Genomic DNA, 57,671 nt, shown 5'->3' with positions numbered 1-57,671 from the left:
CTGGGCCCGCATGCTTCGGTGGGGGGCCGCGCCGCGAGCTGCGACGTGCTGGTCACCGCACCGGCCGGCACGGCCCTGGCCGCGGTCGCCTCCGCGCTGGCCGCGGCGCTTCCCGGCGGTGAGGGCACGGGCTCCGGCCAGGTGGTGCTCTACGCCGGCGCGCAGCGGCTCGACGCCCAGCGCAGCACCCTGGGCGAGCCCCCGCTGACCGACGGCGCCGTGCTCTGCCTGGGCGCGCCGGGCGAGCCCGACCCGCACACCGAGCCGGCCGACGTCCCGGCCCAGCTCCACGTGGTCGCCGGCCCCGACGCCGGCGGCGTCCACCTGCTGCACGGCGGCCAGATCCAGCTCGGCCGCTCCGCCGACGCCGACGTCGCGCTGGACGACCCGGACGTCTCCCGGATGCACTGCGCCGTGACCGTCGCCTCCGACGGCCACGTATCGGTCGCCGACCTCGGCTCCACCAACGGCACCACTCTGGACGGCACCCGCGTGGGCGCCCGTCCGGTCCGCTTCGCGCCGGGGGCACTGCTGCGGATCGGCGAGTCGGCCCTGCGGCTCGTGCCGGTCCCCAAGGGTGCGCGGACGCGCGTGGCGACGACACCGGACGGCGAGGGGCACGTACGGCTGTCCGGCGCCCAGACGCTCCCGTCCGCCGCCGGGACGGACGACGGCGACGGCGGCGAGGTGGTCCACGCGCGCGTGGCCGACGGGGGGCGGGGACACGCGCCCGTGGGTGGCACGGCGGACGGTTCCGCGCGTACGGCGGGCGGGGCGGACGATTCGCCGCACACGACCGGTGCGACGGACGCCCCCGCACGCACGACCGGGCGGCCCGGCACGCCCCTACGCACGGCGGGCGGGACGGACGGCACCCCGGACGGCTACGCGAACTGGGACGGCAGGCCGGACGGCCGGGCACGCACGACCGAAAGGGCGGGCGCGCACCCGCACACGGCGGGCGGGACGGCCGGGCTCCCGCACACGGCGGGCACCCCGGACGGCTACGCCAACCGGGACGGCAGGCCAGAGGGCCCCGCACGCGGAGCCGGGAGGGCGGGCACGCCCCCACCCACGACGGGCCGCACGGACGGCACCCCGCACACGGCGGGCACCCCAGACAGCCACGCCAACCGGGACGGCAGGCCAGAGGGCCCCGCACGCGGAGCCGGGAGGGCGGGCACGCCCCCACCCACGACGGGCCGCACGGACGGCACCCCGCACACGGCGGGCACCCCAGACAGCCACGCCAACCGGGACGGCAGGCCGGACGCCCCCGCACGCGGAGCCGGGGCCGGCGGGTGGGACGTTCCCGCCGCGCGGACGCATCACGCCTACGGCACGGCGGAGCACGGCACCGGTGCGGCGCCGGCCGAGCCGCCCCAGGTGCCCGGCCAGGGCGGCGCACCCCGCATCGAGAGCCGCGGCACCGGCCCCACGGTGAGCACGCCCCGACCGGCCCCCGCCGGAGGCGACACGCACGGCGGCGCGTACGGAACGGGCGCGTACGGAATCGACGTCCCCCACGCGGGCGTCCCCGGCGCGGGCGTCCCCAGCGTGGGCGCACCCCGCGCGGGCGCACCCGGCGCGGACGCCCCCGGGACGGCCCCCTTCGACGAGGCCCCCGGCCCCGCGGGCGCCCCCGGCCCGCACGCCGGCGCCGGGCGCAAGGGGACGCCCCTGCGGGGTACCGACGTACCCCAGGGCGTGCGCAGGCGTGGTGGGCTCGGCGCGTGGGCGCGGCGGCTGGCCGGCGGGCGCGGCCCCGCCCAGGACACCACCGGGTCCGGCACGTACGCGCACGACGAGGAGCCCACCGGACCGGCACCGACGGCCCCGTCGGGCACCTCCCGCGCGCCGGAGACCTGGCCGGACCCCGCCTCGTTGCTGCTGACGGCGCTCGGACCGGGGCCGCGGCTGTGGGAGCGCGGCCCGGGCCACCCGGAGGCGCTCACCGTGCGGCTCGGCACGGCCGACCGGGTGGCGCCCGGCGGCGACGCGCCGCTGCCCGCGGTCCCGGTGACCGCCGGGCTGCGCGAGGTCGGGGCGCTCGGGCTGGCGGGCCCGCGCGCGCGGCTCGCCGGGCTGGCCCGCGCGGTGCTGGCCCAGCTCGCCGCGCTGCACTCCGCCGATGTCCTGGAGATTGTGCTGATCAGCGCGGACCGCTCCCGTCCGCTCGCCGAGCGGTCCGCCGAGTGGTCCTGGCTGGGCTGGCTGCCGCAGCTGCGCCCAGGACACGGCCAGGACTGCCGCCTGCTGCTCGCCTACGACCGCGAACAGGCCTCGGCCCGCGCCCACGAACTCCTCCGCCGCCTGGAGGACCACCTGACGGACACCCGAACCGGAGCAAGGCCCACCGCCCCCACCGCCCCCGCCGGCACGATCCCGGCCCAGCCGGCGGCTCCCTCGCAGGACGCGCACCGGGCCGGTCTCGCGGCCGACCTCGCGGCCGGGCGGGCAACAGCCGCGGGCACCGCCCCGGCGGCGACTCCCACACAGGCCGGACACCGGGCCGAATTCGCGGCCGCGTTCAAGGCCGACTCCGCTGCCGACCCCGCTGCCGACCCCGCGGTCGGCCCGGCAGCGGCCGCGGCCGCCGGCACCGCCCGGCAGCCCTCCTGGGCGCGGCCCGACGACGGGACCGACCCGGTCGGCGGCTTCGCCGGGCCGTACACCGTGGTCGTCGTGGACGGGGACCCCGGCGGCGCCGACGTGCGCGAGGCGGTGGCGCGGCTGGCCCTGGAGGGCCCGCGGGCCGGCATCCACGTCGTGTGCCTCGCCGAGACGGCCGCGGCCTCCCCGACCTCCCCGGTGACGGAGACCTACGAGGCGGCCTGCGCGGTGTCGCCGGTGTTCCGGCAGTGCGGTGCCGTGGCGCTGCTCAGCGGCGACGTGGCGACGGCACTGCGGCTGCTGCGCATCGCGCGCACGGGCACCTCCCAGGGCGCCCCCGCCGCCCCCGACGCCCCGAACGCTCCCGCCGCCCCCGCCGGCCCGGTCGGGCACGGCACCCTCGGCACGGTCGACGCCGTCTCCCTCGCCTGGGCCGAGCGGTTCGCGCGCGCCCTGGCACCGCTGCGCACCGACGGCGCGACCGGCGAACGCCACGCGCGCGTGTCCGCACCGCTGCCCCAGGCGGCCCGCCTCCTCGACGAGCTGGGCCTCGCCCGGGCCACCCCCGCCTCCCTGATGGCCCGGTGGGCGGCCGCGGCCGACGACACGGAGGCGCTCGGCGGACGAGCTCAGGCCGTGCTGGGCGCCGGGCCGCGCGGCCCGGTCACCGTCGATCTCGCGGCCGAGGGACCGCACCTGCTGATCGAAGGCCCACCCGGCAGCGGCCGCACCGAGCTGCTGCGGGCACTGGTCGCCTCGCTCGCCTCCGCCGAACGCCCCGACCGCCTCGGCATCGTCCTGATCGACGGCCGGGACAGCGTGAGCTCGGGCGGCGGGCACGGCGAAGGACTCCGTGTCTGTACGGACGTACCGCACGTCACCACCCACCTCACCGCCAACGACCCCGTCCGCATGCGGGAGTTCGCCCAGTCCCTGAGCGCCGAGCTGAAGCGGCGCGCCGAGCTGCTCGGACGGTCGGACTTCGCCGAGTGGCACACCGGGCGCGAGGTGTCGGGCCGGATGGTCACGCAGCGCACGGCGCCGGGCGCGGCCGGCCCCGGGGCCATATCGGACGCCGGCGACGTCGACTCCCCGCCCAGTTCCACCCTGCGGCTGCGTCCCGGTGCCGCCCGGCGCCGGGCGGGGGCCGTGCCGCCACTGCCCCGGCTGGTCGTGGTCGTGGACGACCTCGACGCGCTCGTCACTCCCCCGCTCGGCTCGCCCGGGCGGCCCGCGGCGGGGTCGGTGATGCGGGCCCTGGAGGCCGTCGCGCGGGAGGGCGAGCGGCTCGGGGTGCACCTGGTGGCCGCCACCGGCCCCGGGGGCCGCACGGAACAGACGGAGCCGGCCCGCCGGGCGGCGCTGCGAGTCACCCTGGACACGCCGGTGCCGGGGCCGGACGAACCGGCGCCGGGGCGTGGACGGTTGGCCTCCGCGGAGGGGCGGTCCCTGGTGTTCCAGGGCGGCCGGGTCACCGGGCGCATCCCGCGGACGGCGACCCTGCGGCCCACCGTGGTCCCCCTGGAGTGGCACCGCATGGGCGACCCGCCCACCCGCCGCCCGGTACGCGAGCTGGGCAACGGTCCGACGGATCTGGCGTTGCTGGCCAGCGCGTTGGAGCGGACCGCGCGCGAGGTGTCGGCGGCGGAGGTGCCGTCGCTGCTGTGACGCCCGGCGCGACACCGCCCCTTCGACGCGCCCCGCCCAACGTGCCCTCCCGACGCGCCCCGCACAACGTGCCCCGCCCAACGTGCCCTCCCGACGTGCCCCGCCCGACGTGCCCCGCCCGACGTGTCCGCCCGACGTGTCCGCCCGGCGTGCCCCTCCCCGCACGCCCTTCCCCGCGCGCCCTTCCCCGCGCGCCCTTCCCGACGTGCCCACCTGGTCACGACGCGGTCACGATCCCCCGCTTGACAGCGGACGCGCTCTTGCCGCCCTCACCCCCCTGGCGTACACCAGAGCGCACGGGACAGCGCCGAACGTTCGACGAGGAACGAAGAACGGGGCAGTGATGCGCACGAGCAGCACCATCCGATCACGCAGGACCGTCAAGAAGACCACTCGGACCACTCGGACCGCCGCCGCCCTCGCCGCGGGAGCGCTCGCGCTCGCGCTCTCGCTCACCGCGTGCGGTGGCGACGACGACAACGGCAGCGGCGACAACGGCGGTCAGGGGGGCGGCGACAAGGAGCCGGCCGCCACCGTCACCCTCCCCAAGCTGGACGGCGAGAGCCTGGAGGTCGCCGCCGTCTGGACCGGCGCCGAGCAGGAGAACTTCAAGAAGGTCCTGGCCGAGTTCGAGAAGCGCACCGGCGCCAAGGTGACCTTCGTGCCCGCCCAGGACCCGATCATCAACTTCCTCGGATCGAAGATCGCGGGCGGCGCCCCGCCGGACGTGGCGATGCTCCCGCAGCCCGGCGCCATCAAGCAGGCCGTCGACAAGGGCTGGGCCAAGCCGCTGGGCGCGGAGGCCGCCAAGGAGCTGACGGAGAACTACTCGCAGGGCTGGCAGGACATCGGCAAGGTCGCCGGCAAGCAGTACGGCGTCTACTACAAGGCCGCCAACAAGTCCCTGATCTGGTACAACGCGCAGGTCTTCGAGAACGCGGGCGCGGCCGAGCCCAAGACCTGGGACGAACTCCTCACCACCGCCCAGACGATCTACGACTCGGGCGTCACGCCATTCTCCGTCGGCGGCGCGGACGGCTGGACCCTCACCGACTGGTTCGAGAACGTCTACCTCTCGCAGGCCGGCCCGGAGAAGTACGACCAGCTGGCCAAGCACGAGATCAAGTGGACGGACCCGTCCGTCAAGGAGGCGCTGACCACCCTCGCCGAGATCTGGGGCAAGAAGGACTACGTCGCGGGCGGCGCGTCCGGCGCGCTGCAGACCGAGTTCCCGGCCTCGGTGACGCAGACCTTCACCGGCGGCGACCAGCCCAAGGCCGGCATGGTCTACGAGGGCGACTTCGTGCAGGTCAACATCGCCGAGACGGACGCGAAGGTCGGCACGGACGCGAAGGTGTTCCCGTTCCCGGCCGTCGGTGACACCGCGCCGGTGGTCTCCGGCGGCGACGCGGCCGTGATCCTGGAGGACTCGAAGGCGGCGCAGGCACTGGCCACCTGGCTGGCGTCGCCGGACGCGGCGACGATCCAGGCGAAGCTCGGCGGTTACCTCTCGCCGAACAAGAACGTCGACGCGTCGGCGTACCCGAACGACGTGCAGCGGAAGATCGCCGAGGCGCTGGTCGCGGCCGGCGACGACTTCCGCTTCGACATGTCGGACCAGGCCCCGCAGGCGTTCGGCGGCACGCCCGGCAAGGGCGAGTGGAAGGCGCTGCAGGACTTCCTGAAGAACCCGAAGGACATCGCGGGCACGCAGCAGCAGCTGGAGGCGGACGCGGCCGCCGCCTACGGAGGCTGACGCGATGACGTCGGCCACGGCGGCAGGAGCCTCACAGGGCCCTGCCGCCCCCAAGTCGCGCAAGAGCGTGACGGGCACCCGCAAAGCCGTGGCGGCCCTGTTCCTGCTGCCCGCCCTGGTGCTGCTCGGCGCGCTCGTGGTCTACCCGATCGGGTACTCGCTGATCCGCAGCTTCTACGACCAGTCCGGCGACGGCTTCGCCGGATTCGACAACTACCGGGCGCTGTTCACCGACGACGGCATCCGCACCGCTCTGAAGAACAACATCATCTGGGTGGTGTTCGCGCCCACGGTCGCCACCGCGCTCGGTCTGATCTTCGCGGTGCTGACCGAACGGGTGCGCTGGGGCACGGCGTTCAAGCTGGTCGTCTTCATGCCGATGGCGATCTCGATGCTGGCGGCCGGCATCATCTTCCGCCTGGTGTACGACCAGGACCCGGACAAGGGCGTCGCGAACGCGGTGTGGGTCGGCGTGCACGACACGTTCGCCGAGTCGTCCGCGTTCCCGAAGGCGCACCCGGGCCGCGAGTCGCCGCTGGAGCCGGCCGGCGGCGGCGCGTTCATCACGAAGCAGCCGGTGAGCGCGGGCCAGACCGTCGTCCTCCCGCTCGTCGGCGTCGCCCCCGACCTGATGCCGGACGGCGCCGAGAAGGCCGTATCCGCCCGGCCCGAGGACGGGAAGATCACCGGCACCACCTGGCAGGACTTCACCCGCGGCAAGGGCGTCGGAAAACTCAACGGCGTCGACGCCGCCGAGCTGGGCTATGCCGGGATGAAGATCGAGGCCGTCAAGGACGGCGAGGTCGTCGCGGAGACCACGGCGTCCGGCGACGGCACCTTCACGCTGCCCGCCGCGGCCGACGGGGCGCAGCTCAGACTCCCCGCCGACAACTTCGAGGAGCCGTACAACGGCCTGAACTGGCTCGGCCCCTCGCTCGTCACGCCGGCCATCATCGGGTCGTACGTGTGGATGTGGGCGGGCTTCGCGATGGTGCTGATCGCGGCGGGGCTGGCCGGGGTCCCGCGCGAGCTGCTCGAAGCGGCCCGGGTCGACGGCGCCAACGAGTGGCAGGTCTTCAGACGGGTCACGGTCCCGCTCCTGGCGCCGGTCCTGGCGGTCGTGGCCGTCACCCTGATGATCAACGTCCTGAAGGTCTTCGACCTGGTGTTCATCATCGCCCCCGGCTCCTCCCAGGACGACGCGAACGTGCTCGCGCTGGAGCTGTACCGCAAGGGCTTCGCCTCCGACCAGCCGGGCATCGCCAGCGCCATCGCGGTGTTCCTGCTGCTCCTGGTCATCCCGGTGATGTGGTTCAACGTACGGCGGCTGCGGCGGGAGGTGCGGCGATGACCACGGACGCGGGCTCCCTCACGAAGACGGCGCCGACGCGACCCGGGACGGCCCGCAAGGCGAAGCAGTCGCTGGGGTCACGGCTCGCCGAGGGCGTCAGTGGCGGGCTGGTCCGGGTGTTCCTGATCGTCGTGGGCCTGTTCTGGCTGGTCCCGACGATCGGCCTGCTGCTGTCCTCGCTGCGCACACCCCGGGACATGGCGGCGAGCGGCTGGTGGGAGGTCTTCACCAAGCCGTCCCAGCTCACCTTCCAGAGCTACGAGGAGCTGCTGAAGAACGGCGACATCACCTCCTCCCTCCTCAACACCGTGATGATCACGGTCCCGGCGACGGTCCTGGTCGTGGTCATCGGGTCGCTGGCGGGCTACGCCTTCGCGTGGATGGACTTCCCGGGCCGCGACTGGTGGTTCCTGGCCGTGGTCGGTCTGCTGGTCGTCCCGGTGCAGGTGGCGCTGATCCCGATCGCCGAACTCTTCGGGAAGATCGGCCTGTTCGGGTCGGTCGTCGGCGTGATCCTGTTCCACGTCGGCTTCGGCCTGCCCTTCGCCGTCTTCCTGCTGCGGAACTTCTTCGCGGAGATCCCGAGAGAGCTGCTGGAGGCGGCCCGCCTCGACGGCGCGGGTGAACTGCGGCTGTTCCTCCGGGTCGTGATGCCGCTGGGCGGGCCCGCGATCGCGAGCCTCGGCATCTTCCAGTTCCTGTGGGTGTGGAACGACATGCTGGTCGCGCTGATCTTCTCGGACTCCGGGAGCCAGCCGATCACGGTCGCCCTGCAGACGCAGGTACGGCAGTTCGGCAACAACATCGACGTACTGGCGCCGGGAGCGTTCATCTCCATGGTGATCCCGCTGGCCGTGTTCTTCGCGTTCCAGCGGCAGTTCGTCTCCGGCGTGATGGCGGGCGCCGTCAAGTAAGCGCCGCAGCAGCACCCTTGAGGGGGCGGGCCGAACACCGGCCCGCCCCCTCCTTCGTACGAGGGCTTTGCACGCGCACGGGGTCCCCCGAATGCCGCAGGGGCCGTAACCAAGTCACTCCATTGGCCGTTCCCGGGCCGAACGCCCGCGCCGACCCGCCGACCCATGGATGTTCCCGTGCCCAGGTTCAGTGTCATCGTCCCCGCGTACCAGGTGCAGGCGTATCTGCACGAGTGCCTGGAGTCGGTGCTGTCCCAGTCGTGTCCGGACCTCGAACTGATCGCGGTCGACGACTGCTCGCCGGACGCCTGCGGCGCGATCATCGACGAGTTCGCGGCCCGCGACCCGCGCGTACGCGCCGTGCACCTGCCCGGGAACCAGGGCCTCGGACCCGCCCGCAACGCCGGGATGGAGCGGGCCACGGGCGACTACCTGGTCTTCCTCGACGGCGACGACACCCTCGCCCCGGACGCCCTGCGGGCCATCGCCGACCGGGTGAAGGAGACCGGGGAGCCGGACGTCCTGGTCTACGACTACGCGCGCACGTACTGGTCGGGCGAGGCGGTCCGCAACCAGGCCGCCCGGCACCTCACCGAACGGGGCCCGGCGCCGTTCCGGCTCACCGACCGGCCGGGGCTGCTGAAGCTGCTGATGGTGGCCTGGAACAAGACGGTGCGGCGGGAGTTCGCCGAGCGCGAGGGCTTCATCTTCCCGCCCGGCTACTACGAGGACACGCCGTGGACCTACCCGGTCCTGCTGACGGCGGAGTCCATCGCCACCCTGGACCGGGTCTGCGTCCGCTACCGGCAGCGCCGGCGGGGCAGCATTCTGGGCACGCCGAGCGAGCGTCACCTGGACGTCTTCGAGCAGTACGACCGCGTCTTCGCGTTCCTGGAGTCGCACCCGGAGCCGGCCCGCTGGCGGCCGGTGCTCTACCGCCGCATGGCCGACCACCTGACGACGGTGTTCACCCGCCCCGACCGCCTCCCGCGCGCCCTGCGCGGCGAGTTCCTGCGCCGGGCCCGCGTCCACTGCCGCCGCTACCGGGTCCCCGGCGCCCCCGCCCCGCTGCCGGTGCGCCTGCGCCACGCCCTGCTCCGGCTGGGCCTGCGCCGCACCTACGAGGCCCTGCGGCTGGCGTCGGCCCTGCGCCGCCGGACGGTGAAGGGCGCCGCCAAGCTGCTAAGTACCGCGCGGACCGTCGCCCTCCGCCTGCACTACCGCGTCCAGCGCCGCCTCCCCCTGCGCGCCGACCGTGCCGTCTTCGCCGCCGACGGGGACCGGGGGCACGGCTGCAACCCGGGCGCGCTGGAGGAGGCGTTCCGCGACCTCGCGCCGCACATCCGCACGGCGTGGGCCGCCGACCCCGCGCACCACCACACCGTCCCGACCGGCACGCGCCGCCTGACGCCCGGCACGGCCGCCTACTGGACGGCGCTGGCCCGCTCCCGCTACCTGGTGCACAACGCCTCCTTCGACGCCGGCCTGGTCAAGCGGAAGGGCCAGGTACTGATCCAGACGCAGGCCGGGACGCCCCTGGGGCACATGGGCCTGGACCTCCAGGAACGCCCGGCCGCCGCCGGCGGCACCGACTTCGCCCGGCTGCTGCGCGACGTCGACTCCTGGGACTACGTCGTCTCCGCCAACCGCCACTCCACCCTGACCTGGGAACGCGTCCACCCCGGTGGCTACACCACGCTGGAGTACGGCCAGCCCCGCACCGACGTCCTCCAGCGGGCGACGACCGCGGACGTGGCCCGGCTGCGCGAAACCCTGGGCATCCCCGAAGGCACGGTCGCGATCCTCTACGCGCCCACCCACCGCGACTACCGGCGCACCCAGCGCGCCGCCCTGGACCTGGAGCGCGTCCTCACCCGCCTCGGCCCCCGCTTCATGGTGCTGGCCCGCGCGCACCCCCGCCACGGCGGTCCGCTCGCCGAGCCCGGGGGACGGATCCTCGACGTCAGCGACCACCCGAGCGTGGAGTCGCTGTACCTGGCCTCGGACGCCCTCGTCACCGACTACTCGGCACTGATGTTCGACTACGCGGGTCTGGACCGGCCGATCGTGATCCACGCCGACGAGCCGGAGGCCTACGAGGCGGCCCGCGGCACCTACTTCGACCTGCGCGCCCTCCCGCCGGGCGCGATCGCGCGGGACGAGGACGAGCTGATCGACATCTTCGCCGGCGGCCACTGGCGCGGCTCCCGGTCCGCCCAGCTCAGGGCCGCTTTCCGGGAGCGGTTCTGCCCGTTGGACGACGGCCGCGCCGCGGAACGCGTCGTACGCCGCGTGGTGCTGGGCGAGACGGACCTCCCGCGGGTCGTGCCGCTGGCCGAACGGCACCCCGTGCCGTCGGCCGCCGCGGCCCTGGCCCGCACCCCGCTGGCCACGGTGCCGCAACCCGCCGGCCCCCGCACCGTCACCGACAGCCTCTGATCGCCGTTTGCCCACTGGGAGTTCGCATGCCCCGCAGTTCGTCGCGGCCCACTCCGACCCGGCCGCCCACCTGGCGGCCGACGGGACGACCGGGCCGCCGGACGGCACGAGCGGCGGGGGTGGCTCCCGTCGGGCGGGGGCTCCCGTCCGGCGGACGGCTCCCGTCCGGCGGACGGCTCCCGTCCGGCGGACGGCTCCCGTCCGGCGGACGGCTCCCGTAGGACCAGTGGAACGAGAGAAAGAGCAGTATGCCCCGCTTCAGCATCATCGTCCCGTCCCATGGGGTCGCGGGGCGGCTGTCCCAGTCGCTGGACTCGGTCCTCGCCCAGTCCTTCGGTGACTTCGAGCTGATCCCGGTCCACGACGCCCCGGACCGCGCCGCGGCGGACGTCGCCGGGGAGCGCGCCGAGCGGGACTCCCGGGTGGCGCCCGTGCACTCGCCGCCGTCGGCCGGGCTGGCCGGGGCGCGCAACGCCGGGATGCGGGCGGCGACCGGCGCGTACCTGCTGTTCCTCGACGGCGACGACGTCCTCGCGCCGGGCGCGCTGGCGGCGCTGGACGCGCGGCTGGCGGACACCGGCGGCGTGGACGTGCTGCACTTCGAGCACGAGCGGGTGCCCTGGTGGGAGGGCGAGCCGACCAACCCGGCCGCCCCGCTGCTGGCCAAGGCCCCGGACGGCGCCTTCGCCCCCGGCCGCGCCCCGCACCTCACCGGCGTACGGCTGCCCGCCTGGAGCGCCGTGTACCGCCGTACCTTCCTCATCGAGCGGCGACTGGACTTCCCCGACGGGCACTTCACCGATGTCGGCTTCGGCGCCCTGGTCGCGGCGCGCGCCGAGCGCGTGGCCGTGCTGCGCTCCGTCGTCGTACGGCATCTGGTGCGGCGGCAGGGCAACCGGCTGAACCTGCCCGGTGAGCACCACGCGGACCTCCTCGACCAGGCCGAACTGGCGCTCGCGCACGCCGCCGAGCGGGGGCTGCCGGACGAGCGGCGCGGGCCGCTGTTCGAGCAGCTCTTCGCCGCGATCCTGAAGACGACCACCCATCCGCGGCGCCTGACCCGCCGGGGGCGCCGCGTCTTCTTCCGCCGGGCGAGCCGCCTCTACCGGCGCCACCGTCCCGCGGGTTTCCGGCCGCCGGGCGGCCGGCTCGGCGTGCAGCACCGGCTGCTGGCGTCCGGGTCGTACGCGGGCTTCCGCGCCCTGCGCGCCGCCAACCGGCTGGCGACCGGCGTCCTGCGGCGCCTGCCCCGCCCGCACGGACTGCGCACCCGCCTGCGCTACCGGCGCGCGCTGCGCCGCCCGCTGGACGCCGGACTCGTCGTGTACTGCGCGTACTGGGGCCGCGGCTACGCCTGCAACCCGGCCGCGATCCACGCCAAGGCCCGCGAACTCGCCCCGCACCTGCGCTCGGTGTTCCTGGTCGAGCCCGACCAGGAACACACGGTCCCGGGCGACGTCGACCACGCCGTCATCGGCAGCAAGCGCTACTGGGAGGTGCTGGCCCGCGCCAAGTACCTGGTCAACAACGCCAACTTCGCCGAGGGCGTCGTCAAGCGCCCCGGCAGCGTGCACGTGCAGACGCAGCACGGCACGCCGCTGAAGACCATGGGCGTCGACCAGTCGACGTACCCGGTGGTGGCCGCGGCGAGCGGCAGCTTCGCCAAGCTGCTGGGCCGCGTGGACCGCTGGGACCACAACATCTCGTCCAACCGGCACTCCACCCAGATGTGGGAGCGCGCCTTCCCGGGGTCCTACGAGCACCTGGAGTACGGCTATCCGCGCAACGACGTCTACTGCACGGCGACCGCCGACGACGTCGCCCGTATCCGGCGTGAACTGGGCGTCCCGGGGGGGAAGACGGCCGTCCTGTACGCGCCCACGCACCGGGATTACGAGAGCGGGTTCGGCGCGGGCGGCCCGGACCTGGAGGCGTTCTGCGAGGCGGCGGGCGAGGACGTGGTGGTGCTGCTGCGCGCCCACTACTTCTACGACCGGGGCGGCAGGCGGGGCAGCGGCCGGATCATCGACGTGACCTCGCACCGCTCCTCCGAGGACGTGTGCCTGGCCGCCGACGCGCTGGTCACCGACTACTCGTCGATCATGTTCGACTACGCCAACCTGGACCGGCCGATCGTCGTGTACGCCGACGACTGGGACGTCTACCGGGAGACCCGCGGCGTCTACTTCGACCTGATGGCAGCGCCGCCGGGACCGGTGGCGCGGACGCCGGAGGAGCTGGCCCGTGTCTTTCGCGACGGCTCGTACGCGGGGCCGGAGTCGGCGGCGCTGCGGGCGGCCTTCCGGGAGCGGTTCTGCGAGTTCGACGACGGCCGGGCCGCCGAGCGCGTCGTGCGCCGGGTGCTGCTCGGCGAACCGCCCGAGGCGCTGCCGCCCGTGATCCCGCTCGCGGAGCGCGTCCCGGCCCCCGCCGCCGCCACCCTCGTAAGGAGCTGACCCCGCCGTGCCCCGCTTCAGCGTCATCATCCCCTGCTTCAAGGTGCAGGGCTTCCTGCGCGAGTGCCTCGACTCGGTCCTGGACCAGTCCTACCGGGACATCGAGGTCATCGCCGTGAACGACTGCTCGCCGGACGGCTGCGGCGCGATCCTCGACGAGTACGCCGCCCGCGACGAGCGGGTGCGGGTGCTGCACCTGGAGGAGAACGTGGGCCTCGGCCGGGCCCGCAACGCCGGGCTGCCGCACGCCACCGGCGACTACCTCTTCTTCCTCGACAGCGACGACACCCTCACCCCGGGCGCCCTGCGCGCGATGGCCGACCGGCTCGCGGAGACGGCGGACCCGGACGGCTCGGACGGCCCGGACGTCCTGGTGTTCGACTACGCGCGCACCTACTGGTGGGGCGGCACGCGGCGCAACGTCCTGGCCGACGTGCTGGCGGAGGCGGGCGACGGCACCTTCACGGCCGCCGAGCACCCCGGCATCCTCGACCTGCTGATGGTGGTCTGGAACAAGGTCTACCGGCGCGACTTCGTGGAGCGGGAGGGCTTCACCTTCCCGCCGGGTTACTACGAGGACACGCCCTGGACCTTCCCGGTCATGTTCGGCGCCGGGCGGATCGCCACGCTGGACCGCATCTGCCTGAACTACCGGCAGCGCCGCCAGGGCAACATCCTGTCCACCACCAGCCGCAAGCACTTCGACGTCCACGCGCAGTACGAGCGGGTCTTCGCCTTCCTCGACGCCCGCCCGGAGCTGGCCCGCTGGCGGCCGTTCCTGCACGCCAAGATGGGTGAGCACTGCCTGGACATCCTGTCCAAGCCGGACCGGCTGCCGCCCGCCGACAAGGCCGAGTTCTTCCGCCGCACCGCCGAGATGTTCCGCGCGTACCGGCCGGAGGGCGCCGAGATCCCGGCCGAGCTGCGGGTACTGAACGGCGGATACGCCGCCTACCTGTTGCGCCGACAGTCCGGGCGGGCCGGCCGGGAGCTGGAGCGGCGGGCGCGGCAGGCGCGCGGGGCGGTCGCCGGACGTGCGGGGCGGCTGCGGACCGCGGTGAACACGCGCCGTCCGCTGGACGCCGGCCTCGCCGTGTACTCGGCGTTCTCCCACCGGGGCGTGCTGGGCGACCCCGCGGCGGTCTACCGCAAGGCCCGCGAGATCGCCCCGCACCTGCGCGGGGTGTGGGTGGTGCGCGACGAGGAGTGCGCGGCGGACACGGCCGCGCTGCCGCCGGACACGGAGTACGTGCTCCTGGGCAGCGCGGACTACCGCCGGGTGACCGAGCGGGCCGCGTTCTTCGTCAACAACGTCAACTGGCCCGGTGCGGTCGCCAAGCGCCCGGGCAGCGTCCACATCCACACCCACCAGGGCACCCCGCTCAAGTACATGGGCGCCGACCTGCTGGGCCGGCCCGGCGCCCGGCACGGCGTCGACGTACCGCAGATGCTGCGTCGGGCCGACCGCTGGGACTACAGCCTGGTCGCGGGCCGGTACGCGGAGCGGGTGTGGGAGCGGGCGTACCCGTGCCACTTCACGTCCGTGCACACCGGCAGCCCGCGCAACGACGTGCTGGTGGGCGCGGGCCCGGAGGACGGCCGCCGGGTCCGCGAGCGGCTCGGCGTCCCCGACGGGCACACCGTCGTGCTGTACGCACCGACCCGCCGTGAGTACCGGCGCGGCGGGCACGTGGAGCGGATCGACCTGGCCCGGCTCGCCGCCGACCTCGGCGACGGCCACACCCTGGTGGTCCGCCTGCACCCGTCCCTCGCCACCGGCCCCGCGCGCGGCATGGGGCTGTCGGAGCTGCACCGGCGGGGCGTCCTGATCGACGCGACGGACGAGCCGCACGTGGAGGACCTGATGCTCGCCTCCGACCTGCTGATCACCGACTACTCCGCCCTGATGTTCGATTACGCCCTCCTGGACCGGCCGATCGTGATCCACGCCGACGACTGGGGCGCCTACACGGCGAGCCGCGGCGCCTACTTCGACATCACCGCCGAGGCACCGGGCCACGTGTCGCGCTCCTACCGGGAGCTGGCGTGGCTGCTGGCGTCGGGGGCGTGGCGGGACGAGGAGGCGGCGCGGCTGCGGTCCGCCTTCCGGGCCCGGTTCTGCGAGTACGACGACGGGCTGGCCGCCGAGCGGGTCGTCCGGACGCTGATGCTGGGCGAGCCGATGCCGGAGCCCGTCGGCGTGCCCGGTGCCCGGGCCGTCCCGTCCGCCGGCCGCTCCCTGCTGACCTCGTCGTGAGGCCGCGCACCTGGGTGCTGCTCCTGGCCGCGGTGTTCGCCCTGCTCCAGCTCGCGAACGTCACCGGCCGGGACACCCCCGACACCAAGAACTACCTGTCGTACGCCCTGAGCCTGGGCGGCGGGAGCAAGCGCGGGGTGGCGGCGGCGACCATCGACTACGTGTGCACGAGCCAGGCGTCGACGGCCCGGCGGAACCAGAGCGTGCACGTGGTCCACTTCCACCGCCCCGATCCCACCGACCGGGTCATGGACGAGTGCCGGGAGCGGGAGTGGCGGCACGTGGAACCGCGGCTGGCGGCAGGGCAGACCGGTGGGCACACCGTGCCGTACATGGAGGAACGCTTCATGCGGATCTTCGAGGCGCGGCCCGGCTACCCGGTGTTCCTGGTGCCGTTCGTCCTGGCCTTCGGGGCGACGTGGGGGCTGTGGGCGGCGAGCGTGGTCATCGCGTGCGCGGGCGGCGTCCTCGCCTTCCTGATCCTGCGCACCCTGTCCGTGCCGGTGCCGCTCGCCCTGGCCGGGCAGGGGCTGTACTACGTGCTGCCGTGCGGGACGACCGCCATGCGCCCGATGACCGAGGGGCTGCTGATGGCGCTGACCCTCGCGGCGGTGTGGGGCTGTGCGCTGGTGCTGCGGGCGGGGCGCGAGCGGGCCGGGTACGCGCTGGTCGCCGGGTCGCTGCTCGCGCTCTTCACGGTCAAGCACTCCCAGGCGCTGTTCCTCGGGGCGTGTCTGGCGGCGGCGGGCGCGTTGATCGCTCTGCGCCGGCACCGGCGGGGCCGGCCGCCGGGCCGGGACGTGCTCGCGCTCGCGGCGGTCGGTCTCGCCGGCGCCGTCCTGACGATGGCGCTGGCCCGGCTGCTGCATTACCCGTCCGTGTCCGACAGCCTCCAGGACCTGCTGACCGGCCATTTCGCCCGGCCGGACCGGGAGGATCCGTGGCCGGAGTTCTGGCAGTTGCAGGGCAACTTCTGGGTGGAGTGGCTGCGCCGGCAGGCGTGGGAGCCGCTGTTCGTCGCGGCCCTCGGCGCCGGGGCGTGGGGCGCGCTGCGGCGCGGCGGCGCGGTCGGCGGCTTCCTGGTCGCGGCGGCGTTCACCGGGATCCTCACCCAGGCCGGGCATCCGGACATCGACATCTGGGGCGGGCGGCTGATCGTGCTGGCGTGGCTGCTGCCGGTGGTGGGGGTGCCGCTGCTGCTGGAGCCGGTGGTGCGGGGACGGGTGGCGCTGCCGGCGCAGGGGCAGGCGGACCGGGCGCGCGCGACCAGCTGACCCGCACTCGATGGGGTGACGTGCGGTCATGTCGTTGACCCCGGCGGGCTCATCGGGAACATACGTCAAATGTCTCAAATGCCCCACCCTTCGACTGTCCCGTGAGCGCCGGCGTCCTCGTCCGGCGTTCCGTGCGCGGCGCGACGGCGCTGCGCGGCGGCCGCGTCCGGCGCCCCACCCCGTACCAGGCCGCGGGGTTCCTGTTCTTCCTCCTGATGACGCTGGCGTACTGGGCGGTGCCGCTGTGCTGTGACGCCGGTCAGCACGCGGCCGTCGTCGAGCGCCTGAAGGCCGACCTCCTCCACCCCCGCCACCCGATGGCCGACCTGCCGGGTGCGGGAAGCGCGTACTACTCGCCGTACGCCCTCGCGCAGGGCCTGTTCGCCCGGCTGACCGGGCTGGGCGGCTGGGAGGTGGTGCGGCTCGCCGGGCCGGTGAACCTGCTGGTGCTGCTGACGGGCCTCGGCCGCTTCGTGCGGGTGCTGTCCCCGCGGCCGTGGGCGCCGGTGCTGGCGCTGGGCGCGATGACGCTGCTGTGGGGGACCGAGCGCGCCTGGTGGAGCGGCTATCTCGGGCTGATGTCGATGACGGGCAACCTGGGCTACCCGTCGGCTTTCGCGATCGGGCTCACCTTCTGGGCCTGGGCGCTGACCGGGGCGCGGGCGCGGGACCCGCGCCGGGTGCGGTACGTCGGCCCGAGCGGGCTGCGCGGCCTGCCCGGATACGCCGGACTCGGTCTCCTCTACGGCCTGATCCTCCTCGCCCACCCGATCACGGCGGTTGCGGCGGCACTGGGCGCGGTGGCGCTGGTCGCCGGATGGCAGCGCGGGTGGCGCGGTGCGGTCGCCGGACGGTGGGCGCTGACGGGCGGCACGGCGGTGGCGTCGGCGGCGGTGTGGCCGTACTTCGACGTGTTCGCGCTGGCCGGTGACGACAGCGTGGACGGCATGCACCGGGTCCTGTACCTGGATCTGCCCGGGGAGTTCTGGCTGGCGCTGCTCGGACTCCCGGCGCTCTGGCTGCGCGGACGCCGGTCGGCGCGGGACCCGCTGGTGCTGATGTTCGCGCTGGACTGCGCGGTGGTGGCGTACGGCTGGTTCAGCGGCCACTACACCTACGGCCGGATCCTCGGGCTCACACTGGTGCCGTTGCAGTTCGCCCTGGCGGTGGAGCTGGCGGCGCCCCGGCCGTGGGGGCGGTGGCGCAGGATGCTGGGCCGGGCCGCCACGGCGGGGGCGCTGCTGGGGTTCCTCACGGTGCACGCCGGGGCGGTGGTGCCGCGCCCGCTCGACCCGGTCGGCTTCGAGCAGCCGCCGAACTGGCCGACGTACGAGTGGGCGGCCCGGCACATCGGCCCCGGCGAGGTCGTGATCACCGACGGCTACTACGCCGGTCACGCCATCGCCGGGTACGGGCCGAACCTCGCGGCGCCCGCCTGGCCGGACCCGTCGCTGGACGAGCGGGAACGCGGGCGCCGGGTGGCCGACGTCGAGGCGTACCTCGCGCCCGGCTCGACCCGCGCCGAGCGCGCCACCGTCGTCCGCCGCTACGACGTCCGCTGGCTGCTGCTGACCCGCTGGCGGACGGTGCCCGAGGAGGCGGTGGTGGTGGCGTGGAGCGAGCGGACGGGCGAGGTGCTGGCGCGGGTCGGGTGAGCGCCGGCTCGGCTGCGACTACTCGATGACGAGGTCGACCGGGATGTTGCCGCGGGTGGCGTTGGAGTAGGGGCAGACCTGGTGGGCCTGCTCGACCAGCTTGCGGCCGGTCTCCGCGTCCAGGCCCTCGGGCAGTTCGACCCGGAGGGTGACGGCGAGCGCGAAGCCCTCGCCCTCCTTGCCGATGCCGACCTCGGCGGTCACCGCGGCGTCGCTCACGTCGACCTTCGCCTGCCGGCCGACGAGCCCGAGGGCGCTGCCGAAACAGGCGGCGTACCCGGCGGCGAACAGCTGCTCGGGGTTGGTGCCCTGTCCGTTCCCGCCCATCTCGACGGGGACGCCGAGCGCGAGGTCGAGCGTGCCGTCGGAGCTGACGGTGCGGCCGTCGCGGCCGTGGGTGGCGGTGGCGGCGGCGGTGTAGAGCGCGTCCATGGGAAACCGTCCCTCTCTGTGGATCCGCGGAGCAGTGTCGCGGTGATGTCGTGGTGTCTTCCGACGACACCCAGTAGAGCACGCAATTCAATTGCGCACAACTAAATTGCCCGCAAAGACCGTCGGCTACCCTGGGAACCATGACCACGCCCGCGACCGACTGGCTCCGCCTGGACCAGCAGATCTGCTTCTCCCTGAACGCCGCCTCGCGCGCCTTCAACGGCGTCTACCGCGTGGTCCTCAAGGACCTCGGCCTCACCTACCCGCAGTACCTGGTGATGTTGGTGCTGTGGGAGCACGGGGAGCTGCCGGTCAAGAAGCTCGGCGAGCACCTGCGGCTCGACTCCGGCACCCTCTCCCCCCTGCTCAAGCGGCTGGAGACGGCCGGTCTGGTCCACCGCGAGCGCAGCGCGCGCGACGAGCGGTCGGTGCGGGTGCGGCTGACCGGGGAGGGCGTGGCGCTGCGCGAGCGGGCCGTCGAGGTACCGCGCCGGATCGCCGCGGCGACCGGCCTGGACCTGGCGGAGGTCCAGGACCTGCGGTCCCGCCTCGACCGGCTCACGGCGGCCATCGACACGTACGGCACCGAATCGGCCTCGGCCGCGTCCTGAGGGGCGCGGTGCCCGCCTGGCACCGGGATGACGGATCATGACTACCGAGGACCGAGGACCGAGGACCACTGACGAGGGGACGGCCGCACATGACCTGGCTGATCACCGGCGGCGCCGGATACATCGGGGCGCACGTCGTACGGGCGATGACCGAGGCGGGCGAGAAAGCGGTGGTCTACGACGACCTGTCCACCGGCATCGCCGAGCGCGTGCCCGACGGCGTCCCCCTGGTGGTCGGCTCGGTCCTGGACGGCGAACGGATCACGCGCGCCCTGGCCGACCACTCGGTCACCGGCGTCGTACACCTGGCCGCCAAGAAGCAGGTCGGCGAGTCGGTGGACCTGCCGCTGCACTACTACCGGGAGAACGTCGAGGGCCTGCGCGTCCTGCTGGACGCGGTCACGGCGGCCGGCGTCCCGTCCTTCGTCTTCTCCTCCTCCGCGGCCGTGTACGGCATGCCCGACGTCGACCTGGTGACGGAGGAGACGCCGTGCCTGCCCATGTCGCCGTACGGCGAGACCAAGCTGGCCGGTGAGTGGCTGGTCCGCGCCACCGGCCGGGCGTCCGGCCTGTCCACGGCCTCCCTGCGCTACTTCAACGTGGCGGGCGCGGCGAGCCCGGAACTCGCCGACACCGGCGTCTACAACCTCGTCCCGATGGTCTTCGAGAAGCTGACGGAGGGCGCCGCCCCGCGCGTCTTCGGCGACGACTACGCGACGCCGGACGGCACCTGCGTCCGCGACTACATCCACGTCGTCGACCTGGCCGAGGCCCACGTCGCCGCGGCCCGCGCGCTCCAGGCCTCCCCCGGGAGCGCCCTCACCCTCAACATCGGCCGGGGCGAGGGCGTCTCCGTCCGCGAGATGATCGACCGCATCAACTCCCTCACCGGCCACGACCACCCCCCGACGGTCACTCCCCGCCGCCCCGGCGACCCGACCCGCGTGGTCGCCTCGGCCGACCGCGCCGCCGCGGAACTGGGCTGGAAGGCCAAGTACGACGTCGAGGACATGATCACGTCGGCATGGGCGGGCTGGGTACGGCTGCATCCGGGGGCGGCGCGGGACTAGACGGTCCGGGGGCGGCGCGGGACTAGACGGTCCGGGGGCGGCGCGGGACTAGACGGTCACCGCGCGCCGCCTCTGTTCACGGTGAACACCCCGCCGGCACCGCGGGCCGACCGACACCTGGTGCGATGTCCCGGAACGCCGGTCGAGGTCACATGCGCCGCACATACGCGGCCCGCCACTCCGGCGACGGGTCCGAGCCCGGCTCCGTCCAGTACTCCCGGCCGGCGACGATCCGCCCGTCGCGGACCGTCCAGATCGACACGACACGGTGAACGCCTATCGTGTCGTGCGGGACCTCCACCTCGGAGACCACGACCTCGCCGTCCGCCACGATCCGCAGCACATGGATCGACCAGCCCTCCGGATACTCCGCGTTGACGCTCACGAAGTCCGCGCGGCCCACGATCCGCTCTGCGCTGACCGGCCATTCGACCACCAGGTCATCGGCGAGCAGCCCGCCGAGCCCCTCCCAGTCCCGGGCCTGCATGCGGTCCCAGAACTCCTGAACGATCGCCGAAGATGTCATGGGTGCATCGTGACAGGGACCACTGACAACCCCCGGCACGAGCCCCGGCCGACCTCAGAGCGCCTTCAGCCCCTCCGCCGTGGCCCGCGCCAGCGCCGCCAGGTAGCCCTTCGGCAGCTTCGGGCCGCGGACGACCACCGAGCGCCAGTACAGCGGGCCCGAGATCAGGTCGAGGGCCAGGTCGGTGTCGACGGCGGGGCCCAGCTCGCCGCGTTCCGTCGCCGCCGCGAGGATCCTGCTGGCGACGCCGTCCTGGCCCTCCCGCAGGGTCTTCTGCATGGCTTCCGCGATGTCGGGGTTGCGGGCCGCCTCCGCCTGGAGATCGGGGATGATCTGCGAGGCCACCGGGTGGCGCAGGGCGCGGGACGTCACCTCGTACAGCAGTCGCAGGTCGCCCTCCAGTGACCCGGTGTCGGGCGCGGGCAGGCCCTGCACGGCGAGCGCGGAGACGATGTCGAGGACCAGGTGCAGCTTGGAGCGCCAGCGCCGGTAGACGGCCGTCTTGCCGACACCCGCGCGGCGCGCGATCCCCTCGATGGACATCCGCGCGTAGCCGACCGCCGCGAGCTCCTCGAAGACCGCCGCCCGGATCGCTTCCGTGACGTCCTCGCGGAGCACGGCCGCCCCGGCGGGGGCCCGGCGGCGCGGGCGCGGCTGCGGCTCGTCGGCGTTGGTCGTCATGCGAGCCAAGCATAGGGGCGTAACGACGAAACGGTTGCGTTCCGACGCGGCCAAGCCCTACGCTCCCGTTACGACGATACGGTCCCGTCCCGACGTAAGTGAACGCGCCGGGTCACTCCGGTGAACGACGGGCGTCGCCCCCACCCCCCGAGCGAAAGCAGCGGATGTGAGTCAGGTCCTCCACACACCGCCCCCGACACCGGACGCGGTCCCCCCCGTCCCGGCCGACCACGACCTCGCGGCCCTCGCCGCCCGCCACGGTCTGTCGGTCAGCGGCGCCCGCCCCTCCCTGCCCCAGTACGTCCGCCAGCTGTGGGCGCGCCGGCACTTCATCACCGCCTTCTCCACCGCCAAGCTCACCGCCCAGTACAGCCAGGCCAAACTGGGCCAGGTCTGGCAGGTGATGACGCCCCTGCTCAACGCGGCGGTGTACTACTTCATCTTCGGCATGCTGATGAACACCAGTCGCGGCGTGGAGGACTTCGTCCCGTTCCTGGTCACCGGCGTGTTCGTGTGGACCTTCACACAGAGCTCGATCATGGCGGGCACCAAGGCCGTCTCCGGCAACCTCGGCCTCGTGCGCGCCCTGCACTTCCCGCGGGCCGCGCTGCCGGTGTCGTTCTGTCTCCAGCAGTTGCAGCAGCTGATGTTCTCGATGGGCGCCCTGGTCGTCATCCTGCTCGCCTTCGGCGTACCGCCCGCCGCGTCCTGGGTGCTGGCGGTCCCGGCACTGGTGCTGCAGTTCGTGTTCAACGCGGGCCTGGCGCTGATCATGGCCCGGGTGGGCTCGAAGATCCCCGACATGGCCCAGCTGATGCCGTTCCTGCTGCGGACCTGGATGTACGGCTCGGGCGTCATGTTCAGCATCCACCACATGACCGGCCCGGACAGCGGCCTGCCCTCGTGGGTCGGCCCCCTCCTCCAGGTCAACCCGGCCGTCGTCTACATCGACCTGATGCGTTTCGCGCTGATCGACAGCTTCGGGGGCGGCATGCTGCCGGACCACGTGTGGGCGATGGCCCTGGGCTGGGCCCTGGTCGCCGGGATCGGCGGCTTCATCTACTTCTGGAAGGCCGAGGAGACGTACGGACGTGGCTGACGACAACGGCACCATCAAGCAGGCGGGCGACGAGCGCGTCCCCACCGTCGTCGCCGACGGCGTCGACATCGTCTACCGGGTCAACGGCACCGGCGCCGGCCGCGGCTCGGCGACCGCCGCCCTGAACCGCATCCTGCGCCGCAAGAAGGCCGAGAAGGCGGCGGGCGTGCGCCGGGTGCACGCCGTGAGGAACGTGTCCTTCGTGGCGTACCGGGGCGAGGCGATCGGGCTGATCGGAACCAACGGATCCGGCAAGTCGACGCTGCTCAAGGCGGTCGCCGGCCTGCTCCCGGTGGAGAACGGACGTATCTACACGGACGGCCAGCCCTCCCTCCTCGGCGTCAACGCGGCCCTGATGAGCGACCTCACCGGCGAGCGCAACGTCCACCTCGGCGGCCTGGCGATGGGCATGTCCCGCGCGCAGATCAAGGGGCGCTACCAGGAGATCGTCGACTTCTCCGGCATCAACGACAAGGGCGACTTCATCACCCTGCCGATGCGCACGTACTCCTCCGGCATGGCGGCCCGGCTGCGCTTCTCCATCGCCGCCGCCAAGGACCACGACGTCCTCCTCGTCGACGAGGCCCTGGCCACCGGCGACCGCTCCTTCCAGAAGCGCTCCGAGGAACGCATCCGGGAGCTGCGGCGGCACGCCGGCACGGTGTTCCTGGTCAGCCACAGCAACAAGTCCATCCGCGACACCTGCGACCGGGTGCTATGGCTGGAACGCGGCGAGCTGCGCATGGACGGGCCGACGGAGGAGGTCCTGAAGGAGTACGAGAAGTTCACCGGCGGCCCGGACAAGGCGACGAAGTCCAAGCCCGCTCCCGCGTCCAAGCCCGCGCCCGCCGCCAAGCCCGCGCCCAAGGCGAAGACGGCCGCCTGAACCCTGTTCCCTGCCCACTTCTGCCGTGCGCCTTCCCCCGGGAGGCGTACGCACGGTTAACCCTATTGCCCGATTAGTGCCACTATGGCCGAACGACCGAACAGGAGAGCCCCGGGAGCGACGACGACGGCGAAGGAGTCCCCGCGATGCCCGAGACCCCCGAACTCAGCGTCATCGTCCACGGCCCCAACGTCCAGGACCACCTGCCCGCACTCCTCGACTCCCTGGACGCCCACCCCCTCACCGGCATCGAGGTGATCGTCGCCGCCGTCGGGGACTGGGCGCGGGAGACCGCCGAGCGGCACACCCCCGCGTTCACCGTGCTGCCCCTGCCGGACGGGGCCGGCGACGCCGCGGCCCGCTCTGCGGGGGCGGCGCGCGCGTCGGGCCGGTGGCTGCACTTCGTCCACGCCAAGGACGGGCTGCCCCCCGGCGCCCCGCGCACGATCGCCGAGCACGCCGCGACCCTCCCCGACACCGGGGACGGCACCGTGGACGTCCTGCTGTTCGACCACGTCCGCAGCACCTGGCGAGCCTCCGGCCTGCCTTCCCCGGACGGCCCCCGCCTCGCCCGCGCGGGCCGCGCCGGCCTCGCCCTCGACGACCGCGCGGCGCTGCTCGGACTGACCCCGCTGCTCGGCAACCGCGCCGTGCGCGCCGGCTTCTGGCGGGCCCACGAGCGCCTCCTCACCACCGACGACGAGCCCTTCGCCGCGTACGCCGCCCTGCTGCTCGCCGACCGCGTCGCCTGTCTGCCCCACCCCGCGTACGAGGAGCGCCGACTGCGCCCGCAGAGCCTGCCGCCGGTCACGCCGAAGCAGCGGTACGCCCTGATCGAGCGCTACGAGACGCTCCTCGACCTGGCCGCCGACCGCCCGGCCGCCCACACCGTCCTGTACGACCTGATGGTCCGCGACTGCCTGCGCACCTTCGCCCGCGCCGGGATGCCGGACGACGTCGCACGGGAGTTCTTCCACCGGGCGTCCCTGGCCGCCCGGCGCCACCGCCCCGAAGGCCACCGGCGCCCGGCCGGCCTCGAAGGTGTACGCCGGTCGCTGCTGGAGGAGGACGCCTGCGCCAAGTACCGCGCCCTCCAGGCCGCCAACCGCACGCGCCGCAGCATGCGGACGGCGATACGCACCGGCAGGCACCGGGCCGGGACACGCCTGCGCGCCCTCCAGTACCGCAGGGCGCTCGCCGAGCCGGTCGATCCCCACCTCGCCGTCTTCTCGGCGTACTGGGCCCGCGGCGTGGCCTGCAACCCGGCCGCCATCGCCGCGAAGCTCGCGGAACTCGCCCCGAGCGTCCACCCGGTGTGGGTGGTCACCGCGCCGGGCGCCGCCCTGCTGCCGCCCGGCACCGACCACGTGGTGCCCGGCACCCGCCGCTACTGGGAGGTGCTGGCGCGCGCCAAGTACCTCGTCAACAACGTCAACTTCCCGGACGCGGTCGTCAAACGCCCCGGCACCGTCCACCTCCAGACCCACCACGGCACCCCGCTCAAGCGCATGGGCCTGGACCAGCTGCCGTACCCCGCCGCCGCCCGCGGCCTCGACTTCCAGGCGCTGCTGGAGCGCGTGGACAAGTGGGACTACAGCGTCTCGGCCAACAGCCATTCCACCCGGATGTGGCAGCGGGCGTACCCGTCCCGCCACACCTCCCTCGACCACGGCTATCCGCGCAACGACGTCTACTACACCGCGGGCGCCGACGACGTCCGCGCGGTCCGCGAGCGCCTGGGCATCGCGCCCGGCCACCGGGCGATCCTCTACGCGCCCACCCACCGCGACTACGAGGCCGGCTGGACCCCGCGCCTGGACCTCGCCGCCCTCGCCGACCGACTCGGCGAGGAAACGGTCCTGCTGGTGCGCGCCCACTACTTCTACGAGACCGCCACCTCTCCACTGGCGGGCCTGCGCCGCACCGGCCGGATCATCGACGTCTCCTCCTACGACCCCGTCGAGGAGCTGTGCCTGGCCGCCGACGCGCTGGTCACGGACTACTCGTCGATCATGTTCGACTACGCCAACCTCGACCGCCCGATCGTGATCCACGCCGACGACTGGGAGACGTACCGCAGCACCCGCGGCGTCTACTTCGACCTGATGGCCGAGGCGCCGGGTCCGGTCGCCCGGGACCAGGCGGAACTGGCGGAGATCCTCGGCACGGACGCCTGGCGCGACGAACGCGCGGCGAAGGCGCGGGCCGCCTTCCGGCGCCGGTTCTGCGAGTACGACGACGGCCGCGCCGCCGAACGCGTCGTACGCCGGGTCTTCCTCGGCGAGGACGAGCGGACGCTGCCCCCCGTACTGCCGGTCGAGGAGCGCACCCCGGCCCCGAGCCCCGAGGAGGCGACCGCGTCATGAGCACGTCCACGGCCCCGTCCACGGCCACATCCACTTCCGTGGACACCCCCGACGTCACCGTCACGGTCATCGTCTACAACGACGCCGAACGCCTCCCCCGCGCGGTCGCGTCCGTCCTGCGCCAGACCCACGCGAACATCGAGGTCGTCATCAGCGACGACCACTCGACGGACGCGACCGAGGAGGTGGCCCGGGAGCTGGCGGCGCGCGATCCCCGGGTCGTGTACCTGCGGCTGCCGGAGAACAGCGGCGGGTGCAGCGCCCCGCGCAACCGCGCCCTGGAGGTCGCGCGGGCCCCGTACCTGATGTTCCTGGACAGCGACGACGAGCTGCCCGAGCGCGCCGTCGAGGTCCTGCTCGCCGCCCACCGCGAACGCGACATCGACTTCGCGATGGGCGCGGTGCACCGGATACGCGTGGACGGCGGACGCCGTACGACCTGGATGCCGCACCTGGTCGCCGAGCGCCGCACGCTCGACGGCATCGAGGCCGACCCGCGACTGTTCTTCGAGCACCTGTCGACCAACAAGATGTACGCCCGCGCCTTCCTCGACCGGCACGACCTGCGCTTCCCCGAGGGCATCCACTACGAGGACCAGCTCTTCTCGGCGCAGGCCTACTGCCTGGCCAAGACGTTCACCGTCGTCCCCGAGCCGGTCTACCGCTGGTACGTCGCCCCGTACGCCGCCTCCGAGACGGCCTCGATCTCCAACCAGCGGCACAAGCTGACCAACGTCCGCGACCGCGTCCACGTGCAGCGTCTCATCGACGCGTTCCTGGCCGAGAGCGGGCACGTGTCGGTGCGCGAGGACAAGGACTTCAAGTTCCTCAAGCACGACTTCCGGATGTACGCCGGTGACCTGCCGTACCGGGACGACGCGTGGCTCGCGTCCTTCGCGGACCTCGTGAATCCGTACCTCGACACGCTGGTCCCGGGCGCCTACGCCCGACTCCCCCGCGCCGAACGGGTCGTCCTCCAACTGGTCCGCGACCGCCGCCTGTCCGACGTACGCCTCGCCGCCCGGGGCCTCGGTCACGACATCGCCCCGCGCCGGACCACACCGGACCCGGCGGACGGCCGCACCTACTGGGGCGAGGAGATCCCGCGCTCCGAACAGGCCCGCCACGAACTCGACCTGACGGCCCTGGACCTGGACACCCGCCCGTTCTTCACCGCCCATCTCCGCCACGAGGTGACGGAGATCGAGCGGGGCCCCGGCGCCTCGATAGACCTGACCGTCCGCACCTACGACCCGGCCCTGCGCCTACCGGTCGGCCCCCAGCGCGCCACCCTCCACCTCTCACCCGGCCGTCGCCGCCTCACGGTCCCCTTCCGCCTCTGCCCCGTCCGCCCCGGCGTCTTCGAGGGCCACGTGCGCCTGGACCTGGGCTCGGCCCGCCTCCCCCTCCAGGGCTTCGAGGGCATCCGCCACCCCGTACTCCGCCTCCGCCACCAGGGCCAGACCCACACGGGCATCCTCCTGGCCCCGCTCGCCCTCGCCCCCTTCGCCGCCCGGGTCCCCTACCACTCGGGCGCCCTGCCCCACCGGGTCACGGTGGAACCGGAGGGCCACAACCCGGGCAGGCTCCAGATCCGCTGGCAGCCGGTGGGCCCGGCGGCGATGCTCATCCGCCCGGCGGTACGCCGTCTGGCCACGCCACGTGTGAAGCGGGCGATCCGCCTGGCGGCGAGCGCCCTGCGCTGAGCCCGCCCGCGGCTCCCCCGGCCGGCTCTCACCCCACCACCTCGTACAGGATCTGCCCGTCCGGCCCCCGCGTCACCACCCGCAATCCCTCGGCCCCCCGAAGCCCGTCCCCCCGGTCCACCACCCACCGCACCCCGTACTCCCGCACGATCCCCCGCCGCACGCTGCCTGCCGCCCCCTTGGAGAAGTACGCCCGCACCGCCGCCACCCGCTCCCCCTCGTCCCGCAGGAAGAAGTCGGGATACCCGGGAGCCACGGTGTACGGCCCGTAGGCCGGAATCTGCCGCGACGGAAACTTCCTCGCCATGACCACGTCCCCGAACCCCACCCACGGCGTGATCCAGTGGTATCCCGTCCAGGGCTCCCGGTACTTCGCCTCGACCACTCCCGGCAGCAGCCCACGGTCCACCACGTACCCGAGCGTCCCCGCCTGCCCCCACGCCCCCACCACCAGCGCCGCGCCCAGGACGCACGCCCACCCGGCCCGCACCGCCCGCCGCCTGGCCTCCACCGCCTCCAGCGCCACCGCGAGCTGCGCCGGAATCAGCGCGGCGGGCAGCGCCCGCCCCCACGACCAGTGCCCGCTCACCCCGCCCGCCGCGAACACCAGCGCCCCCAGGACGAAGAACAGCACCAGCACGTCCCGCCGGTCCCGCCACCACCGCACGCCCAGCGCCGCCACCCCCACCAGCACCAGCCAGTACCGCCCGGGCAGATCCCGGTACAGCGACCGGTGCACCGCGTTCATCCCGTCCCCCGCGCCGAGCAGCGCGAAGAAGTCGTAGTACGGCCAGACCCACAGCACCCCCACCCCCAGCGCCAGGCCCACGGCGAGCCGCCCCGGCGCCCGCCACCCGGTCCGCGCCGAGCACACGACGGCGAGCGCGCCCAGCGACGCCACGACGCCGGAGAACTGGTGGACGAGGAGGGTCACCGCCCACAGCACCCCGCACCCGAGCCGGGCGCCCCACCCCTGTGCCCCCGACAGCCACGCCCACAGGTGGAAGGCGAGACCGAGCGCGAGCACGCTGGGGTACGCCACCGTCAGCGCGAGGGAGTGCAGTCCCAGGAAGCCGCTCCAGCTGAACTGCGCCGTGCCCCACAGCAGGACCAGGCTGAGGAGCGCGAGCGGGGGCGCCGCCGGACGCGCGCTCAGCACCCGCACGTACCGCCAAACCCCCGTCACCAGCACCCCGAGCGCCACCAGCGCCCCGAGCCGCAGCACGACGAAGACGGAGAACCCGGTCACCTTGGCGACGCAGCCGAGCAGCACCGTCCACGGCGAGTAGTACGGGCTCGGCGTGTCCGCGTCGACCAGCGGGTTGCCGGGGTCGAGGAGGCTGTGCCGCAGGCGTTCGACGGTGGCGGCGTGGATGCCGAGGTCACCGGCCCAGGGGAGCCGGACGACGGCCAGGAGCAGGAGCAGGAGCAGGAGGAGGACGAGCGCGGCGACGCGTGCGGTCCAGAGACGCCCAGTCACCCCGTCACCTTATGCGGAGTTTCCGCACTTTTCGGACTTTTGAGAGTGCCCAGACAAAGCGGACATGAAGGCGCCCCGGGTCGAGTGACCCGGGGCGCCTCACACGGCCGTGCGGCTACGGCATCACGCCGTCACGCCGTCACGCCGTCACGCATGCGTACGCAGCAGCGTCCGCATCGTCCGCATCGCGACCGACAGGTTGGACAGGTCGAAGTCCTCCGAGTTATGGATCTCCTCCAGTGTGGTGCGGGCCCGGCCGAGGATCGCCGCGTTCTTCTGCTCCCACGCCTTGAACCGCTGCTCCGGCGTCGACGTGCCGTTGCCCGCCGCCAGGACGTCGGCGGTGAGCGACGCGTGCGCCGCGTACAGGTCCTCGCGGATCGCCGCGCGGGCCATGGACTGCCAGCGGTCGTTGCGGGGCAGATCGCTGATCCGGTCCATCAGCTGGGTGACGCTCAGCCGGTCGGCGAGGTCGTAGTACACCTCGGCGACGTCCAGCGGCTCCTTGCCCATGCGGTCGGCGACCGACACGATGTCCAGCGTCGGGAAGGCCGAGGAGAACCCTGCCACCCGCGTGGCCGGCTCGTCCGGGACACCGGCGGCGGTCAGCTCGTCGTAGATGTGCTGGTACCACTCCGCGTCCGCACCGCGCAGCAGCTTCGGCAGCTGCGACCAGACCTGCTCCACGCGCTCGGCGAAGAAGTCGACGGTCTCGGCGAGCTCCAGTGGCTGCGGCCGGTTGTTGAGCAGCCAGCGCGTGCCGCGCTCGACCAGGCGGCGCGAGTGCAGCCGGATGCGGGTCTGCACGTCGGCCTCGACCTTGGTGTCCAGGGCCTCCACCGCGTCCCACACCGGGGAGGAGCGGAAGATCGCCCGGGCCGCGGTCTGCGCCCGCACGATCTCCTCGAGCGAGGCGCCGGTCTCCTCGCGCATCCGGTGCAGATACGTCGTACCGCCCGTGTTGACCGTGTCGTTGACCAGGACGGTCGTCGTGATCTCGCGGCGCAGCGGGTGGCCGTCGATCCGGTCGAGGAACTGCTCGCGCAGCGCCGTCGGGAAGTACGCGTGCAGCAGGCCCTTGAGGTACGGGTCGTCGGGCAGCGAGGTGTGCAGCAGCTCCTCGGCGACCGTGATCTTCGTGTACGCCAGCAGCACGGCGGTCTCCGGGCCGGTCAGGCCCTGCCCGGTGCCGAGGCGTTCGCGGATCTGGCGGTCGGTGGGCAGGAACTCCAGGGCCCGGTTGAGGTGGCCCTCCCGGACCAGGTGGCGCATGAAGCGCTGCTGGGCGTGGAGCATGTCCTTGGACTGGGCCAGCGCGTTGGCGATCGCCGTGTTCTGCGCGTAGTTGTTCCGCAGGACCAGCCCGCCGACCTCGTCGGTCATCTGGGCGAGCAGCTTGTTGCGCTGCTTGACGGTCATGTCGCCGTCCTTGACGAGACCGTTGAGCAGGATCTTGATGTTCACCTCGTGGTCGGAGGTGTCCACGCCCGCGCTGTTGTCGATGGCGTCGGTGTTGATCCGGCCGCCGTGCAGCGCGAACTCGATCCGGCCCAGCTGGGTCAGGCCGAGGTTGCCGCCCTCGCCGACGACCTGGACCCGCAGGTCCTTGCCGTCGACGCGGATGGCGTCGTTGCCCTTGTCGCCCACGTCGCCGTTGGACTCGGTGGACGCCTTGACGTACGTACCGATGCCGCCGTTCCACAACAGGTCCACCGGCGCCGACAGGATCGCCTTCATCAGGTCGGCCGGGGTCATCTTGGTGACGCCGGCCTCGATGCCGAGGGCCTCGCGGATGTGCGCGTTGACCGGGATCGACTTGGCCGTGCGCGGGAAGATCCCGCCGCCGGCCGAGAGCAGCTCGGTGTTGTAGTCCTCCCAGGAGGAGCGCGGCAGCTCGAACAGGCGGCGCCGCTCGGCGTACGAGGTGGCCGCGTCCGGGGTCGGGTCGATGACGATGTGCCGGTGGTCGAAGGCGGCGACCAGGCGGATGTGCTCGCTGAGCAGCATGCCGTTGCCGAACACATCGCCGGACATGTCGCCGATGCCGACGACGGTGAAGTCCTGGGTCTGGGTGTCCACGCCCAGCTCCCGGAAGTGCCGCTTGACGGACTCCCAGGCGCCGCGGGCGGTGATGCCCATGCCCTTGTGGTCGTAGCCCGCGCTGCCACCGGAGGCGAAGGCGTCGCCGAGCCAGAAGTTGTAGGACTCGGCGACCTCGTTGGCGATGTCCGAGAACTTCGCGGTGCCCTTGTCGGCGGCGACGACGAGATAGGTGTCGTCCTCGTCGTGGCGGACGACGTCCGCGGGGTGCACGACCTCGCCGGCCACCATGTTGTCGGTGATGTCGAGCAGCGCCGAGATGAACGTCCGGTAGCTGGCGATGCCCTCGGCCATCCAGGCGTCGCGGTCGACGTTCGGGTCGGGCAGCTGCTTGGCGACGAAGCCGCCCTTGGCGCCGACCGGCACGATGACGGTGTTCTTCACCATCTGCGCCTTGACCAGGCCGAGGATCTCGGTGCGGAAGTCCTCCCGGCGGTCCGACCAGCGCAGACCGCCGCGCGCGACCTTGCCGAAGCGCAGGTGCACGCCCTCGACGCGCGGCGAGTACACCCAGATCTCGAACGCCGGGCGCGGCGCGGGCAGGTCGGGGATGGCCTGCGGGTCGAACTTCATGGAGACGTAGTCGTGCGGCTTGCCGCCCGCCGCCTCCTGGAAGAAGTTCGTCCGCAGCGTCGCCTTGATGACGGTGAGGAAGGAGCGCAGGATCCGGTCCTCGTCGAGGCTCGCGACCTGGTCGAGGGCGGCGTCGACCTCTTCGAACAGGGCGTCGACGATCTCGCGCCCGGCCCGCTGGCGCTCGGGGGCCATCCGCGCCTCGAACAGGGAGACGAGCAGGCGCGTGGTGTGGACGTTGTTGCGGAGGGTGTCCTCCATGTAGTCCTGGCTGAACGTCGAGCCGGCCTGCCGCAGGTACTTGGCGTACGCGCGCAGCACCATCGCCTGCCGCCAGGTCAGCCCGGCGCTGAGCACGAGGGCGTTGAAGCCGTCGTTCTCCGCCTGCCCGGTCCAGGTGGCGGCGAAGGCGTCCTGGACGCGCTCACGCGCGTCGTCGCCGCGGTAGTCGGCGCCGCCCGTCACCGCCCCCGGCATGCGCATGCCGAAGTCGTAGATCCAGGCCGTCGTGCGGTCGGCGCAGCGCAGTTCGTAGGGCCGTTCGTCGGTGACCTCGAAGCCGAGCCGGCTGAGCACCGGCAGGACGGCCGACAGGGAGACCTGACCGCCCTTCTGGTAGATCTTGAAACGCCGCTCCTCGGGCGCGGCGCCGACCGGCTCGTACAGGCTCAGCGCGAACGTCCTGTCCTCGTCGAGCCGCTCCAGGTGGCCGAGGTCGGCGACCGCGGAGCGCGGGCCGTGGTCGGCCTTGTAACCCTCGGGGAAGGCGCCCCCGTACCGGCGCAGCAGTTCCGCGGCGTGCTCCTCGCCGACCTCGGCGGTGAGCGCCTCGGCGAACCCGTCGGCCCAGGAACGGGCGGCCTCGACGAGCCGGGCCTCGATGCGCTCCTTGTCCGCGTCGGACAGCTGGGGCAGATCGGTGCCCTGCGGCACGCGGACCACGAAGTGCAGCCGGGACAGGATCGACTCGGTGTTCCAGGCCGTGAAGTCGACGCTGGTGCCGCCGAGCTCCTCCTTGAGGATGTCGATGATCCGCAGCCGGACCCCGGTGGTGTAGCGGTCGCGGGGGAGGTAGACGAGGGCCGAGTAGTAGCGCCCGTACTCGTCCTGCCGCAGGTAGAGCCGGAGACGGCGCCGCTCCTGGAGGTAGAGCACGGAGGTGACGATCGGCTCCAGTTCCTCGACCGGCATCTGGAACATCTCGTCGCGCGGGTACGTCTCCAGGATCTGCAGCAGATCCCGCCCGTCGTGGCTGTTGGGCGAGAAGCCGGCCCGCTCCAGCACCTCCTCCACCTTGCGCCGGACGACCGGCACCCGGCGGACGGACTCGGTGTAGGCGGCGGAGGAGAACAGGCCGAGGAAGCGGCGCTCCCCGACGACGTTGCCCTGCTCGTCGAACTTCTTGACGCCGACGTAGTCCAGGTACGACGGCCGGTGCACGGTGGCCCGGCTGTTGGCCTTGGTCAGCACCAGCAGCCGGTGCTCGCGGGCCTTGGCCCGGGCGTCGGCGGGCAGCCGCTCGAAGGACGGGCTGACGGGGTGGCTCTCGTCGGCCGCGTGGTGCGGGTCGGAGCGCAGGATGCCGAGGCCGGTGCCGGCGACGGCGGCGAGGGAGTCGTCGCCGCGCAGCTGGTACTCGCGGTAGCCGAGGAAGGTGAAGTGGTCGTCGGCCAGCCAGCGCAGCAGCTCGCGGGCCTCCTCCAGCTCCCGCGGGGGGAGGTCGTCGGGGGCGGGCTCGGCCGGCAGCTGCTCCGCGATGCGGACCGCCGCGTCCCTCATCTTGCCCCAGTCCTCGACCGTCTCGCGGACGTCGTTCAGGACACGCAGCAGGTCGGCGGTGATCTGCTTCAGGTCGCCGCGGTCGGTCTCGCGGTCGAACTCGACGTGGATCCAGGACTCGACGTGCGCGTCGTGCGGGAGGTCGTCGGAGGGCCCGCCGGTGAGCACCTCGACGAGCTTGCCGGTCACGTCGCGCCGCACCACGATCAGCGGGTGGACGACGACATGGATGCCGCGCCCCTGCCGGGTCAGCTCGTTGGTCACGGAGTCGACGAGGAAGGGCATGTCGTCCGTGACCACCTCGACGACGGAGTGGCTGCACGTCCAGCCGTTCTCCTCGACGGTCGGGGTGTGCACCCGCACGTTCGCCGTGCCCTGCGGGCGGTTCTCCGCCAGCCGGTAGTGCGAGACGGCGGCTCCGAAGACGTCGACCGGGTCGCGGTCGGCCAGGTCCTCCGGGGCGGTGTGCCGGTAGTAACGCCGGAGGAACGCGAACACGGATGCGTGGTCCGGGGTGCCCGGGGTGCCCGGGGTGTCCGACGTGCCCTCGTCCGTCGTCCCAGTCGGTAGGTGCCCCCCGACCGGGCTGTTCTCAGCTACCCGCGCAGCCCTTTCGAGCAGCTCGGCCTTGGCTTCGTCCAGCTTGGTCTGCATTGTCCTCTGGCTCCTGTCGCGCGCCGTTGCGTGACGTAGAAGGAAGTACGGTCTCCTGCCTTCCGGCATGACGTCGAGACGCGGGGTGTCCGGTCTGTTCCGACGCTATGCCGCAAGGTGAGAGGAGCGGGGGCATATCGGCCAATGTCGCCGCGCTCGCCGGGTGTGACGTCGCTCTCGCAGCCGTCGTCCGGGGGATGCGCGGCGCCGTACCGGGGGCCTTCGATGCCCCGTCCCGCCCGCGAAGACCAGCGACCGCCGCCCGGACACGGATGTCGTCCGTGCGTACCGGGCGCAGAGCGGGGGCGCCGGTGCCCCCGCGAGCTATCGCGCTGATCACGCCACAAGGCTATCGCTCCTTGCGGGGCCCCCGTCACGAGCCGTATGTGTACAAAACCGGGACCAAAACTTCGACGTTTTGCACAGAAACACCGCCGCGACCGATCTCAGCCGCCCCGCGCAGCCGGTCGCCCCCGCGCAGCCGGTCGCCCCCGCGCCGCTGCGGGCAGTCGTGCCGCTGGGGCGGCACGGGTGGGCGCAGCGGCACCCCGCAACGCCGGGCCGCGACACCCACCCCCGGCCGCCACCAGCACGGGTCACCGTCACAGCGCAGGGCACCGTCCCAGCACAGGTCACCGCCCCCGCACAGCCGACCTCACGCCACCAACCGCGCCGCCTCCGCCACCGCCTCCCCCAACGTGTCCACCACCGGCACCCCGACCCCCTCCAGACTGGCCCGACTGTGCGACCCGCCGGTGTACAGCACCGCCCCCGCCCCCACATGCCGCGCGGCCACCGCGTCATCCGCGGCATCCCCGATCACCACCGTACGAACGGGGTCCACCCCGGCCAGCGCCAGCTCCGCGAGGTGCCGCACCATGTGCTCGGCCTTGCTCCCCCCGGACGGCCCGATCCGCCCGTCGACGCGTATGAAGTGCGCCTCGATCCCGAACCCCTTGACCAGCGGAACCAGCTCGTCATGGCCGTACATGCTGAGGATCGACTGACTGCGCCCCGCCGACCCCCAGCCGGCGAGCAGCTCCGCCACGCCCTCGGCGAGCCCGCACCGCACCCGGTGCTCGGTGTAGTGGCGCTGGAAGGTCGCGTCCATGACCTCCCACTCGGCGTCGGTGGGCAGCCGCCCCATCAGCCGCTCGTAGAACTTCGGCACCGGCACGCAGTACAGCGCCCGGTACTGCTCCAGCGTGATCGACGCCAGCCCCAGCTCGGCGAAGGCCGCGTTCGTCGCCCCGATGATCGCGTCATTGTCGTGGAACAGCGTCCCGTTCCAGTCCCAGACGATGTGCGCCCCTGTCTGCATCCCCATGCCCGAAAACGTACCCGCCGCCACTGACAATCAAGACGGGGCCGTCCCCGCTCGGCCGGGGACGGCCGGCCGACAAGACGTCAGTGACCGGGCTCCACCAGGTTGGGGATCTCCTGCGTCGCGTACCAGAGCAGCTCGTGCTCCTCCGCCCCCTCCACGACGAGCCGGGCGTCGTCGTCCCCACCGTCCGCCGCCGCGAGGGCCTCGGCCGCGGCGGTCACGTCCGCCTCCGCGTCGGCGGAGTCGACGTGCACCGAGGCCGCCTTGGCCGACCGCAGCGGCCCGGCGAGCCGCACCTCGCCCAGGTCCGCCGGATCGGACCCCGGGTCCGGGGCGGCCGAGACCGCGCCGTCGGACACGTCGGCCGCGACCACGACCCGGCGCCGCGTCGCGCCCGCGTCGGCCGCCAGCAGTCGCAGCGAGGCCAGCGCGGCCCGGTTGAGGGCGGCGTACTCCAGCTCCTCGATGTCGTCCGAGAGGTACCACTCGCGCAGCGCCGGTGTGACGGCGTAGGCGACGAGCGGTCCCGTCCCCAGCTCTCCCGTGCGGTGCGCCTCGGCGAGGCCGGAGAGGGTCAGGGGGACGTAGACGCGCATGAGACTTCCGCTTTCGTGGTCGGGAACGCCACCGAAGGCCCGGGACGGCCGGGATGGCCTGGAAGAGCCTTCAGGATACGTGCGGGTGTCCCCTTTCGGGTCCCCACCCATGACGCCCTACGCGTCCACCTCCGGCCCCGGAACTCACCCGGTACAGCCGCTCCGCCCCGGGCTTTCCAGGTGTCCCGGCCACTCTGATAGGTGAACCTTCCAGCCCCCTCGGGCCGGCTGCCGCCCTCCTTGCCTTCCCGCCCCGCCAGCCCGTACAAGATCCCCAACCGCTAAGTTACTGCCCGGTATCACCCGGGCCGCCGAACGGGGAGCCCCCATGCGCAAGGTCATGACCAGGTCCCAGCCCAACCCGAACAGCACGCCCCTCCGCACACCGCCCCGCCCCCTCGCCCCCACCCCGCCCCGCGGCCCCGGCAGCGCCCCCACGCCCCAGCCTCCCGGCGCCACGCCCCTGCACACCCCGGCCACCACCCCGCCCCGCGAACCCGGCACCACCCCGCCCCACGGCCCCGGCAGCGCCCCCACAGCCCAGCCACCCGGCACCACGCCACCGCACACCGCTGCCGCCGCCCCGTCCCGCGAACCGGGGACCGTGCCGTATGACGGACCCGACGGCGCCCCCACGTCCCGGCCATCCGGCGCCGCACCGCTGTACACCCCGCCCCGCGTACCCGGCTCCGTCCCGTCCCGCGTACCCGGCGGCGTGCCGCCCCGCAGGCCCGGCGGGCGCGTCGTGCGGGCCGGCGCGCCCGGTGGCCGCCCGCCCGGCTCCCCGGGCAGGTCTCCGCGGGCCCGTACGAGGCCGGCGGACACCCGCCCGCCCACGGTCGGCCCGGGCGGGGCCACCGGGACGGGCCCGCGTGCGGCGACGGGCGCCCTCGTGACGGCCCCCGCCGCCCCGGCCGTGCACCCGTCCGCCCCGGCCCCGGCAGCGCCTCTCGTCCCCGCCCAGACCCCTCGCCGTCCCGTCCCGCAGCTCCGCCCCACCGACCGCTTCGCCGAGCTCCTCCTCAACGTGCTCAGCGGCAGGCGCCCCGTCCACTCGATGCTCCGCCACACCGCCGGCCGCGCCTACGACGATCTGGCCCACCTCGCCGAACGCGGCCCCCTGCGCACGCGCGGCACCCTCCCCGTCGTCCGCGACATCGGCTACTTCGAGCCCCGGCCGGGCGCCCTGGAGGTCTTCGCCCGGATCGGCGCGGGTGAGCAGCTGCGCGCCATGGCCTTCCGGCTGGAGCAGGGCCGCGACCTGCGCTGGCGCTGCACGGCGGTGGAACTGGGCGGCCCCCGCCGACCGCACACCGACGACGACTGAGACCGACGACAACCGGCACCACACGCCGGGACATGCCGCGACATACCGAAGGGCCGGGCACCCCAGAGGCGCCCGGCCCTTCCCACCGCTACGGCGCCCGAAGGCACCGCGCCGTCACTTCTTGCGGCGACGTCCGCCCTTGGCCTGCTTGCGGCGCTCCGCGCGCGTGAGCCCGTCGGACTGGGGCTGCGCGGGCTCGCCGTCGGTGGTGAAGTCGCCCTCGACGACACCGCCCTCGCCGTCCACGGTCGGGGCGGAGAAGTGCAGGCCCCGGCGCTGCGGGGCGTCGAGCCCCTTGGCACGGATCTCCGGACGGGCGCCCGCCTGAGCGGGGACGGCGTCCTGCTTGCCCTTGTCCAGCGACGGCCCCGCGTCCTCGACCGGGACCTCCTCGACCTGCTGCTCGACCTGGACCTCCAGGTTGAACAGGTAGCCGACGGACTCCTCCTTGATGCCGTCCATCATGGCCTGGAACATGTCGAAGCCCTCGCGCTGGTACTCGACCAGGGGGTCCTTCTGCGCCATCGCGCGCAGGCCGATGCCCTCCTGGAGGTAGTCCATCTCGTAGAGGTGCTCGCGCCACTTGCGGTCCAGGACCGAGAGTACGACCCGGCGCTCCAGCTCGCGCATGATCTCGGAGCCGAGCTGCGTCTCACGCGCCTCGTACTGCTCCTGGACGTCGTCCTTGATGGACTCCGAGATGTAGTCGGCGGTCAGCCCGGCCCGGTCGCCGGCCGCCTCCTCCAGCTCCTCGACGGTGACCTTCACCGGGTAGAGCTGCTTGAAGGCTCCCCACAGACGGTCGAGGTCCCAGTCCTCCGGGAAGCCCTCGGCGGTCTCGGCCTGCACGTACGCGTCGATCGTGTCGTTCATGAAGTGCTGGATCTGCTCCTGCAGGTCCTCGCCCTCCAGAACGCGGCGCCGCTCGCCGTAGATGACCTCGCGCTGCCGGTTGAGGACCTCGTCGTACTTCAGGACGTTCTTACGGGTCTCGAAGTTCTGCGTCTCGACCTGGGACTGGGCGGACGCGATCGCGCGCGTGACCATCTTGTTCTCGATCGGCACGTCGTCCGGGACGTTCGCCATCGACATCACGCGCTCGACCATCTGGGCCTTGAAGAGCCGCATGAGGTCGTCGCCGAGGGAAAGGTAGAAGCGGGACTCGCCGGGGTCGCCCTGACGACCGGAACGACCGCGCAGCTGGTTGTCGATACGGCGCGACTCGTGCCGTTCGGTGCCCAGGACGTAGAGGCCGCCGAGGTCCTTGACCTCCTCGAACTCCGCCTTGACCGCCTGCTCGGCCCGCTCCAGCGCCGCGGGCAGGGCCGCGGCCCACTCCTCGATGTGCTCCTCGGGGTCGAGGCCGCGCTGGCGCAGCTCCGCCTCGGCGAGGTCCTCGGGGTTGCCGCCGAGCTTGATGTCCGTACCACGGCCGGCCATGTTCGTGGCCACCGTCACGGAGCCCTTGCGGCCCGCCTGGGCGACGATCGTCGCCTCACGGTCGTGCTGCTTGGCGTTCAGCACCTCGTGCTGCACACCGCGCTTGCTGAGCTGCTGCGAGAGGTACTCGGACTTCTCGACCGAGGTGGTGCCGACGAGGATCGGCTGGCCCTTGCCGTGCTTCTCCTCGATGTCGTCGACGACCGCCTCGAACTTCGCGACCTCGGTGCGGTAGATCAGGTCCGACTGGTCCTTGCGGATCATCGGCCGGTTGGTCGGGATGGGCACCACGCCGAGCTTGTAGATCTGGTGGAACTCGGCGGCCTCGGTCATGGCCGTACCGGTCATGCCGGACAGACCGGGCTGTTCCTTGCCGTCGTGGTCGTGGCGCTTGTAGAGGCGGAAGAAGTTCTGGAGCGTGATCGTGGCGAGCGTCTGGTTCTCGTCCTTGATGTCCACCCCTTCCTTCGCCTCGATCGCCTGGTGCATGCCCTCGTTGTAACGGCGGCCGGCGAGGATACGGCCGGTGTGCTCGTCGACGATCATGACTTCGCCGTCGATGACGACGTAGTCCTTGTCCTTCTTGAAGAGTTCCTTGGCCTTGATGGCGTTGTTCAGGTAACCGACGAGCGGGGTGTTCACCGACTCGTAGAGGTTGTCGATGCCCAGCCAGTCCTCGACCTTGGCGACGCCGGACTCGTGAATGGCGACGGTGCGCTTCTTCTCGTCGACCTCGTAGTCGCCGGTCTCCTCGATGCCCTTGAGGGTGTTGCCCGCCTCGCCCTTCTTCAGGCGGGTGACCAGCTTGGCGAAGTCGCCGTACCACTTGGTGGCCTGGTCGGCCGGACCGGAGATGATCAGCGGCGTACGGGCCTCGTCGACGAGGATGGAGTCGACCTCGTCGACGATGGCGAAGTTGTGGCCGCGCTGGACGAGTTCGTCCTTGGACCACGCCATGTTGTCGCGCAGGTAGTCGAAGCCGAACTCGTTGTTCGTGCCGTAGGTGATGTCGCAGCCGTACATCTCGCGACGCTGGGCCGGCGTCTGGTTGGCGAGGATGCAGCCGACGTTCAGGCCGAGGAACTTGTGGACGCGGCCCATCATCTCGGAGTCGCGCTCGGCCAGGTAGTCGTTGACCGTGACGATGTGCACGCCCTCGCCGGACAGGGCGTTGAGATAGGCCGGCAGGGTGCCGACGAGGGTCTTGCCCTCGCCGGTCTTCATCTCGGCCACGTAGCCCATGTGCAGGGCCGCGCCGCCCATCATCTGCACGTCGTAGTGCCGCTGTCCCAGGACGCGCTTGGCGGCCTCCCGGACGGTGGCGAAGGCTTCGGGAAGCAGGTCGTCCAGGCTCTCACCATCGGCGTAGCGCTGCTTGTACTCATCGGTGAGGGCCCGCAGCTCGGCGTCGGAGAGGTCGACGAAGTCCTCTTCGATGGAGTTGACCTGGTCCGCGATGCGGTGCAGCTTGCGCAGGATCTTGCCTTCGCCTGCACGCATGATCTTCGAGAGGACGGACACGGGGGTTGGTCTCCTTGCCGGTCGGGCCTGGGACGGTCGTTTTCCTGTGACGGACTGAGCAACGGCCATCGTATGCGAGGACCCCGCCGCCCCGGGAGCCTGCTGTAACGGGGACCGTGTGCTCCTTCATCCAGCTTCCGGTCTGCTGTCATCGAGTTCAACGTCCGGGCACCGCGGATGGTGCCGCACCCGCCGACGAATCACGCGAAAAGTGACCGTCCGTTCACGCACGGCAAAAGGATGGCGCCCGCCGCGGGCCGCCGCGCAGAATCGGCCGATGGAACCCCTCACGCTCACCACCGACCGCCTGGTCCTGCGCGCGGTCGGCCCCCGGGACACCGATACCGTGTACGCCGCCTGCCAGGATCCCGACATCCAGCGCTGGACCACGATCCCCTCGCCCTACCTCCAGGAGCACGCACGGGGCTTCACGGAGCAGATGGTCCCCGACGGCTGGGCGAACGCCTCGATGTTCACCTTCGGCCTCTTCCTCCCCACCGGGGACCTGGCGGGGATGCTCGGCATCACGATGATCTCCCTGGGCGTCGGCGAGATCGGCTTCTGGGGCGCCAAGGAACACCGCGGCCACGGCTACGTCACCGAGGCCGCCGTCGCCGTCTCCCGCTGGGCCTTCACCGACCGGGCGATCGACCGCCTGGAGTGGCGCGCCGAGGTCGGCAACACGGCCTCCCGCGCGGTGGCCCGACGCGCGGGCTTCACCATGGAGGGCACGTTGCGCTCCGCGATCAACAACAACGGCGTACGCCGCGACTGCTGGATCGCCTCCCTCCTCCCCTCTGACCTCTCCCTCCCCTCAACGTCCCCGTACTTGCCGACCCCGTAGCTCCCCCAGCTGCGGGCAGTCGTGCCGCTGGGGCGGCACGGGTGGGCGCAGCGGCACCCCGCACCGCCGGGCCGCGCACCCAACCCCGCCCCACCCCGACGCACGGCGCCCAATAACCCCGGCCCACGACCACGCCCCCACACACCCTGCGCACCGCGCACCCGCACCCGCACCCCCATCCCCATCCCCATCCCCAGTGTCAGACCCACCCCCTATCGTGCGGACGTATGACGACCCTCCCGCCCCCCACCACGGAACTGTCCGCGCACGAGGCCCGCCGCCTCGCCCTCCGCGCACAGGGCTTCCTCGGCGCCCCCGACCGCCGCGCAGGCGTCCGCGGCGTCCTCCGTCACCTGGGCGCGGTGCAGCTCGACACCATCTCGGTCCTCGCCCGCTCGCACGAACTCATCCCGTACGCCCGCCTCGGCGCACTGGGCCGCAAAGCGGTCGAGGACGCCTACTGGCAGGACACGCACGCCTTCGAGTACTGGTCCCACGCCGCCTGCATCCTCCCCATCGAGGAGTGGCCCCACTTCGCGTTCCGCCGCCGCGCCTACCGCAACCGCCCGCACTGGAACCACCACCTCCCCGACGGCACCTACGACCAGGTCGTCAAGCAGCTCCGCGCCGAGGGCCCCCTCACCGCGACGGACCTGGGCGGCGCGAAGAAGACCAGCGAGTGGTGGGACTGGTCGGGCACCAAGGTCGCCGTCGAGCGCGCGCTCATGTACGGCGAGGTGGTGTGCGTCGAGCGCCGCGGCTGGAAGCGGGTGTACGACCTGGCCGAGCGCGCGGTCCCGGCCGCGCTGTTGCACGACGAGCTGGACGACGCCGAGTGCCTGCGCCGCCTGGTCCGCCTGGCCGGCCAGTCCCTGGGCGTCGGCACGCGCGCGGACATCGCGGACTACCACCGTCTCAAGAGTGAGCAGGTCGAAGCCGTGATCGCCGACTCGGGCCTGGTCCCGGTCACCGTGGAGGGCTGGGGCAAGCCGGCCTGGGCGGACCCGGCGGCCCTGGAGGTGCCCCCGCGTGGCCGGCACCGCACGACGCTTCTCTCGCCCTTCGACTCCCTGATCTGGGACCGTGCGCGTACGGAACGGATCTTCGGCTTCACCCACCGCCTGGAGGCCTACGTGCCCAAGCAGAAGCGGGTGCACGGCTACTTCGCGATGCCGGTCCTGGCCGCCGGACGGCTCGTCGGCCGGGTGGATCCCGCGCGCGAGGGGCGCACTCTGGTCGCCAAGCAGGTCACGCTGGACGGCCCCAGGGCCGCCCCGGCGGTGGCCCAGGCTCTGGTCGAGGCGGCGGGCTGGGTGGACTGCACGGACGTGCGCGTGGAACGGGTCGACGCGCCGGAGCTGCGCGAGCCGCTCACGAAGGAACTGACCCGCCTGCTCGCCTGAGCCGGCCAAGGCCGTCGGCGTCGGCCGTCAGTCATCGGCCGTCAGCCGGCGACCGGCGACCGGCGACCGGCGACCGGCGACCGGCGACCGGCGACCGTCAACGGATCTCGAGGATCTTCTCCCGCATCGCGTACACCACGGCCTCCATCCTGGAGTGCAGTTGCAGTTTCTCCAGGATGTTGCGCACGTGGTTCTTCACGGTGTTCTCGGAAATGAACAGTTCCTTGGCGATGTCCCGGTTGTTCATTCCCGTGGCGACCAGCTTGAGGACCTCCAGTTCACGGTCCGTGAGCCGCGGTGCGGGAACGAGCCGGCGTTCGTCGGTCCGCTGGATCATCGACTTGAACTCGGTGAGCAGTTTCGACGCCATGGACGGACTGATCTGCGACTGTCCGTCGGCCACGGCACGAATGGCGGTGGCCACCTCGTCCGTCGAGATCTCCTTGAGGAGATAACCGGTCGCGCCCGCCTTGATCGCGTCGTAGAGGTCGGCCTCCTCGTCACTGATCGTCAGCATGATGATCTTGGCGCTGGGGGCCACCTCCTTGATGGAGGTGCAGGCCTCGATCCCGCCCCGCTTGGGCATCCGCACGTCCATCAGGACGATGTCCGGCAGCAGGTCGGCGGCCTTCTCCACGGCCTCGGCGCCGTCACCGGCCTCCCCGACGACCTGGATGTCCTCCTCGGCCGCGAGCACGATCTCCAGACCGCGGCGGAACAAGGCATGGTCGTCCACGACCAGGACCCTGATCGGCTCCTTGCGCGCAGAGCCCGCGTCCGGGCCCATGCCGGCAGCGCCGTCGTCGATCCCCTCGTCGACGCCCTCGCCCCGCATCGGTCCGAAACTGTCCGCCATCGTTCCTCCCCCTGAAGGCTGTGGCCTGTGGTCCTGAGCCATCGCCAACCCAGAGCAACGACCCACCGGTTGGGCCGTTGCCGCCATGATTCCATGCCCGGCCGACACCGGGGTGACGAGCGGGCCACGAAGAGGTCGCACACCCTCGCGCACCGTCGCACACCGGTGCCCCTGGGGGCGCACAAGCGCTCCAGGGGCACCGATTCCGCTGTCGCCCGGCGTCGTCAGCCGCCGAGCGAGTCACCCGCCTCGGTGGCGTGCACCTGGGTGACCATCGTGTCCGTCGTGAGGTGGATCACGCCGTAGTCGTAGGCGTGCCGCCGATAGACGACGCTGGGCTCCTTCGTCTCGGAGTCGACGAACAGGTAGAAGTCGTGCCCGACCAGTTCCATCTCGTAGAGCGCCTGGTCGAGGGTCATCGGTGCGGCCACGTGGGTCTTCTCGCGGACGACGAGTGGACCGTCGCCCTGGACCTCCAGCGAGCCGATCTTCTTGGTGGGTACGCCGTCCTGCTTCTCCTGCGGGACGACGTCGCCGTTCCCGTTGAGCGTCGCCGCGCCGGGGACGTGGTCGGCGACCTCGGCCGCCGGGATCCGGCGCGCACCGCGGCGCGAGAAGCGCTTGTCGTGCTGCTTGCGCAGCCGGGCACCGAGCTTCTCCGCCGCCAGGTCGAGCGCCGCGTACGGGTCGCTCGCCGCTGCCTCCGCCCGGATCACCGGACCGCGGGAGCGGAGCGTGATCTCCACTCGGTCACAGCGGTCGGCCTGCCGGGGGTTCGGCTCCTTGGACACCTCGACGTCGAGGCTGATCACCTTGCCATCGAGCTTCTGGATCTTCTCCAGCTTCAGCTTCTCGGCCACGTGCTTCCGGAACCGCTCGGGCACCTCGGTCTTGCGGCCCTTGACGACGATGTCCACGCAGAACTCCGTTCCCGGATCGCTCCGCTTCGATGGCGGAGCATCTCCCTTTTGCACCAGGTTCCGGTCTAGCCCAGAACCTCGGACTCGGTGACTTCCACCTCCTCCCCCGCGGGCGAGATCTCCACTCCACCGGTGCGGGTGATGACGGTGAAACCCGCAGCACGGCATTCGGATTTGAGAGGTGTGGCCTGCGGCTTTGCCTCACAACCGAACATATCTCGCCCGGACGGATGTCGTCACCCTCTACCGCGGCGTACCTCCGTTCCAGTGAATTGACCCTCTCATTACCTGCAACGAGGCAAGTTTCCAGTCAGTTCCGGTTTATTTCGAAAGAATCTGGTGAAGCCGCGACCACTGCCGCGCAGATCACTTCACGGATCACGCCACCGCCTTCGTTCGGACCCGCCATTCGGGGCCCGGCCTTCCGTTCCTCTCTGCCTTCCCCTGCCGACGACGGATACACAGCGGATTTCGCCTCGGCCTGCGCCTCGCGCAGGGCACGCGCCGACTCCGTCAGGGACGCCCCGGTCGTCATGAGGTCATCGACGAGGACGACCGGCCCGCCTCCGCCCAGCAGCCGGCCACCGCCGGGAGCCACCGCCAGCGCGCCGGCGAGATTGTGCAGCCGCTGCCGGGCGCCGAGCCCCGACTGGTCGGCCACGGCGTGCCGTTGCCGCAGCACGGCCAGCACCCGGGCGGACGTCCCGCTCCGTCGCAGCTCCCCCGCGGCCGCGAGGGCGATCCGCCGCGCCGGGTCGTGCCCGCGTGTGCGCACCGCCCGGGGCGCGGACGGCACGGGCACGAGCAGCACCGGCCCCCGCCCGCGTATGTCCTCCGCCTCACCGGCGCCCCATCGTGCCTCCCGGAGCCCGGCCCGCACCGCCCCTGCCAGCGCCACACCGAGCGGTGCCGTGAGGGCCAGCACGCCCCGCTCCTTGTGGGCCAGCAGAGCGGCCCGTACCTCGTCCGCGTACCGGGCGGCCGCGTGCACCACGGGCAGCCCCGACGGCTCCGGCACCGGCCGCACCCGGCGCGGTGCGGCGCCGCTCAGCGCCGTACGGCACCGGGGACACAGCACCGTGCGCGCCCTGCCGCAGCCTCCGCACTCGGCCGGCAGCACAAGGTCGGTGAGGTCCCGCCACCATTCCCGCATTCCCCGCATGGCCACCACTGTGCCAATGCCCGCGGGGCTCGACCAGGCCTGTGGAAAACGCAGGAGAGCGCCCTGTGGAAACTCCGAGCCCCGCCCGCCACGCGTCACCCACACGAGTGAACGTCCGCGTCGGAAGAGCCGGATGCCTCACCCCGGATAGACCGGCGCCGTCCCCTCCGTCACCTTCTGCCACTGCAGCCCGGACGGCAGCCGCACGATCACGTCCTCCGAGTACGCCACCAGCGGCAGCCGCTCGTCCTCGGTCGCGGCGATCTCCTTCACGCCGGTCAGCGCGGCGGGCACCGAGGCCTCCGGCGTGGAGCCGTCGACCTGCACGTATCCGATCTGCTGGACGCCCCCGCGCTCGCGCCCGACCACCACGAGCCGGCTGTCACCGGCCCACGACATGGCCGTGACCTCCTCCAGCTCCGGGGTCGCGGAGCGCAGTTCGAGGACGGTGACCGAGGACGGTTCGCCGGCCTTCCCGTCCCGTTCGATTCGTCCGATGAGCAGGGACCGCTTGCCGTCCTTCTCCACGATGAGCGCGATCCGCACGCCGTCGGCCGCCACCCGCACGGCCTGGACCCGCCCGTCCAGACCCGGGGTCCGCACCTCCACGGGCCGGCCCTTGCCCTCGTTGAGCAGCAGCAGGCGGGGGTCGGCCGGGTCGCGGTCGGCGATCCACAGGTCGCCCTGCGCGTCCCAGCTGGGCGGCGTCAGCCGGTTCTCCTCCGTCTTGCCCTTGCTGACCAGCACGGGATCTCCGAGCGAACCGCCCGACACCAGCGAGCCGACGTACAGCGACTTGTTGTCGAGACGGATGCCGGCCGCGCTGCGCTCGTCCCGCGACACCGCCACCGCCCCCAGGGCCGCCACGCCCTCGCCCAGCGCCCCGGGGACCGGTTCCGGCCGGGTCCCGCTGCTGCCGGCGGCGATGCGCACCAGGCGTTCCTCTTCGTCGATGAAGTACAGGTAGTCGGGCCGCTGCGCCGAGCCGCGCGTCGCGACCGTCTCCGCCCGGTCCTCGGTGAGGGAGCACAGTCGCTCACCGCCCGAGCGCAGCTCGACCTCGTCCACCACCGGGGTGAGGTTCTGCAGCGTGAAGAGGAGCTGGGCCGCCATCTCGTCGCACTTGTCGTCGCCGACCCCGGCCGCCCGGTCGTTCAGCCGCACCGTCAGCTTGTTGCGGTCGTCGGGCGTCAGCGAGTCGACGTTCTCCGCCAGCGCCGTGCCGGTCGGGAAGCTCGACCTGACCACGGGCCCGAGCAGGCTGGTCGGCCCGCTGATCAGGGAACGCACCACCTGGGTCATGGGGTCCACGAGCCGCCGCACGTAGACGGGATCGGCGACGGCCGCCGGCTGCGCACTCGTACCTGCCTGCGCGGTGGGAGCGGTGTTCGAGGCGAAGTAGTACTTGTTGACGGACATGTAGGTGCGCTGGAAGTCCGACTTGCCCATGATGACGCCTTGCGGCAGCGCGTCGATGCGCCACTGCCCGGTCTTGCCGTCCCGGCTGAGGTGCACCGGTTCGCGGTACTGGCCGTCCGACGGCGAGTACGACCGCTGCCCGTCCACCGTGGCGACCCTGGTGCCGGTCAGCGTGACCGAGTAGTCGTCGGCGTCCTCGCGGCTTCCCGAGTGGTCGGACTCGGTTCCCGGTCCGCCCGTGAGCACCGTGGTGGACCGCTCCGGCCGCCAGGTCTTCGCGGCCTCGCCCGTCAGGTACTTGCGCGCGGTCTCGTACTCCGGCTCGTTGCTGGTCAGCGCCTCCAGGAAGCCCTGCACGATCTCCGTGGGCGAGTCGTCCTCCCGCGGCGGCATCGCGAACACCCGCACCTGCGGGTCCTGCCGGGGCGTGGACTCCACGCCCCGCAGATCCCCGCTGTCGGGCATGGACGCACACCCCGCCAGCAGTACGACGCCACAGACGGCGTACGCCACCACGCGTGCCGGCCCCCGCCGACCGCTCCCCTCGCGGTCAGCGCCCACGAGATGCCTCCCCTTGCCTGCTCGAGTCCTCCGGCTGCTCCGGTCCGGCGTCCGGGCGGCTCGTCGCCTCCGGCGCGGGCCCGCCGTCCTGTCTCCGGGCGCCCGACACGGGCCGCGGCACCACGCGCGCGCCGTTGCCGGGCAGCGCCGTCGGATCGGCCGTGGGGGCCACCGTGGCCGACCGCGACGGGATCGGGCCCCGGGCGGACACCGGGGGCACCTGCCCGAGCGGCGCCTGCGCCGGAACGGTGGCCGTCTTTCCCGTGCCGTGCGCCGCACCGGCGTCATTGAGTCCGGCCTCGCCCAGCCCGCGATTGCGCCGCGAGTCCGTCGGCTCCAGCGGTATCGGTGAGCCCCGCAGCGGCTCGTCCGCCGTCCTGGGCAGCGTCAGCCGGAACTGCGATCCGCCGCCCGGCTCGCCCCAGGCCTGCAGCCAGCCTCCGTGCAGCCGCGCGTCCTCCAGGGCGATGGAAAGCCCCAGACCCGTACCGCCGGTGGTACGCGCGCGTGCCGGGTCGGCACGCCAGAAGCGGCTGAAGACCCGGGTCGCCTCGCCCGGCTTGAGGCCTACGCCGTAGTCGCGCACCGCGACAGCGACCGCGCCGCCGGCCGCGGCGAGCTTGACGACGACGTCGTTGCCCTCGCCGTGCTCGACGGCGTTGACGACGAGGTTGCGCAGCACGCGCTCCACGCGCCGCGCGTCCGCCTCGGCGACGACGGGCTGCTGGTCGCCGGCGACGCGTATCCGCGTGCCCTTACGCTCGGCGAGCGGTTCGGCCCCGCCCACGACCCGCCGTACGACCTCCCTGAGGTCTATCGGCTCCGCCTCCAGCGCCGCCGCACCCGCGTCGAAACGGCTGATCTCCAGCAGGTCCGCGAGCAGCGTCTCGAACCGGTCCAGCTGGTCGGCGAGCAGCTCGGCCGACCGCGCGGTCACCGGATCGAAGTCCACGCGCGCGTCGTGGATGACGTCGGCGGCCATCCGCACGGTCGTCAGCGGCGTCCGCAGTTCGTGCGACACGTCGGAGACGAACCGCCGCTGCATCCGCGACAGGTCCTCGAGCTGGCTGATCTTGAGCTGCAGGTTCTGCGCCATCTTGTTGAAGGCCTCGCCGAGCCGCGCGATGTCGTCCTCGCCGGTGACCTTCATCCGTTCCTGCAGCCGCCCGGCGGACAGCCGCTCGGCGACGCCGGCCGCCATTCGTACGGGCGTGACGACCTGGCGCACCACGAGCCAGGCGATGGCCCCGAGCAGGACGACGACGAAGAGCCCGGCCGTCGCCAGCGTGCCTCTGACCAGGCTCAGCGACTCCTCCTCCTGCGTGAGCGGGAAGAGGTAGTACAGCTGGTACGGCTCACCGTTCGGGTCGTTGACCTGCTTGCCGATGACCAGGCCGGGCTGCGACGCCTCGCCGGAGTCGTAGACGATCCGGGTGTAGCTCTGCGCCGCCGCCGTACTGCCGTCGATCCGTTCCCGCAGGTCCTCGGGCACGCTGGCCGACCAGTTGACGAAGCCCGAAGCGCGCGGGCCGCGCCCGCTGCCGCTGTCCCCGCCCATGGGGAGCGTGACCACGTCGAAGGCGCCCTGGCCGCCGCTGGAGAGCGACTTGACCAGTTCACTCATCCACTGGATGACGTTCTGCGGGGGACGGCCGTCCACGGGCACACCCTCGTCACCGGTCACGCTGGCCGACTCCTCGGCCTTCTGCTTGGCCACCGCGAACCCGCCGGTCGCCTGGCTCTGGGAGGCCTTCACCTTGGCGTCCAGCAGCCCGTTGCGGACCTGCCCGATCACCACGAAGCCGAGCAGCAGCACCACGCCCAGCGACATCAGCAGCGTGGTGACGACGACCTTGAGCTGGATGTTGCGCCGCCACAGCCGCATGACGGGCAGCAGCGGACGGCGCACCCAGCGCATGAACAGACGGAGCACCGGGCTGCCCTGCACCCCGCCGTGCAGCAGCCCGCCCTCCAGCAGACGGCTCCAGCGGGAGCCGGCGGGCGGGGGGCCGACAGGCCGTCCGGCGCGGGCCCCGGAGCGGCCGGGCGCCGAAGCGGCACTGTCCCTGCTCATGTCAGCTCGGTCCCGCCTTGTAACCGACGCCACGGACGGTCACCACGATCTCCGGCTTCTCCGGGTCCTTCTCGACCTTGGAGCGCAGCCGCTGCACATGCACGTTGACCAGCCGGGTGTCGGCCGCGTGCCGGTAGCCCCAGACCTGCTCCAGGAGCACCTCACGCGTGAACACCTGCCACGGCTTGCGGGCCAGCGCCACCAGCAGGTCGAACTCCAGCGGCGTCAGCGCGATCGACTGACCCTCCCGCTTCACGGAGTGACCGGCCACGTCGATGACCAGGTCGCCTATGGCGAGCTGCTCCGGTGCCGGCTCCTCGGACCTCCTCAGGCGCGCCCTGATACGGGCCACCAGCTCCTTCGGCTTGAACGGCTTCACGATGTAGTCGTCGGCGCCCGACTCCAGACCCACCACGACGTCGACGGTGTCACTCTTCGCCGTCAGCATCACGATCGGCACACCCGACTCCGCCCTGATCAGGCGGCACACCTCGATGCCGTCCCGACCGGGCAGCATCAGGTCGAGCAGCACCAGATCAGGCTTGGTCTCCCGGAAGGCGGCCAGCGCCTTGTCGCCGTCGGCTACGAAAGATGGCTCAAAACCCTCACCACGCAGCACAATGCCGAGCATCTCGGCCAGTGCGGTGTCGTCGTCGACGACAAGGACTCGTCCCTTCATAAACGACATCATCCCATTAGCTAATCGTTACCTGGCGTGACCTGGCACACAGCTCCGCGAGAGCCTCTGCCGTCACGGGCGAAACCGCGCCCTCCTCGGTGACGATCGCCGTCACCAGCTCAGGCGGAGTCACGTCGAACGCCGGGTTGTACGCCTGGGTCCCCAGGGGTGCCACCGGAATCCCGCCTCCCGCTCCGGTCACCGGCACCTGAGGTGCTGTGACCTCGGTCACTTCGTATCCGGGACGCTGTTCCACCTCGATGGACGCCCCGTCCGGCGTGTCCGGATCCACCGTCGTGACCGGTGCCACCACGATGAACGGCACATGGTGGTACCTCGCGAGCACGGCGAGCGGATAGCTCCCCACCTTGTTCGCCACCGAACCGTCGGCCGCGATGCGGTCCGCGCCGACGAGCACCGCGTCCACCTCACCCGCCGCGAACAGCGAACCGGCCGCGTTGTCGGTGAGCAAGGTGTACGCCATGTCGTTGCGGGCCGCCTCGTATGCCGTCAGGCGAGCACCTTGCAGCAACGGACGCGTTTCGTCCACCCAGAGGCGCCGCAGCCGACCCGACCGGTGCGCCGCGAGCGCCACCGCGAAGGCCGTCCCCTCACCGCCCGACACCAGCGCCCCGCTGTTGCAGTGCGTCAGGACCCGGTGCCCGCCGGCGGGCAGCAGCTCGTCCAGCAGCGCCAGCCCGTGCGCGGCCATCCGGGCGCTGGCCTCGGCGTCCTCCCGGTGCAGCGCCCGCGCCGCGGCCAGCGCGGCCGCGGCGGCCTGGCGGGTGTCGCCGGTCCTGGCGAGCGCCTCCTGGTGAGCGGCCTGGGCCCGGCGCACACCGACGGCGAGGTTCACCGCGGTGGGGCGGGACCCCGCCAGCGCGGCCGCGGCCTCCTCCACCTCGAAGCCGCGGACGGCGGCGAGCGCGACGCCGTAGGCGCCCGCGATGCCGAGCAGCGGCGCCCCGCGCACGGCGAGCGAGCGGATCGCCTCCACGAGCGCGGACGCGTCCGTGCAGACCAGTTCGACCTCCTCGGCCGGCAGCCTGGTCTGGTCCAGCAGGACCAGCACGGGCCCCTCGGGTGGTTCCTCCCAGCGCAGCGCCGGGATCTCGGTCGGCCGCTTGTCCTCGCCGCTTCGCGCGTCCTGATCAGCCATGCGGTCAGTCTGCCCCCTACCGGGCGGACAATTGAAGGTGCGCAGGCCATACCGCGCCCGGTCCGCACCCGACCACGCCATGGCACGATGGCTGCCAACCTGCCGCCGCGACCGCGGACGGGCACCGTGAAGGAGCGACGATGAACGACACTCCGGGCTGGGCCTCGCCCGGATCCGCCCCGTCCGACGGGCGGGAGCCCGGCGCGTCCGGCCCCGCCGAGCCCGCCGACCGCCCCAACGGCCCCGATCAGCCCGCGCACCCCGCGGACCAGCCGGGCGCGGAACCGACGAGCCCCGGCACGAAGTGGTCCAAGGAGCAGCCGCCGCCCGGACAGTGGCCCGCGCCCACCGGCCCCGGCCAGGCCCCGCCTCCCCCACCTCCGCACCAGGGCTGGGGCGCTCCGCCTCCCGGCCACCCCGGCGGCGGCTACGGCGGCCCGGGCGGATACGGAGGTCCCGGTGGCTACGGCGGCCAGGGCGGGGGCTACGGCGGCTACGGCCCGCCCGGTGGGCACGGCGGCTGGGGAGGCGGCTGGGGAGGCCCCCCGCCCGCGGCCAAGCCCGGCGTGATCCCGCTCCGCCCGCTCGGCGTCGGCGAGATCCTCGACGGCGCGGTCTCCACCATGCGCACCTACTGGCGCACGGTCCTCGGCATCTCGCTGACCGTCGCGGTCTTCACGGAGATCATCGTCGTGCTGCTCCAGGGCCTCGTCCTGGACAACACCAGCACCGAGGCCCTCAACGACCCCGACGCCACCCTGAGCGAACTCGGCGACGCCCTGACCGACACCACGATCAACTCGGGTGTCATCTTCCTGATCTCCCTGATCGGCACCGTACTGGCCACCGCCCTGCTGACCACCGTCACCAGCCGCGCCGTACTCGGCAGGCCGGTGACCACCGGTGAGGCCTGGCGGGACGCCCGCCCCCAGGTCCTGAAGCTGTTCGGCCTGATCGTGCTGCTGCTGCTCATCGTCTTCGGCATCGTCATGGTCGGCATGGCCCCCGGCCTCCTCGTCACAGCCACCGGTGGCGGCGACGCGGGCGTGGCCCTGACCGTCCTGGGCTTCCTGGCGGCCGGCGTCGTCGCGGTGTGGCTCATGGTCCGCTTCTCGCTCGCGTCCCCCGCGCTGATGCTGGAGAAGCAGGGCATCAAGAAGGCGATGGGCCGCTCCGTGAAGCTGGTGCGCGGCTCCTGGTGGCGGGTCTTCGGCATCCAGCTGCTCGCCACGATCATCGCGAACGTCGTCGCGTCGATCATCGTCATCCCCTTCGCCTTCCTCGCCGCGACCCTCGGTGGCGACGGCATAGGCGGCTTCCTGGAGGGCACCGGAGACCTCGGCTGGACGTTCCTCGTCGTCAGCGGGATCGGCTCGGTGATCGGCTCGATGATCACCTTCCCGATCACGGCCGGCGTGGCCGTCCTGCTCTACATCGACCAGCGCATTCGCCGCGAGGCCCTCGACCTCGAACTGGCCCGGGCAGCCGGCCTTCCGGGCACCGGCGCTCCCGGCACCACCCCGGGGAGCTGATGCGGTGAGCCCGGCGGGGGGAGTTCTCACAGAGGCGCTGTCACGCACCGCCGTACGGACGCTGTCGCGCTCCGGCGACGCCTCCGTGCTGTCGCTGTCGCGCTCCGGTGACGAACCGCCGGTGACGATCCCGCGCGACCCCGCGCGGGAGGCCGCCCGGCGCGAGCTGTCCAAGCGGATGTACCACGAGAACGACCCCAGCTGGTTCCAGCGGGCCCTGAACGCCTTCTGGGACTGGATCAACGAGCTGTTCAGCAGCGCGTCCACCGCGACTCCCGGAGGGACGTTCGGCCTGATCGTCATCATCGTGGCCGTAGTGGCCGCGCTGGGCGCCCTCTGGTGGCGCCTGGGCACCCCGCGCCGCCAACCGACCTCGGCCCCCGCCCTGTTCGACGACCGCCCCCGCAGCGCCGCCGACCACCGCGCCGCCGCCGAGGCACACGCCGCCCAGGGACACTGGAACCAGGCCGTCCAGGAACGCATGCGGGCCGTCGTCCGCGCCCTGGAGGAACGCGCCCTCCTCGACAGCCGCCCCGGCCGCACCGCCGACGAGGCGGCCACCGAAGCCGGCCGCGCCATGCCCGTCCACGGCGCCCCGCTGCGCGCCGCGGCCCGCGACTTCGACGACGTCACATACGGCGGCCGCCCCGGCACCGAGCAGTCGTACCGGCGCCTCACCGAACTCGACCGCGACCTGGAACGCACCAAGCCGCAACTGGCAACCAGCACGACCGCCAGTACGACCGCCAGTACGACCGCCAGCGCGGACCCGAACACCCGCCCGGGAGCCGCCGAATGACCACCGAGGCCACGCTCCCCACCACCTCGGCCTCGCCCACCGCCCGCCAGGTGTGGACACGCGCGCGGGGCATCACGCTCGCGCTCGTCGTGCTGCTCGTCGCCGCCGTCGCGATCGCCGTCATCCGCTCCGACGCCCAGCACGGCGAACTCGACCCGCGCTCCGCCGACCCCTCCGGCAGCCGGGCCGTCGCCGAACTCCTCGCCGACCGGGGCGTGTCCACGCGCGTGGTCGACACCCTGGACGACGCACGCGCCGCGGCCGGCCCGGACACCACCCTGCTGGTCGCCGTCCCCGACCTCCTGACCGAACGCCAGCAGACGCGGCTGCGCTCCGCGACCGAGGGCTCCGGCGGCCGTACCGTCCTCGTGGCCCCGGGCGGCCCCGCCGTCGAACGGCTCGCCCCCGGCGTCACCGCCGACCCCGCGCTCAGCCTCGACTCGACGCTCGCCCCCGACTGCGACCTTCCCGCCGCCCGCCGCGCGGGCAGCGCCGACACCGGCGGCATCCGCTACAGCAGCTCCCACATCGAAGCCGACGCCTGCTACCCCAGCCGACGCCTGGCCACCCTGCTCCGCATCCCCGACACACCCGGAGACGCGGCCCAGGGAGGAACCACCCCGGGCGACACAGTCGTACTCGGCGCCCCCGACGTCTTCTACAACGACCACCTCGACGAGCACGGCAACGCCTCGCTCGCCCTCCAACTCCTCGGCTCCCGCGACCATCTGGTCTGGTACCTCCCCTCGCTCACCGACGCCACCACCCCGGACGAGGAGCGCAGCTTCTTCGACCTGCTCCCCTCCGGCTGGCTCTGGGGCACGTTGCAGCTCTTCGTCGCCGCCGCCCTCGCGGCCCTGTGGCGGGCACGCCGACTCGGCCCCCTGGTGCCCGAAAGACTCCCCGTCGCGGTCCGCGCCTCCGAAACCGCCGAGGGCCGCGCCCGCCTCTACCGCAAGACGAACGCCCGCGACCGCGCGGCCACCGCTCTTCGCTCCGCCACCCGCACCCGCCTCGCCCCCCTCGTAGGCGTCCCCGTCGCCCAGGCGCACACGCCCGAGGCCCTGCTCCCCGCCCTGTCCGCCCACCTCCACGGCGAACACGGCGACGGACAGTCCCTGCACACCCTCCTCTTCGGCCCGCCGCCCGGCGACGACGCGGCCCTCATCGCCCTCGCCGACCAACTCGACGCCCTCGAAAGAGAGGTACGCCGTCCATGATGGACCCGACCACTGACAACGCCGGGCAGACCGGGGACCCGGGCAACGCCCGCGCCGCCCTGGAAGCCCTGCGCGCCGAGATCGCCAAGGCCGTGGTCGGCCAGGACGCCGCCGTCACCGGTCTCGTCGTAGCGCTCCTGTGCCGCGGCCACGTCCTCCTCGAAGGGGTCCCCGGCGTCGCCAAGACCCTCCTCGTCCGCGCCCTGGCCGCAGCCACCGAACTCGACACCAAGCGCGTCCAGTTCACCCCCGACCTGATGCCGAGCGACGTCACCGGCTCCCTGGTCTACGACGCCCGCACCGCCGAGTTCTCCTTCCAGCCCGGCCCGGCCTTCACCAACCTGCTCCTCGCCGACGAGATCAACCGCACGCCCCCGAAGACCCAGTCGTCCCTCCTCGAAGCCATGGAGGAACGCCAGGTCACGGTCGACGGCACACCCCGCCCCCTCCCCGAGCCGTTCCTGGTCGCGGCGACCCAGAACCCGGTCGAGTACGAGGGCACCTACCCCCTCCCGGAAGCCCAGCTGGACCGCTTCCTCCTCAAGCTCACCGTCCCCCTCCCCTCCCGGCAGGACGAGATCGACGTCCTCACCCGCCACGCCTCGGGCTTCAACCCGCGCGACCTGCACGCCGCCGGCGTACGCCCCGTGGCGAGCGCCGCCGACCTGGAGGTGGCCCGCGCGGAGGTGGCCAAGACAACGATCTCCCCCGAGATCACGGCCTACGTCGTCGACATCTGCCGGTCCACCCGCGATTCGCCCTCCCTCACCCTCGGCGTCTCCCCACGCGGAGCCACGGCACTGCTCTCGACGGCCCGCGCGTGGGCCTGGCTGACGGGCCGCGACTACGTCACCCCCGACGACGTGAAGGCCCTCGCCCTCCCCACCCTCCGACACCGCGTCCAGCTCCGTCCGGAGGCGGAGATGGAGGGCGTGACCACGGACTCCGTCATCAACGCGATCCTCGCCCACGTCCCCGTGCCCCGCTGATGGCACTCACCGGACGCACCGCACTCCTCGCGGCCCTGGGCTCCGTGCCCATCGGCATCTGGGACCCCAGCTGGACGGGCATCCTCGCGGTCAACGCGCCGCTGGCCGTGGCCTGCGCCTGCGACTTCGCCCTGGCCGCCCCGGTGCGACGCCTGCGCCTGTCCCGCTCCGGCGACACCTCCACGCGCCTGGGCGACACCGCCGACGTCACGCTGACGGTCACCAACCCGTCCAACCGCCCGCTCCGCGCCCACCTCCGCGACGCCTGGCCGCCCAGCAGCTGGCGGCCCGGCACGGAGACGGCGGCCTCCCGCCACCGCGTAACAGTGCCCGCAGGGGAACGCCGACGCGTCACCACGCGTCTACGCCCCACCCGCCGCGGGGACCGCCAGTCGGACCGCGTCACGATTCGCTCGTACGGCCCTCTGGGCCTCTTCACCCGCCAGGGCACCCACCGGGCCTCCTGGACGGTACGCGTCCTGCCCCCGTTCACCAGCCGCAAGCACCTGCCGTCCAAGCTGTCCCGCCTGCGCGAACTCGACGGCCGCACCAGCGTGCTCACCCGCGGGGAGGGCACGGAGTTCGACAGCCTCCGCGAATACGTCCCCGGCGACGACACCCGTTCCATCGACTGGCGTGCGACAGCCCGCCAGTCCACCGTCGCCGTACGCACCTGGCGCCCAGAACGCGACCGGCACATCCTGCTCGTCCTCGACACCGGCCGCACCTCGGCCGGCCGAGTGGACGACGCCCCCCGCCTCGACGCCTCCATGGACGCCGCCCTGCTCCTGGCCGCCCTCGCCTCCCGCGCCGGCGACCGCGTCGATCTCCTCGCGTACGACCGCCGGGTACGCGCCCTCGTCCAGGGCCGCACGGCGGGCGACGTACTACCTTCCCTGGTCAACACGATGGCGACCCTGGAACCGGAGCTCGTGGAAACCGACGCCCGCGGCCTCACCGCCACGGCCCTCAGGTCGGCTCCTCGCCGCTCCCTGATCGTGCTCCTCACGACACTCGACTCGGCCCCGATCGAAGAGGGACTACTCCCCGTCCTGCCACGCCTGACCCAGCGCCATACGGTCGTCCTGGCATCGGTCGCAGACCCGCACATCTCCCGGATGGCCAAGGGCCGCGAAAACACGGACGCCGTCTACGAGGCCGCGGCAGCAGCACAGGCCCAGGCGGAACGCGATCGCACCGCGGGCCAGCTCCGCCGGCACGGCGTCACAATCGTCGACGCGATCCCTGACGAACTCGCTCCGGCGCTGGCCGACGCCTACCTGGAACTGAAGGCGGCGGGCCGTCTGTAAAGGGCGGGGCTGAAAGGGCCCCGCCGCCAACCCAACTGCCCCTGAAACGCAGGAAACCCCGCACCGTTTCCGGTGCGGGGTTTCCTTTGAATGATTGTTCGGCGGCGTCCTACTCTCCCACAGGGTCCCCCCTGCAGTACCATCGGCGCTGTAAGGCTTAGCTTCCGGGTTCGAAATGTAACCGGGC

38 protein-coding genes and 1 rRNA gene (1 of these 39 running past the window's edge) are annotated in these 57,671 nt (G+C 72.9%); 23 read left to right on the top strand and 16 right to left on the bottom strand.

Going from position 1 to position 57,671, the window contains the following annotated elements; genetic code table 11:
* The 9 genes from ACFCZF_RS31675 to ACFCZF_RS31635 form a co-directional block, all read left to right on the top strand.
* Positions 1-4,281: the 3' portion of an FHA domain-containing protein gene (locus ACFCZF_RS31675; protein WP_376674552.1), read on the top strand. It extends 30 nt beyond the left edge of the window; 4,281 of the gene's 4,311 nt are visible here — the last part of the coding sequence; its start codon lies beyond the left edge, outside the window; the stop codon is at positions 4,279-4,281.
* A gap of 343 nt (positions 4,282-4,624) precedes the next feature.
* Positions 4,625-6,037 (top strand): ABC transporter substrate-binding protein, encoded by a 1,413-nt coding sequence (locus ACFCZF_RS31670; RefSeq protein ID WP_376674547.1) that lies wholly within the window; start codon positions 4,625-4,627, stop codon positions 6,035-6,037.
* A gap of 4 nt (positions 6,038-6,041) precedes the next feature.
* Entirely contained in the window at positions 6,042-7,388 is a 1,347-nt protein-coding gene (locus ACFCZF_RS31665; RefSeq protein ID WP_376674546.1) for a carbohydrate ABC transporter permease, read from the top strand.
* Positions 7,385-8,302: a carbohydrate ABC transporter permease gene (locus ACFCZF_RS31660; RefSeq protein WP_376674545.1), complete on the top strand. Its 918-nt coding sequence runs from the start codon at positions 7,385-7,387 to the stop codon at positions 8,300-8,302. The genes ACFCZF_RS31665 and ACFCZF_RS31660 overlap by 4 nt, the downstream gene beginning before the upstream one ends.
* A gap of 177 nt (positions 8,303-8,479) precedes the next feature.
* Positions 8,480-10,741, top strand: a complete 2,262-nt coding sequence (locus ACFCZF_RS31655; protein WP_376674544.1) for a CDP-glycerol glycerophosphotransferase family protein — start codon at positions 8,480-8,482, stop codon at positions 10,739-10,741.
* A gap of 248 nt (positions 10,742-10,989) precedes the next feature.
* Positions 10,990-13,197: a CDP-glycerol glycerophosphotransferase family protein gene (locus ACFCZF_RS31650; protein WP_376674543.1), complete on the top strand. Its 2,208-nt coding sequence runs from the start codon at positions 10,990-10,992 to the stop codon at positions 13,195-13,197.
* 7 nt (positions 13,198-13,204) lie between these two features.
* Positions 13,205-15,454 (top strand): CDP-glycerol glycerophosphotransferase family protein, encoded by a 2,250-nt coding sequence (locus ACFCZF_RS31645; RefSeq protein WP_376674542.1) that lies wholly within the window; start codon positions 13,205-13,207, stop codon positions 15,452-15,454.
* A complete protein-coding gene (locus ACFCZF_RS31640) occupies positions 15,451-16,728 on the top strand; it encodes a hypothetical protein (protein WP_376674541.1) in 1,278 nt (425 codons plus the stop codon). The genes ACFCZF_RS31645 and ACFCZF_RS31640 overlap by 4 nt, the downstream gene beginning before the upstream one ends.
* 101 nt (positions 16,729-16,829) lie before the next feature.
* Positions 16,830-18,383, top strand: a complete 1,554-nt coding sequence (locus ACFCZF_RS31635; protein WP_376674540.1) for a hypothetical protein — start codon at positions 16,830-16,832, stop codon at positions 18,381-18,383.
* Between the two features lie 18 nt (positions 18,384-18,401).
* Here ACFCZF_RS31635 and ACFCZF_RS31630 read toward each other — a convergent pair whose 3' ends face one another.
* Positions 18,402-18,815 (bottom strand): organic hydroperoxide resistance protein, encoded by a 414-nt coding sequence (locus ACFCZF_RS31630; protein WP_345638484.1) that lies wholly within the window; start codon positions 18,813-18,815, stop codon positions 18,402-18,404.
* 140 nt (positions 18,816-18,955) lie between these two features.
* On the opposite strand from ACFCZF_RS31630, the gene ACFCZF_RS31625 reads away from it, so the two are divergent.
* Together ACFCZF_RS31625 and galE are read left to right on the top strand one after the other, a co-directional pair.
* Entirely contained in the window at positions 18,956-19,426 is a 471-nt protein-coding gene (locus tag ACFCZF_RS31625) for a MarR family winged helix-turn-helix transcriptional regulator (protein WP_376674539.1), read from the top strand.
* A gap of 89 nt (positions 19,427-19,515) precedes the next feature.
* Complete coding sequence (galE, locus tag ACFCZF_RS31620) at positions 19,516-20,496, top strand: UDP-glucose 4-epimerase GalE (protein ID WP_376674538.1); 981 nt, start codon at positions 19,516-19,518, stop codon at positions 20,494-20,496.
* 148 nt (positions 20,497-20,644) lie between these two features.
* Here the strand turns inward: galE and ACFCZF_RS31615 are convergent, their stop codons facing one another.
* Together ACFCZF_RS31615 and ACFCZF_RS31610 are read right to left on the bottom strand one after the other, a co-directional pair.
* A complete protein-coding gene (locus tag ACFCZF_RS31615; RefSeq protein ID WP_376674537.1) occupies positions 20,645-21,022 on the bottom strand; it encodes a nuclear transport factor 2 family protein in 378 nt (125 codons plus the stop codon).
* A gap of 54 nt (positions 21,023-21,076) precedes the next feature.
* The gene (locus ACFCZF_RS31610) at positions 21,077-21,703 is read right to left on the bottom strand and encodes a TetR/AcrR family transcriptional regulator (protein WP_376674536.1); all 627 of its coding nucleotides are present in this window, start codon (positions 21,701-21,703) and stop codon (positions 21,077-21,079) included.
* Positions 21,704-21,869: 166 nt separating this feature from the next.
* Between ACFCZF_RS31610 and ACFCZF_RS31605 the strand changes: the two genes are divergently transcribed.
* The 4 genes from ACFCZF_RS31605 (at position 21,870) to ACFCZF_RS31590 (ending at position 27,760) form a co-directional block, all read left to right on the top strand.
* Entirely contained in the window at positions 21,870-22,802 is a 933-nt protein-coding gene (locus tag ACFCZF_RS31605) for an ABC transporter permease (protein WP_376674535.1), read from the top strand.
* Entirely contained in the window at positions 22,795-23,688 is an 894-nt protein-coding gene (locus ACFCZF_RS31600; protein ID WP_376674534.1) for an ABC transporter ATP-binding protein, read from the top strand. Before ACFCZF_RS31605 ends, ACFCZF_RS31600 begins: the two co-directional genes overlap by 8 nt.
* Positions 23,689-23,834: 146 nt before the next feature.
* A complete protein-coding gene (locus tag ACFCZF_RS31595) occupies positions 23,835-26,054 on the top strand; it encodes a CDP-glycerol glycerophosphotransferase family protein (protein WP_376674533.1) in 2,220 nt (739 codons plus the stop codon).
* On the top strand, positions 26,051-27,760 hold the full coding sequence (locus ACFCZF_RS31590; RefSeq protein WP_376674532.1) for a glycosyltransferase family 2 protein: 1,710 nt from the start codon (positions 26,051-26,053) through the stop codon (positions 27,758-27,760). Before ACFCZF_RS31595 ends, ACFCZF_RS31590 begins: the two co-directional genes overlap by 4 nt.
* Before the next feature lie 28 nt (positions 27,761-27,788).
* Here ACFCZF_RS31590 and ACFCZF_RS31585 read toward each other — a convergent pair whose 3' ends face one another.
* From ACFCZF_RS31585 to ACFCZF_RS31570, 4 genes are all read right to left on the bottom strand, one after another.
* Positions 27,789-29,240: a hypothetical protein gene (locus ACFCZF_RS31585; RefSeq protein WP_376674531.1), complete on the bottom strand. Its 1,452-nt coding sequence runs from the start codon at positions 29,238-29,240 to the stop codon at positions 27,789-27,791.
* A 147-nt stretch (positions 29,241-29,387) separates the two neighbouring features.
* On the bottom strand, positions 29,388-34,346 hold the full coding sequence (locus tag ACFCZF_RS31580) for an NAD-glutamate dehydrogenase (RefSeq protein WP_376674530.1): 4,959 nt from the start codon (positions 34,344-34,346) through the stop codon (positions 29,388-29,390).
* Positions 34,347-35,001: 655 nt separating this feature from the next.
* Positions 35,002-35,673, bottom strand: a complete 672-nt coding sequence (locus ACFCZF_RS31575; protein ID WP_376674529.1) for an HAD family hydrolase — start codon at positions 35,671-35,673, stop codon at positions 35,002-35,004.
* An 80-nt stretch (positions 35,674-35,753) separates the two neighbouring features.
* On the bottom strand, positions 35,754-36,269 hold the full coding sequence (locus tag ACFCZF_RS31570) for a DUF6912 family protein (RefSeq protein WP_376674528.1): 516 nt from the start codon (positions 36,267-36,269) through the stop codon (positions 35,754-35,756).
* Between the two features lie 328 nt (positions 36,270-36,597).
* Between ACFCZF_RS31570 and ACFCZF_RS31565 the strand changes: the two genes are divergently transcribed.
* The gene (locus tag ACFCZF_RS31565; RefSeq protein ID WP_376674527.1) at positions 36,598-37,596 is read left to right on the top strand and encodes an Rv3235 family protein; all 999 of its coding nucleotides are present in this window, start codon (positions 36,598-36,600) and stop codon (positions 37,594-37,596) included.
* A gap of 114 nt (positions 37,597-37,710) precedes the next feature.
* Here the strand turns inward: ACFCZF_RS31565 and secA are convergent, their stop codons facing one another.
* The gene (secA, locus tag ACFCZF_RS31560; protein WP_376674526.1) at positions 37,711-40,557 is read right to left on the bottom strand and encodes a preprotein translocase subunit SecA; all 2,847 of its coding nucleotides are present in this window, start codon (positions 40,555-40,557) and stop codon (positions 37,711-37,713) included.
* 277 nt (positions 40,558-40,834) lie between these two features.
* Between secA and ACFCZF_RS31555 the strand changes: the two genes are divergently transcribed.
* Together ACFCZF_RS31555 and ACFCZF_RS31550 are read left to right on the top strand one after the other, a co-directional pair.
* Positions 40,835-41,401 carry a GNAT family N-acetyltransferase gene (locus tag ACFCZF_RS31555; RefSeq protein WP_376674525.1) on the top strand — a complete coding sequence of 189 codons (567 nt, stop codon included), beginning with the start codon at positions 40,835-40,837 and terminating at the stop codon, positions 41,399-41,401.
* 227 nt (positions 41,402-41,628) lie between these two features.
* The gene (locus ACFCZF_RS31550; RefSeq protein ID WP_376674524.1) at positions 41,629-42,804 is read left to right on the top strand and encodes a winged helix-turn-helix domain-containing protein; all 1,176 of its coding nucleotides are present in this window, start codon (positions 41,629-41,631) and stop codon (positions 42,802-42,804) included.
* Between the two features lie 97 nt (positions 42,805-42,901).
* On the opposite strand, the gene ACFCZF_RS31545 is transcribed toward ACFCZF_RS31550, so the two are convergent.
* The 7 genes from ACFCZF_RS31545 to mtnA all read right to left on the bottom strand — a co-directional run bounded on the left by ACFCZF_RS31545 (position 42,902) and on the right by mtnA (position 51,634).
* Positions 42,902-43,660 carry a response regulator gene (locus ACFCZF_RS31545; RefSeq protein WP_375911766.1) on the bottom strand — a complete coding sequence of 253 codons (759 nt, stop codon included), beginning with the start codon at positions 43,658-43,660 and terminating at the stop codon, positions 42,902-42,904.
* Positions 43,661-43,884: 224 nt separating this feature from the next.
* On the bottom strand, positions 43,885-44,577 hold the full coding sequence (gene hpf / locus ACFCZF_RS31540) for a ribosome hibernation-promoting factor, HPF/YfiA family (RefSeq protein ID WP_376674523.1): 693 nt from the start codon (positions 44,575-44,577) through the stop codon (positions 43,885-43,887).
* 313 nt (positions 44,578-44,890) lie between these two features.
* Positions 44,891-45,733, bottom strand: coding sequence for a ComF family protein (locus tag ACFCZF_RS31535; RefSeq protein WP_376674551.1), 843 nt, complete (start codon positions 45,731-45,733; stop codon positions 44,891-44,893).
* A gap of 147 nt (positions 45,734-45,880) precedes the next feature.
* A complete protein-coding gene (locus ACFCZF_RS31530) occupies positions 45,881-47,722 on the bottom strand; it encodes an LpqB family beta-propeller domain-containing protein (RefSeq protein ID WP_376674522.1) in 1,842 nt (613 codons plus the stop codon).
* Positions 47,712-49,796: an MtrAB system histidine kinase MtrB gene (gene mtrB, locus ACFCZF_RS31525; protein ID WP_376674521.1), complete on the bottom strand. Its 2,085-nt coding sequence runs from the start codon at positions 49,794-49,796 to the stop codon at positions 47,712-47,714. The genes ACFCZF_RS31530 and mtrB overlap by 11 nt, the downstream gene beginning before the upstream one ends.
* A 1-nt stretch (position 49,797) precedes the next feature.
* Positions 49,798-50,487 (bottom strand): two-component system response regulator MtrA, encoded by a 690-nt coding sequence (gene mtrA / locus ACFCZF_RS31520; RefSeq protein ID WP_193776289.1) that lies wholly within the window; start codon positions 50,485-50,487, stop codon positions 49,798-49,800.
* A 4-nt stretch (positions 50,488-50,491) separates the two neighbouring features.
* A complete protein-coding gene (gene mtnA, locus ACFCZF_RS31515; protein WP_375911755.1) occupies positions 50,492-51,634 on the bottom strand; it encodes an S-methyl-5-thioribose-1-phosphate isomerase in 1,143 nt (380 codons plus the stop codon).
* 140 nt (positions 51,635-51,774) lie between these two features.
* On the opposite strand from mtnA, the gene ACFCZF_RS31510 reads away from it, so the two are divergent.
* Genes ACFCZF_RS31510 through ACFCZF_RS31490 form a run of 5 tightly spaced genes read left to right on the top strand, consistent with a single transcriptional unit; the run spans position 51,775 to position 57,484 of the window.
* Complete coding sequence (locus ACFCZF_RS31510) at positions 51,775-53,166, top strand: glycerophosphoryl diester phosphodiesterase membrane domain-containing protein (RefSeq protein ID WP_376674520.1); 1,392 nt, start codon at positions 51,775-51,777, stop codon at positions 53,164-53,166.
* Between the two features lie 4 nt (positions 53,167-53,170).
* Positions 53,171-53,965, top strand: coding sequence for a DUF4129 domain-containing protein (locus ACFCZF_RS31505; RefSeq protein WP_376674519.1), 795 nt, complete (start codon positions 53,171-53,173; stop codon positions 53,963-53,965).
* Positions 53,962-55,185: a DUF4350 domain-containing protein gene (locus tag ACFCZF_RS31500; protein ID WP_376674518.1), complete on the top strand. Its 1,224-nt coding sequence runs from the start codon at positions 53,962-53,964 to the stop codon at positions 55,183-55,185. The genes ACFCZF_RS31505 and ACFCZF_RS31500 overlap by 4 nt, the downstream gene beginning before the upstream one ends.
* Positions 55,185-56,174, top strand: coding sequence for an AAA family ATPase (locus ACFCZF_RS31495; protein ID WP_376674550.1), 990 nt, complete (start codon positions 55,185-55,187; stop codon positions 56,172-56,174). The genes ACFCZF_RS31500 and ACFCZF_RS31495 overlap by 1 nt, the downstream gene beginning before the upstream one ends.
* Entirely contained in the window at positions 56,174-57,484 is a 1,311-nt protein-coding gene (locus tag ACFCZF_RS31490) for a DUF58 domain-containing protein (protein WP_376674517.1), read from the top strand. Before ACFCZF_RS31495 ends, ACFCZF_RS31490 begins: the two co-directional genes overlap by 1 nt.
* Before the next feature lie 96 nt (positions 57,485-57,580).
* Here the strand turns inward: ACFCZF_RS31490 and rrf are convergent.
* Positions 57,581-57,671, bottom strand: a 5S ribosomal RNA gene (gene rrf, locus ACFCZF_RS31485); the annotation flags it as partial.

It is taken from the genome of Streptomyces sp. NPDC056296 (genome assembly GCF_042268605.1).
Classification (GTDB): Bacteria; Actinomycetota; Actinomycetes; order Streptomycetales; family Streptomycetaceae; genus Streptomyces.
This window is presented reverse-complemented; position numbering and strand designations above follow the sequence as displayed.

Bases quoted from the DNA above. Each gene is read 5' to 3' on its own strand.
- ACFCZF_RS31670 (WP_376674547.1), top strand. From the start codon at position 4,625: ATGCGCACGAGCAGCACCATCCGATCACGCAGGACCGTCAAGAAGACC.
- ACFCZF_RS31665 (WP_376674546.1), top strand. From the start codon at position 6,042: ATGACGTCGGCCACGGCGGCAGGAGCCTCACAGGGCCCTGCCGCCCCC.
- ACFCZF_RS31660 (WP_376674545.1), top strand. From the start codon at position 7,385: ATGACCACGGACGCGGGCTCCCTCACGAAGACGGCGCCGACGCGACCC.
- ACFCZF_RS31650 (WP_376674543.1), top strand. From the start codon at position 10,990: ATGCCCCGCTTCAGCATCATCGTCCCGTCCCATGGGGTCGCGGGGCGG.
- ACFCZF_RS31630 (WP_345638484.1), bottom strand. From the start codon at position 18,815: ATGGACGCGCTCTACACCGCCGCCGCCACCGCCACCCACGGCCGCGAC.
- ACFCZF_RS31625 (WP_376674539.1), top strand. From the start codon at position 18,956: ATGACCACGCCCGCGACCGACTGGCTCCGCCTGGACCAGCAGATCTGC.
- galE (WP_376674538.1), top strand. From the start codon at position 19,516: ATGACCTGGCTGATCACCGGCGGCGCCGGATACATCGGGGCGCACGTC.
- ACFCZF_RS31615 (WP_376674537.1), bottom strand. From the start codon at position 21,022: ATGACATCTTCGGCGATCGTTCAGGAGTTCTGGGACCGCATGCAGGCC.
- ACFCZF_RS31610 (WP_376674536.1), bottom strand. From the start codon at position 21,703: ATGACGACCAACGCCGACGAGCCGCAGCCGCGCCCGCGCCGCCGGGCC.
- ACFCZF_RS31595 (WP_376674533.1), top strand. From the start codon at position 23,835: ATGCCCGAGACCCCCGAACTCAGCGTCATCGTCCACGGCCCCAACGTC.
- ACFCZF_RS31590 (WP_376674532.1), top strand. From the start codon at position 26,051: ATGAGCACGTCCACGGCCCCGTCCACGGCCACATCCACTTCCGTGGAC.
- ACFCZF_RS31580 (WP_376674530.1), bottom strand. From the start codon at position 34,346: ATGCAGACCAAGCTGGACGAAGCCAAGGCCGAGCTGCTCGAAAGGGCT.
- ACFCZF_RS31575 (WP_376674529.1), bottom strand. From the start codon at position 35,673: ATGGGGATGCAGACAGGGGCGCACATCGTCTGGGACTGGAACGGGACG.
- ACFCZF_RS31570 (WP_376674528.1), bottom strand. From the start codon at position 36,269: ATGCGCGTCTACGTCCCCCTGACCCTCTCCGGCCTCGCCGAGGCGCAC.
- ACFCZF_RS31565 (WP_376674527.1), top strand. From the start codon at position 36,598: ATGCGCAAGGTCATGACCAGGTCCCAGCCCAACCCGAACAGCACGCCC.
- ACFCZF_RS31555 (WP_376674525.1), top strand. From the start codon at position 40,835: ATGGAACCCCTCACGCTCACCACCGACCGCCTGGTCCTGCGCGCGGTC.
- ACFCZF_RS31550 (WP_376674524.1), top strand. From the start codon at position 41,629: ATGACGACCCTCCCGCCCCCCACCACGGAACTGTCCGCGCACGAGGCC.
- ACFCZF_RS31545 (WP_375911766.1), bottom strand. From the start codon at position 43,660: ATGGCGGACAGTTTCGGACCGATGCGGGGCGAGGGCGTCGACGAGGGG.
- ACFCZF_RS31535 (WP_376674551.1), bottom strand. From the start codon at position 45,733: ATGCGGGAATGGTGGCGGGACCTCACCGACCTTGTGCTGCCGGCCGAG.
- mtrB (WP_376674521.1), bottom strand. From the start codon at position 49,796: ATGAGCAGGGACAGTGCCGCTTCGGCGCCCGGCCGCTCCGGGGCCCGC.
- mtrA (WP_193776289.1), bottom strand. From the start codon at position 50,487: ATGATGTCGTTTATGAAGGGACGAGTCCTTGTCGTCGACGACGACACC.
- mtnA (WP_375911755.1), bottom strand. From the start codon at position 51,634: ATGGCTGATCAGGACGCGCGAAGCGGCGAGGACAAGCGGCCGACCGAG.
- ACFCZF_RS31510 (WP_376674520.1), top strand. From the start codon at position 51,775: ATGAACGACACTCCGGGCTGGGCCTCGCCCGGATCCGCCCCGTCCGAC.
- ACFCZF_RS31500 (WP_376674518.1), top strand. From the start codon at position 53,962: ATGACCACCGAGGCCACGCTCCCCACCACCTCGGCCTCGCCCACCGCC.
- ACFCZF_RS31495 (WP_376674550.1), top strand. From the start codon at position 55,185: ATGGACCCGACCACTGACAACGCCGGGCAGACCGGGGACCCGGGCAAC.
- ACFCZF_RS31490 (WP_376674517.1), top strand. From the start codon at position 56,174: ATGGCACTCACCGGACGCACCGCACTCCTCGCGGCCCTGGGCTCCGTG.